Origin of the sequence: Nocardia sp. NPDC051981 (assembly GCF_040680715.1) — a bacterium.
Lineage (GTDB): Bacteria > Actinomycetota > Actinomycetes > Mycobacteriales > Mycobacteriaceae > Nocardia.
In genome coordinates this window covers 1-57152 of record NZ_JBFAXK010000007.1, presented here as the reverse complement: position 1 = coordinate 57152, position 57152 = coordinate 1, and the positions used below count along the sequence as shown (strand labels likewise).

At 68.4% G+C, this 57152-nt stretch carries 57 protein-coding genes and 2 pseudogenes (1 of these 59 running past the window's edge); 25 read left to right on the top strand and 34 right to left on the bottom strand.

The window, feature by feature from the left end; translation table 11 throughout:
• A protein-coding gene (locus tag AB0L60_RS15425) for an MMPL family transporter (RefSeq protein WP_364613289.1) crosses the window boundary here: on the top strand, nt 1–1504 show its 3' portion. Its footprint begins 653 nt before the window's first position; only the last 1504 of its 2157 coding nucleotides appear in the window; its start codon lies beyond the left edge, outside the window; its stop codon occupies nt 1502–1504.
• 33 nt (nt 1505–1537) lie between these two features.
• Here the strand turns inward: AB0L60_RS15425 and AB0L60_RS15420 are convergent, their stop codons facing one another.
• Together AB0L60_RS15420 and AB0L60_RS15415 are read right to left on the bottom strand one after the other, a co-directional pair.
• Nucleotides 1538–2074: a DUF1697 domain-containing protein gene (locus AB0L60_RS15420; protein WP_364613286.1), complete on the bottom strand. Its 537-nt coding sequence runs from the start codon at nt 2072–2074 to the stop codon at nt 1538–1540.
• 32 nt (nt 2075–2106) lie between these two features.
• Complete coding sequence (locus AB0L60_RS15415) at nt 2107–2853, bottom strand: acyltransferase (RefSeq protein WP_364613283.1); 747 nt, start codon at nt 2851–2853, stop codon at nt 2107–2109.
• A gap of 139 nt (nt 2854–2992) precedes the next feature.
• Here AB0L60_RS15415 and AB0L60_RS15410 point away from each other — a divergent pair, with 139 nt between their 5' ends.
• The 4 genes from AB0L60_RS15410 to AB0L60_RS15395 all read left to right on the top strand — a co-directional run bounded on the left by AB0L60_RS15410 (nt 2993) and on the right by AB0L60_RS15395 (nt 6831).
• Nucleotides 2993–4330, top strand: a complete 1338-nt coding sequence (locus tag AB0L60_RS15410; protein ID WP_364613280.1) for a PQQ-binding-like beta-propeller repeat protein — start codon at nt 2993–2995, stop codon at nt 4328–4330.
• 121 nt (nt 4331–4451) lie between these two features.
• Nucleotides 4452–5270, top strand: coding sequence for an ATP-binding cassette domain-containing protein (locus tag AB0L60_RS15405; protein WP_364613277.1), 819 nt, complete (start codon nt 4452–4454; stop codon nt 5268–5270).
• Between the two features lie 8 nt (nt 5271–5278).
• Nucleotides 5279–6040 (top strand): ABC transporter permease, encoded by a 762-nt coding sequence (locus tag AB0L60_RS15400; RefSeq protein ID WP_364613274.1) that lies wholly within the window; start codon nt 5279–5281, stop codon nt 6038–6040.
• Between the two features lie 14 nt (nt 6041–6054).
• Complete coding sequence (locus AB0L60_RS15395) at nt 6055–6831, top strand: MerR family transcriptional regulator (RefSeq protein ID WP_364613271.1); 777 nt, start codon at nt 6055–6057, stop codon at nt 6829–6831.
• A 10-nt stretch (nt 6832–6841) separates the two neighbouring features.
• On the opposite strand, the gene AB0L60_RS15390 is transcribed toward AB0L60_RS15395, so the two are convergent.
• Nucleotides 6842–7276, bottom strand: a complete 435-nt coding sequence (locus AB0L60_RS15390; protein WP_364613268.1) for a hypothetical protein — start codon at nt 7274–7276, stop codon at nt 6842–6844.
• A gap of 68 nt (nt 7277–7344) precedes the next feature.
• On the opposite strand from AB0L60_RS15390, the gene AB0L60_RS15385 reads away from it, so the two are divergent.
• Nucleotides 7345–7806 carry a MarR family winged helix-turn-helix transcriptional regulator gene (locus tag AB0L60_RS15385; RefSeq protein ID WP_364613265.1) on the top strand — a complete coding sequence of 154 codons (462 nt, stop codon included), beginning with the start codon at nt 7345–7347 and terminating at the stop codon, nt 7804–7806.
• Between the two features lie 3 nt (nt 7807–7809).
• On the opposite strand, the gene AB0L60_RS15380 is transcribed toward AB0L60_RS15385, so the two are convergent.
• Nucleotides 7810–8271, bottom strand: a complete 462-nt coding sequence (locus AB0L60_RS15380) for a MarR family transcriptional regulator (protein WP_364613262.1) — start codon at nt 8269–8271, stop codon at nt 7810–7812.
• A gap of 98 nt (nt 8272–8369) precedes the next feature.
• On the opposite strand from AB0L60_RS15380, the gene AB0L60_RS15375 reads away from it, so the two are divergent.
• Together AB0L60_RS15375 and AB0L60_RS15370 are read left to right on the top strand one after the other, a co-directional pair.
• Complete coding sequence (locus AB0L60_RS15375) at nt 8370–9395, top strand: SMP-30/gluconolactonase/LRE family protein (protein WP_364613259.1); 1026 nt, start codon at nt 8370–8372, stop codon at nt 9393–9395.
• A gap of 11 nt (nt 9396–9406) precedes the next feature.
• Nucleotides 9407–9805: a PPOX class F420-dependent oxidoreductase gene (locus tag AB0L60_RS15370; protein ID WP_364613256.1), complete on the top strand. Its 399-nt coding sequence runs from the start codon at nt 9407–9409 to the stop codon at nt 9803–9805.
• A 33-nt stretch (nt 9806–9838) separates the two neighbouring features.
• Here the strand turns inward: AB0L60_RS15370 and AB0L60_RS15365 are convergent, their stop codons facing one another.
• The 13 genes from AB0L60_RS15365 to AB0L60_RS15305 all read right to left on the bottom strand — a co-directional run bounded on the left by AB0L60_RS15365 (nt 9839) and on the right by AB0L60_RS15305 (nt 21749).
• Nucleotides 9839–11128, bottom strand: coding sequence for a class I SAM-dependent methyltransferase (locus AB0L60_RS15365; protein ID WP_364613253.1), 1290 nt, complete (start codon nt 11126–11128; stop codon nt 9839–9841).
• 18 nt (nt 11129–11146) lie between these two features.
• Entirely contained in the window at nt 11147–12124 is a 978-nt protein-coding gene (locus AB0L60_RS15360; RefSeq protein ID WP_364613250.1) for a class I SAM-dependent methyltransferase, read from the bottom strand.
• 47 nt (nt 12125–12171) lie between these two features.
• Nucleotides 12172–12939, bottom strand: coding sequence for an enoyl-CoA hydratase-related protein (locus AB0L60_RS15355; protein WP_364613247.1), 768 nt, complete (start codon nt 12937–12939; stop codon nt 12172–12174).
• A gap of 55 nt (nt 12940–12994) precedes the next feature.
• A complete protein-coding gene (locus AB0L60_RS15350; RefSeq protein WP_364613976.1) occupies nt 12995–13825 on the bottom strand; it encodes an NUDIX hydrolase in 831 nt (276 codons plus the stop codon).
• Nucleotides 13826–13895: 70 nt separating this feature from the next.
• Complete coding sequence (locus AB0L60_RS15345) at nt 13896–14342, bottom strand: hypothetical protein (RefSeq protein ID WP_364613244.1); 447 nt, start codon at nt 14340–14342, stop codon at nt 13896–13898.
• 107 nt (nt 14343–14449) lie between these two features.
• The gene (locus AB0L60_RS15340; protein WP_364613241.1) at nt 14450–15283 is read right to left on the bottom strand and encodes an ABC transporter ATP-binding protein; all 834 of its coding nucleotides are present in this window, start codon (nt 15281–15283) and stop codon (nt 14450–14452) included.
• A gap of 25 nt (nt 15284–15308) precedes the next feature.
• Nucleotides 15309–15599, bottom strand: coding sequence for a hypothetical protein (locus AB0L60_RS15335; RefSeq protein ID WP_364613238.1), 291 nt, complete (start codon nt 15597–15599; stop codon nt 15309–15311).
• A gap of 54 nt (nt 15600–15653) precedes the next feature.
• On the bottom strand, nt 15654–16397 hold the full coding sequence (locus AB0L60_RS15330; RefSeq protein WP_364613235.1) for a peptidyl-tRNA hydrolase: 744 nt from the start codon (nt 16395–16397) through the stop codon (nt 15654–15656).
• Between the two features lie 25 nt (nt 16398–16422).
• Complete coding sequence (locus AB0L60_RS15325; protein WP_364613232.1) at nt 16423–16833, bottom strand: protease inhibitor I42 family protein; 411 nt, start codon at nt 16831–16833, stop codon at nt 16423–16425.
• A 104-nt stretch (nt 16834–16937) separates the two neighbouring features.
• On the bottom strand, nt 16938–18167 hold the full coding sequence (serB, locus tag AB0L60_RS15320; RefSeq protein WP_354835124.1) for a phosphoserine phosphatase SerB: 1230 nt from the start codon (nt 18165–18167) through the stop codon (nt 16938–16940).
• A 180-nt stretch (nt 18168–18347) separates the two neighbouring features.
• Entirely contained in the window at nt 18348–19307 is a 960-nt protein-coding gene (locus AB0L60_RS15315) for a nitronate monooxygenase (protein ID WP_364613228.1), read from the bottom strand.
• A gap of 312 nt (nt 19308–19619) precedes the next feature.
• Nucleotides 19620–21356, bottom strand: coding sequence for a cytochrome c oxidase subunit I (gene ctaD / locus AB0L60_RS15310; protein ID WP_364613225.1), 1737 nt, complete (start codon nt 21354–21356; stop codon nt 19620–19622).
• 126 nt (nt 21357–21482) lie between these two features.
• Nucleotides 21483–21749, bottom strand: coding sequence for a hypothetical protein (locus tag AB0L60_RS15305; protein WP_364613222.1), 267 nt, complete (start codon nt 21747–21749; stop codon nt 21483–21485).
• On the opposite strand from AB0L60_RS15305, the gene AB0L60_RS15300 reads away from it, so the two are divergent.
• Nucleotides 21742–22752 (top strand): ABC transporter substrate-binding protein, encoded by a 1011-nt coding sequence (locus AB0L60_RS15300; protein WP_364613219.1) that lies wholly within the window; start codon nt 21742–21744, stop codon nt 22750–22752. The two genes, AB0L60_RS15305 and AB0L60_RS15300, sit on opposite strands and share 8 nt — an antisense overlap.
• Before the next feature lie 319 nt (nt 22753–23071).
• Here the strand turns inward: AB0L60_RS15300 and nrdF are convergent, their stop codons facing one another.
• Both nrdF and mgtE read right to left on the bottom strand, forming a co-directional pair.
• Nucleotides 23072–24034, bottom strand: a complete 963-nt coding sequence (gene nrdF / locus AB0L60_RS15295) for a class 1b ribonucleoside-diphosphate reductase subunit beta (protein WP_354835114.1) — start codon at nt 24032–24034, stop codon at nt 23072–23074.
• 266 nt (nt 24035–24300) lie between these two features.
• Nucleotides 24301–25677 carry a magnesium transporter gene (mgtE, locus tag AB0L60_RS15290; RefSeq protein WP_364613215.1) on the bottom strand — a complete coding sequence of 459 codons (1377 nt, stop codon included), beginning with the start codon at nt 25675–25677 and terminating at the stop codon, nt 24301–24303.
• Between the two features lie 367 nt (nt 25678–26044).
• Here mgtE and AB0L60_RS15285 point away from each other — a divergent pair, with 367 nt between their 5' ends.
• Nucleotides 26045–26713, top strand: coding sequence for a response regulator transcription factor (locus AB0L60_RS15285; protein WP_354835110.1), 669 nt, complete (start codon nt 26045–26047; stop codon nt 26711–26713).
• A complete protein-coding gene (locus AB0L60_RS15280) occupies nt 26710–28014 on the top strand; it encodes a HAMP domain-containing sensor histidine kinase (protein ID WP_364613211.1) in 1305 nt (434 codons plus the stop codon). The genes AB0L60_RS15285 and AB0L60_RS15280 overlap by 4 nt, the downstream gene beginning before the upstream one ends.
• A gap of 24 nt (nt 28015–28038) precedes the next feature.
• On the opposite strand, the gene AB0L60_RS15275 is transcribed toward AB0L60_RS15280, so the two are convergent.
• Together AB0L60_RS15275 and AB0L60_RS15270 are read right to left on the bottom strand one after the other, a co-directional pair.
• Complete coding sequence (locus AB0L60_RS15275; RefSeq protein ID WP_364613208.1) at nt 28039–28416, bottom strand: MFS transporter; 378 nt, start codon at nt 28414–28416, stop codon at nt 28039–28041.
• A 58-nt stretch (nt 28417–28474) separates the two neighbouring features.
• Nucleotides 28475–28630 (bottom strand): annotated as a pseudogene (locus tag AB0L60_RS15270) (MFS transporter); the annotation flags it as partial.
• 244 nt (nt 28631–28874) lie between these two features.
• Between AB0L60_RS15270 and AB0L60_RS15265 the strand changes: the two are divergent.
• Nucleotides 28875–29531 carry a histidine phosphatase family protein gene (locus AB0L60_RS15265; RefSeq protein WP_364613204.1) on the top strand — a complete coding sequence of 219 codons (657 nt, stop codon included), beginning with the start codon at nt 28875–28877 and terminating at the stop codon, nt 29529–29531.
• A 313-nt stretch (nt 29532–29844) separates the two neighbouring features.
• On the top strand, nt 29845–31125 hold the full coding sequence (locus AB0L60_RS15260) for a helix-turn-helix domain-containing protein (RefSeq protein WP_364613201.1): 1281 nt from the start codon (nt 29845–29847) through the stop codon (nt 31123–31125).
• Between the two features lie 24 nt (nt 31126–31149).
• Here AB0L60_RS15260 and AB0L60_RS15255 read toward each other — a convergent pair.
• Nucleotides 31150–31470 (bottom strand): annotated as a pseudogene (locus AB0L60_RS15255) (lipase family protein); the annotation flags it as partial.
• 338 nt (nt 31471–31808) lie between these two features.
• On the opposite strand from AB0L60_RS15255, the gene AB0L60_RS15250 reads away from it, so the two are divergent.
• Entirely contained in the window at nt 31809–32051 is a 243-nt protein-coding gene (locus AB0L60_RS15250) for a hypothetical protein (protein ID WP_364613198.1), read from the top strand.
• 36 nt (nt 32052–32087) lie between these two features.
• Here the strand turns inward: AB0L60_RS15250 and AB0L60_RS15245 are convergent, their stop codons facing one another.
• Nucleotides 32088–33098 (bottom strand): alpha/beta hydrolase family protein, encoded by a 1011-nt coding sequence (locus AB0L60_RS15245; protein ID WP_364613195.1) that lies wholly within the window; start codon nt 33096–33098, stop codon nt 32088–32090.
• Between the two features lie 591 nt (nt 33099–33689).
• On the opposite strand from AB0L60_RS15245, the gene AB0L60_RS15240 reads away from it, so the two are divergent.
• Nucleotides 33690–34538: an EamA family transporter gene (locus AB0L60_RS15240; RefSeq protein WP_364613973.1), complete on the top strand. Its 849-nt coding sequence runs from the start codon at nt 33690–33692 to the stop codon at nt 34536–34538.
• A gap of 324 nt (nt 34539–34862) precedes the next feature.
• On the opposite strand, the gene AB0L60_RS15235 is transcribed toward AB0L60_RS15240, so the two are convergent.
• The 6 genes from AB0L60_RS15235 to AB0L60_RS15210 all read right to left on the bottom strand — a co-directional run bounded on the left by AB0L60_RS15235 (nt 34863) and on the right by AB0L60_RS15210 (nt 40857).
• Entirely contained in the window at nt 34863–35828 is a 966-nt protein-coding gene (locus tag AB0L60_RS15235; protein ID WP_364613192.1) for a DUF2332 domain-containing protein, read from the bottom strand.
• 77 nt (nt 35829–35905) lie between these two features.
• Nucleotides 35906–38011 (bottom strand): class 1b ribonucleoside-diphosphate reductase subunit alpha, encoded by a 2106-nt coding sequence (nrdE, locus tag AB0L60_RS15230; protein WP_364613970.1) that lies wholly within the window; start codon nt 38009–38011, stop codon nt 35906–35908.
• 35 nt (nt 38012–38046) lie between these two features.
• Complete coding sequence (gene nrdI, locus AB0L60_RS15225) at nt 38047–38517, bottom strand: class Ib ribonucleoside-diphosphate reductase assembly flavoprotein NrdI (protein ID WP_364613189.1); 471 nt, start codon at nt 38515–38517, stop codon at nt 38047–38049.
• A 63-nt stretch (nt 38518–38580) separates the two neighbouring features.
• Entirely contained in the window at nt 38581–38820 is a 240-nt protein-coding gene (locus tag AB0L60_RS15220) for a redoxin NrdH (RefSeq protein WP_364613186.1), read from the bottom strand.
• Between the two features lie 451 nt (nt 38821–39271).
• Entirely contained in the window at nt 39272–40132 is an 861-nt protein-coding gene (locus AB0L60_RS15215) for a G1 family glutamic endopeptidase (RefSeq protein WP_364613183.1), read from the bottom strand.
• 158 nt (nt 40133–40290) lie between these two features.
• Nucleotides 40291–40857 (bottom strand): NAD(P)H-dependent oxidoreductase, encoded by a 567-nt coding sequence (locus AB0L60_RS15210; protein WP_364613180.1) that lies wholly within the window; start codon nt 40855–40857, stop codon nt 40291–40293.
• A gap of 210 nt (nt 40858–41067) precedes the next feature.
• On the opposite strand from AB0L60_RS15210, the gene AB0L60_RS15205 reads away from it, so the two are divergent.
• Nucleotides 41068–41646 (top strand): helix-turn-helix domain-containing protein, encoded by a 579-nt coding sequence (locus AB0L60_RS15205; RefSeq protein WP_354835348.1) that lies wholly within the window; start codon nt 41068–41070, stop codon nt 41644–41646.
• Between the two features lie 29 nt (nt 41647–41675).
• Nucleotides 41676–42512, top strand: a complete 837-nt coding sequence (gene nadE, locus AB0L60_RS15200; RefSeq protein ID WP_364613177.1) for an ammonia-dependent NAD(+) synthetase — start codon at nt 41676–41678, stop codon at nt 42510–42512.
• A gap of 72 nt (nt 42513–42584) precedes the next feature.
• Here nadE and AB0L60_RS15195 read toward each other — a convergent pair whose 3' ends face one another.
• The 3 genes from AB0L60_RS15195 to moaA all read right to left on the bottom strand — a co-directional run bounded on the left by AB0L60_RS15195 (nt 42585) and on the right by moaA (nt 44367).
• Nucleotides 42585–42983, bottom strand: coding sequence for a DUF1003 domain-containing protein (locus AB0L60_RS15195; RefSeq protein WP_364613174.1), 399 nt, complete (start codon nt 42981–42983; stop codon nt 42585–42587).
• 90 nt (nt 42984–43073) lie between these two features.
• Nucleotides 43074–43316, bottom strand: a complete 243-nt coding sequence (locus AB0L60_RS15190) for a MoaD/ThiS family protein (RefSeq protein WP_354835084.1) — start codon at nt 43314–43316, stop codon at nt 43074–43076.
• Complete coding sequence (gene moaA / locus AB0L60_RS15185; protein WP_364613170.1) at nt 43309–44367, bottom strand: GTP 3',8-cyclase MoaA; 1059 nt, start codon at nt 44365–44367, stop codon at nt 43309–43311. The genes AB0L60_RS15190 and moaA overlap by 8 nt, the downstream gene beginning before the upstream one ends.
• A 107-nt stretch (nt 44368–44474) precedes the next feature.
• Here moaA and glp point away from each other — a divergent pair, with 107 nt between their 5' ends.
• The 4 genes from glp to pucL all read left to right on the top strand — a co-directional run bounded on the left by glp (nt 44475) and on the right by pucL (nt 48243).
• Nucleotides 44475–45680 (top strand): gephyrin-like molybdotransferase Glp, encoded by a 1206-nt coding sequence (gene glp, locus AB0L60_RS15180; RefSeq protein WP_364613167.1) that lies wholly within the window; start codon nt 44475–44477, stop codon nt 45678–45680.
• A gap of 33 nt (nt 45681–45713) precedes the next feature.
• Complete coding sequence (gene moaCB / locus AB0L60_RS15175) at nt 45714–46742, top strand: bifunctional molybdenum cofactor biosynthesis protein MoaC/MoaB (protein ID WP_364613164.1); 1029 nt, start codon at nt 45714–45716, stop codon at nt 46740–46742.
• Complete coding sequence (locus AB0L60_RS15170) at nt 46735–47154, top strand: molybdenum cofactor biosynthesis protein MoaE (protein WP_364613161.1); 420 nt, start codon at nt 46735–46737, stop codon at nt 47152–47154. Before moaCB ends, AB0L60_RS15170 begins: the two co-directional genes overlap by 8 nt.
• Before the next feature lie 168 nt (nt 47155–47322).
• On the top strand, nt 47323–48243 hold the full coding sequence (gene pucL, locus AB0L60_RS15165) for a factor-independent urate hydroxylase (protein ID WP_364613158.1): 921 nt from the start codon (nt 47323–47325) through the stop codon (nt 48241–48243).
• Here pucL and AB0L60_RS15160 read toward each other — a convergent pair.
• Nucleotides 48225–49838, bottom strand: a complete 1614-nt coding sequence (locus AB0L60_RS15160; RefSeq protein WP_364613155.1) for a helix-turn-helix domain-containing protein — start codon at nt 49836–49838, stop codon at nt 48225–48227. The genes pucL and AB0L60_RS15160 overlap by 19 nt on opposite strands.
• 118 nt (nt 49839–49956) lie before the next feature.
• On the opposite strand from AB0L60_RS15160, the gene AB0L60_RS15155 reads away from it, so the two are divergent.
• From AB0L60_RS15155 to AB0L60_RS15140, 4 genes are all read left to right on the top strand, one after another.
• A complete protein-coding gene (locus AB0L60_RS15155; RefSeq protein ID WP_364613152.1) occupies nt 49957–51069 on the top strand; it encodes a CobW family GTP-binding protein in 1113 nt (370 codons plus the stop codon).
• 604 nt (nt 51070–51673) lie between these two features.
• Entirely contained in the window at nt 51674–51877 is a 204-nt protein-coding gene (locus AB0L60_RS15150) for a hypothetical protein (protein ID WP_364613149.1), read from the top strand.
• Nucleotides 51874–52041 (top strand): hypothetical protein, encoded by a 168-nt coding sequence (locus AB0L60_RS15145; protein WP_364613146.1) that lies wholly within the window; start codon nt 51874–51876, stop codon nt 52039–52041. Before AB0L60_RS15150 ends, AB0L60_RS15145 begins: the two co-directional genes overlap by 4 nt.
• Before the next feature lie 78 nt (nt 52042–52119).
• A complete protein-coding gene (locus AB0L60_RS15140; protein ID WP_364613143.1) occupies nt 52120–55326 on the top strand; it encodes a carboxyl transferase domain-containing protein in 3207 nt (1068 codons plus the stop codon).
• 28 nt (nt 55327–55354) lie between these two features.
• Here AB0L60_RS15140 and AB0L60_RS15135 read toward each other — a convergent pair whose 3' ends face one another.
• Entirely contained in the window at nt 55355–56923 is a 1569-nt protein-coding gene (locus AB0L60_RS15135) for an NAD(P)/FAD-dependent oxidoreductase (RefSeq protein ID WP_364613140.1), read from the bottom strand.
• Between the last annotated feature and the right edge of the window lie 229 nt (nt 56924–57152).

Sequence of the window (57152 nt, the reverse complement as noted above, 5' to 3'; positions counted from 1 at the left end):
CGGCCTGATCGCCATCGTCGCCCACGCCTTCGGCCTGAAGGTGGACAGCTCGGTCAACTCGCTGCTGACCGTCGTATTGTTCGGCGTCGGAACCGATTACATCCTGTTCCTGATGTTCCGCTACCGGGAGCGACTGCGCGCCGGTGAGGATCCCAAGACCGCCATGATCAGCGCGGTCACCCGGGTCGGCGAAGCCATCACCTCCGCCGCGGGTGCGGTGATCATCGCCTTCCTCGCACTGACCCTGTCCTCGCTCGGCATGTTCCGCGCGCTGGGCCCGGCGCTGGCCATCGCCGTCGCGGTCGCCATGCTGGCGGGGCTGACCCTGGTCCCGGCCATCGTCTCCAAGCTGGGCACCAAGGTGTTCTGGCCGTCCAAGGCCTGGCAGCAGGAGCCGAAGGGCACGGTGTTCGCCGCACTCGGCCGCGGTCTGGGACGCCGGCCGGGCGTCTTCGCCGCCGCCGCGGGCGCGGTGCTGGTGGCCCTGGGTGTGGCCGCCTTCGGCTTCCACCCGACCTTCGACATGAGCTCCGCATCCACCTCCGATACGACCGAATCCACCGTCTACAGCAAGGAACTGCTCAAGGGCATGCCGGCGGGCGCCACCCAGCCGTCGCTGGTCTACCTGCACTCGGACGCTGCCCTGACCGGCGCCCAGCTCGACTCCTATCGGACCGCGCTGACCGCCACGCCCGGCGTCGGGCAGGTGGGCGCGCCGCGGGTCTCCGCCGACGGTTCGATCGCCGAATTCCAGGTGACCCTCACCTCCGAGCCGACCTCCGATGCCGCACTGGCCACGGTCCGCGGGCCGCTGCGGGACAGCGCGCACGCGGCGGCGCCGGCCGGGAGCAGCGCCTACGTCGGCGGCATGTCCTCGGTGCTGGTCGACTTCAAGGCCGCGATGAACCACGACTACAAGATCGTGTTCCCGGTGGCGGCCATCCTCATCGCCCTGGTGCTCGCACTGTTGCTGCGCAGCGTCGTCGCACCCTGGTACCTGATGGGCGCGGTCGGCCTCGGCTTCGCCGCCACCCTGGGCGCGGCGGTGCTGGTATTCCAGCGGGCCCAAGGCAATTCGGGCCTGATCTTCTCGCTGCCGATCATCATGTACATGTTCGTCATCGCCCTGGGCACCGACTACAACATCCTCATGGTGGCCCGGCTGCGCGAAGAGGCCGCCGAGGGCCGGGATCCGCGGACCGCGGCGGCGCTGAGCCTGCGCCACACCGGTCCCACCATCGCGGCGGCCGGCGTCATCCTGGCCGGTACCTTCGCCTCGATGATGCTGGCGGGCAATTCGATGCTGGCGCAGATGGGCTTCGCCATCTCCTTCGGCATCGCTCTGTCGGCCTTCGTCATGGCCATGTTCTTCACCCCCGCGGTGACCGCCCTGCTCGGCCGCAAGGCCTGGTGGCCGGGCCGGATCGGCGCCCGGCGGGATGTCATGGCCGAGCTGGACGACCAATCCGATTGGCAGGCAACGCAGAACAGCTACATCCGCTGATCCCGGACTCCTTGGATGCCTGACCGCACGCGGTCAGGCATCCATCTTTTTCAGGGCCTTCTGGACGGTGAGGTAGGTGCGGGTGGTCATGTCCTTGCCCCAGGCCTTCTCGATGGTGGCCATGAAGCCGGTGGTGCTGGGGTCGGTGTTGTCGATGACGGTGAGCAGTGCGGCGGCGGGCTTGTCGTAGCGGACGACGCGGACCGGGGAATCCTCGGGGAAGTCGGGGATGGACTTCGGGTGCTCACGGACGAAGGTGACCGTCAGATAGGTTTCGCGGCCGTGGGTGAGGCCCGCGAAGGGATCGGAGTCGACCAGCGCCTGGAGTTGGGCGCGGCTGCGGATCAGGGTGCCGCCGGGGATGCCCAGTTCGGCGGTCAAGGCCTGCTGGATCTTCGATTCCAGGGCGGGCACGTTCGTGTCGTCGGACCGGAAGACGACATTGCCGCTGGCCAGCAAGGTGCTCACTCTTGCGAACCCGAGACCCTCGAATACACCGCGCAGTTTCTCGCCGCGCATGTTGGGGTTGGTCGGCATGATCCCGCGCAGGAAGGCGGCGTACTGGTGCATGGCCGTGAACCTACCTGCGCGGGGTGACAGCGTCAGGACGCGGCGATGCCGCTCTTCTTGCGTTCGATGTCGGCGAGCGCCGCCATGTGGGCGGCACGGGCCTCGGCAGCGGCGTCCCAGGTGTCCTTGCGGTTCTTGACCGCCCGGGCGGGAGCGCCGACGCAGATGGAGTAGTCGGGGTAGTCGCCCTTGACGACGGCGTGCGCGCCCAGCACGCAGCCGCGGCCGACCCGGGTGGAGCGCAGCACGGTGACCTTCGCGGCGATCCAGGTGTCGGGGCCGATGCGCACCGGGGACTTCACGATGCCCTGGTCCTTGATGGGCAGGTTGATGTCGTCGGTGACATGGTCGAAGTCGCAGATGTAGCACCAGTCGGCGACCAGGGTGGATTCGCCGATCTCGATATCGAGGTAGGTGTTGACGACATTGTCCTTGCCGAACACCACCTTGTCGCCGATGCGCAGTGAACCCTCATGGCAGCGAATGGCATTACCGTCGCCGATGTGCACCCAGCGGCCGATCTCCAGCCGGCCCAGTTCCGGGGTGGCGTGGATTTCGACCCTGCGGCCCAGGAAGACCATGCCGCGCAAGACCACGTGCGGATTGGACATCTTGAACTTGAACAGCCGGTAGTAGCGCACCAGATACCAGGGCGTGTAGGCGCGATTGGCGAGAACCCACTTGAGGGACGCAGGGGTGAGGAAACGCGCCTGCTCCGGATCACGGCGGCGCGACCCCCGCCAACGCGAGCGCAACGGTGCGCCCCACATGCTCGTCACGAACTACTCCCTGTGTTCACCGGTCGTTTCAACGAGGGTATCCGCCCCCTTCACAGGGCGTGAAAGTAGGCTGTGCTCCGGCTGTAGCGGCCCGGCGAGAAACTAAAGACTTCCGTACTGGCAGAAGGGACACCAGCAGGTGCGAAACGGCAGGCGGCGGACCGGACGTGAACGACGCACCCGCACCGGGGCGAAGGTGCTGGCCCTGGCGAGCGCCGGGCTGTTCACGCTGACCGCGTGCGCGTACGGCAGCACCAAGGTCGACGATATCGGCGTGGGCCCGGGCAAGGGGTGGCCGCTGGCCTTCCGCGACGCGCACAACAGCGGGTCGAGTCCAGTCACCGGGTCGCGGAAGCTGGCGCTGAATTGGTCTCGGCCCGTGGGCGGTCCGGTCGCGCAGCCGGTGACCATCGGCGGCGACGGGCAGCTGTACGTCACCACCCGCGCCAATGCCTGCAGTATTGTCTCGTTCCAGATGCCGACCGGGCGCAAGCGGTTCTGCAATCCGATGGGTCCCAGCGCTGTCGACGGCGGCTCCGCGGTGGACGGCGTCGGCAACGTGTACGTCGGCGACGACGGCGCGGTGAACTCCTTCAACAATCTCGGGCAGCCGCGCTGGCGCACCCAGGCAGCCGGGACACCGGTGTCGGTGCAGTTCACCGGTGACGGAAATGTCCTGTCGGTGACCCAGTCCGGGCAGGTGGACGTGCTCAGCCGGCAGACCGGCGATCGGCAGGTGTCCACCTTCCAGCTGCTCGGCGAGCCCGACTTCCTGACCAACCCGTCGCTGATCCGACCGCCCGACCGGCAGGGCCTGGAGGACTGCGCGACCGGCGGGCCACAGTGCCCGATCGCGAATGTGTCTGCGGTGGACCAGAAGTCGGGGCGCTTCTACGCGACGGTGTGGAAGCCGGGCGACAAGGCGGCCGCACTGATCGCACTCACCTACGGCGGCAAGGACGTTCACGTCGACTGGACCGCGCAGCTGCTCGAACAGGGCAGCGCCACCAGCCCGGCGCTGTCGGCCGACGGGTCCACGGTGTACGTCGGCGACAACACCAACCGGCTGATGGCCGTGGACGCCGCCACCGGGCACACCAAATGGGTGCAGGATCTGGGTTTCCCGGCGCGCGGCGGCATCTCGGTGGCCGACGGACTGCTGGTCCCCGCCGGCGACGAGGGGCATCTGGTCGCGCTGCGCGATCGGGGGAGCAGCGCCGAGATCGCCTGGGAGCGTAAGGATCTGGAGCTGCGCGGGCGGCCGGTGCAGACGGCCGGCGGGACCGGGTACACGGTCGCGCCGATCGGCGACAAACTGACGCTGGTCACCTTCGACACGAAGACCGGCGCCACGGTGCAGTCGAACGAGCTGCCCGGCGCGGAGGGCACGACCGTGGCCACCGCCGTGGGCGATCAGGGCGAGGTCGTGGTGACCACCCGCATCGGCGAGCTGTTCGTCTTCAAACCCGAGAAGTGACACCGCGTAAACCCGAGAAGTGACACCGTGTCCGGCTTGACCCTGACGCTGGGTCAACCCTCCATCCTGGTGCCAGGAGCCTCCCGGAACGACCGGAACAGCTCCGGGATGGAGAAGAACGATGACAACGGCCGAAACGGCCCACGCCCCGGCCATCCGGGTGCGGGGTCTCGAGAAGTCGTACGGACAGCTCGAAGTGCTGCGGGGCGTGGACTTCGACGTGGAGCGGGGCAGCATCTTCGCGCTGCTCGGCTCCAACGGGTCGGGCAAGACCACGACCGTGCGGATCCTGGCCACGCTACTGAAGGCCGACGCGGGAACCGTCGACGTCAACGGTTTCGACGTCGCCACCCAACCGGCCGAAGTGCGCGAATCCTTCAGCCTCACCGGGCAGTTCGCGGCCGTCGACGAGATCCTCAGCGGGCGGGAGAATCTCGTGCTCGTCGCCCGGCTGCGCCATCTCGCGCAACCCGGCGCGATCGCGGATGACCTGCTCGCGCGTTTCTCGCTGACCGACGCCGGCGGGCGGAAGGTGTCCACCTATTCGGGCGGGATGCGCCGCCGCCTGGATATCGCCATGAGCCTCATCGGGAATCCGCCGGTGATCTTCCTGGACGAGCCGACGACCGGACTCGATCCGGAGGCGCGCCTCGAGGTGTGGCAGACGATCGAGGAGCTCGCCGGCCACGGCACGACGGTACTGCTCACCACCCAATACCTCGACGAGGCCGAACAATTGGCCGACCGGATCGCGATCCTGCACCGGGGCCGGATCATCGCGAACGGCACGCTCGGCGAACTCGAGCGACTGCTCCCGCCCGCCACCGTCGAGTACGTCGAGAAGCGGCCGACACTCGAGCAGATCTTCCTCGCGATCATCGGCGACGACGCCGAGACCGACGTCGCCGGCGCGAACTCCATCGCTGACACGAACCGTTAGGAAAGACGATGCCCTCCTACTTCTTCGGCGACACCGCCGCACTCACGGGCCGGACCCTGCGGCATGTCACCCGCAGCCCCGATACCATCATCACCACCGCGATCGTGCCGATCGCCATGATGCTGCTTTTCGTCTATGTGTTCGGCGGCGCGATCAACACGGGCTCGGAAAAATACGTGGACTACATGCTGCCCGGCATCCTGCTCATCACGATCGCATCGGGCATCTCCTACACCGCGTTCCGGCTGTTCATGGACATCAAGAGCGGGATCTTCGAGCGCTTCCAGTCGATGCCGATCGCCCGGTCGGGCGTGCTGTGGGCGCATGTGCTGACATCGCTGATCGCCAACCTGATCTCGCTCGTGATCGTGGTGGGCGTGGCGCTGCTCATGGGGTTCCGCTCGGGCGCCGGAGTGGCGGCGTGGCTCGCGGTCGCCGGGATTCTGATCCTGTTCACCCTGGCGTTGACCTGGCTCGCGGTGATCCCCGGCCTGTCGGCGGGGTCGGTCGAGGGGGCGGGCGCGTTCTCCTACCCGCTCATCTTCCTGCCGTTCGTGAGCTCGGCGTTCGTGCCCACCGCGGGTATGCCCGGGCCGGTGCGCTGGTTCGCCGAGCACCAGCCGGTGACGTCGATCGTGAATACGATCCGCGCTCTGTTCGCCCAGCAGCCGGTCGGCGACAGTGCCTGGACGGCGCTCGCCTGGTGCGCCGGAATCCTGGTCGTGGCCTATGGATTCGCGATGATCACCTACCGCCGGAAGATCGCCTGAGGCAGGCTGAAGCCATGCTCACCATCAGCAGGCTGGCCGCCTACGCGGGGGTGACGGTGCGGGCGGTCCGCCACTACCACCGCATCGGGCTGCTGCCGGAGCCGGAGCGTGACCATTCCGGCTACCGGACCTACGACGCGGCCGCGGTGGTGCGGCTGATCCGGATCCACACCCTCGCCGCCGCGGGGGTGCCGCTGGCGCGCGTGCAGGAACTACTCGACGCCGACCCGGAGGAGTTCACCGAAGGCGTCCGGGCGATCGACAAGGAGTTACGCGCCGAGATCCGGCGGTTGCAAGGGACTCGGCAGCGGCTGGCCAAGCTGGCCGCCGGGGAGCAGCTGGCATTGCCGCAGAGCGTGGTCGATTACCTCGATCGGCTGCGGGGCCTGGGGGTCGAGGAACGGTATATCGAGCTGGAGCGGGACGGGTGGATCATGATCGCCGCTCAGGTACCCGATCTGATCGACGCCGTGATCGCCAGGAAGCACGAGGAGCTGAACAACCCCGACATGGTGCGGCTCTACCAGCTGCTGAGTGGCGCGCTCGACTGGACGGTCGAGGACCCGCGGATCGTCGATGTCGCGGACATCCTGGAGCGCTTGATGATTCACGCGACGACGACCGGCGGGGGCGGCGGCCGATTCAGCGACCTGATGGACGATCATTTCGTCGACCTGCTGGACACGACCATGCTCGAGACCTCACCGGTCGCCGGACGGCTCATGGCGATCCTGGCGGAGCGGGGCTGGAAGGGCTGGACCCGGGTCGAGCGGGTGCCGCCGCACCCGTGACCGGCGCCGGCTACCGCAATGTCAGGGCGAACGCGTCGACGTTAGCCGAGACGCGCTTCAGCAGATCGAGCAGCGTGCGGTAATCGTCGGCGCTGAGGCCCTCGGTCGCCGCCGTACGTTGAATCCCGATGCGCTCCAGCAGTTTCGCGTGCGCGCCGATGCCCTCGACGGTGAGGGCGTAGGTACCCGCGGCATCGCGTACGACCCAGCCGCGGTCGAGCAGTGTGCCGACATATGGTGCGGCCGTGGGGTCCTGGGCGTTCAGGAACGGCGAGAGGGCCACATCGAGCCCGCTCGCGTCGAGTGCGCCACCGGAGAGGGTGTGCATGATCTGCCAGTGGCGGCGCAGCAGGCCCTCGGTGGCGAGCAGGGCGGCGAAGTTCTCTTCGAGTGTCTTGTCGATGTGCTTGAACCAGTAGCCGATCGGCTTCGGGGTGTCGGTCATGGCATTCTCCAATTAGTTGTCACATTACATATACATGTACTTTAGCAAGTAACTGTACGATGGCAAGGGTGAAGGACAACGACCCCGCGATCGTCGCCATCGAGCGCGCCATGGTGACCATCCGGCGCAGCCAGACCCGGCGTGCGCTCAATAGATTCGCGGCCCGCGAGGGCGGACCGGCCGTCGATCCGACCCTCTTCGGCGTGCTCGATGCGGTTGAGGCGCGCGAGGGGGAGGCCACCGTCACCGACATCGCGACCGCGCTGGGCGTGGATCAGCCCCGCGCCAGCCGCCTGGTCGCGCGCGCGGTCACCGAGGGCCTGCTGGAACGCCGTGCCGACCAGCACGACGCGCGCCGCATCCACCTGCACCTGACGCCCGCCGCGCAGACCGCACTGAACCGCGCCCACGCCAATCGCCAGGCCGTCTTCGCCGAGGCGACCGCGGCGTGGGGCGATCGTGACCGCACCGAATTCGCCCGGCTACTCACCAGATTCGTCGCCGACTTCGGCGCCGTCAGGGACCGTTAGCGATCAGTCCGGCCGCACCGAATCGAGCAGGGTGGCCGCACGCTCGAGCATGGACATGAGCGCCTCGCGCTCGGCATCGGTGAACTCCGCGGCCAGCGCGCGTTCGACCGGGACCGCCCGCTTGTCGGCGGCATGCATGACGGCGCGGCCCTCCTCGGTGAGCCGGGTCTCGAGCACATTGCGGTGCCAGGCGTGCGGTGTGCGCTCGATGAGGCCGCGCTCGCGCAGATTGGTGAGCACCGTGTTCATGGTGGGCGGCGTGACGCCGCAGCGCCGGGCCAGCTCGGCCGCCGAAATGCCCGGGTTCTCACTGAGCACGTAGAGGGCCGCGTACTGCGGAATCGTCACGCCCGCGGGTTTGAGGGCGGCGTTCTTCGCACCCATCAGCGCCTGTTCGGCGCGCTTGATGAAGGTCCCCAGGCGTTCTTCGACCGGCATCGACGTCACCCCGGCATGATAGCTCATGCAGTTATTCGAGCCTTGACGATCATTAGAGTTCTAATCTATCTTCGCTCTCGCACTCAGATGTCATCTCTGTCCACCGGGATCGAAAGGCACGAACCATGTCCCACCCGATTCGCCGCTGGGCCGCACCCGCGGTGACGGCGGCGCTGCTGCTGGCATTGGCGGCGTGCAGCACCGGCGACGCGGCGACGCCGGGCGCCGCGCCCGACCACGACACCCCGGTGCCCGACCGCATCACCACCGCGTACGACCTGCCCGAGCGCGCGTATCCGGAGAGCATCACCGTCGATCCGCGCACCGGCGACGTGTACGCGAGCTCATTCCTCACCGGCGCGATCTACCGGGCCACGCCGGGCACGACCGCGGCCGAGACCTTCCTGGCCGCGGGCGCCGACGGACGCCGCACCGCCAACGGCGTGAAGGTCGATGCCGCCGGGCGGCTCTGGGTGATCGACCACACCGAGGGAATCACGGTGTACGACACCGGGACTCGCGCCCTGCTCGCCCGCTTCGACGTCCCGGCCGCCGGGCAGCCGTTCGTCAATGATCTCGCCATCACCCCGGACGGCAGCGTCTACGTCACCGACAGCGTGCGGAACGTGGTCTACCACATCGGACCGGACCAGCTCGCCGACGCGCTCGCGCACGACGGGCACGGCGGCGAACTGCGGGTCTACCTCGACCTCGGCGCGGCCAAGGACCCGGCCGCGCGGAATCCCATGACCCTCAACGGCATTGCCGCCGACGACGCGGGCCGGTATCTGATCGTGGTCGACATGACCAACGGCGACCTCTACCGGGTCCCGACCGGACCGCGGCCGACCGTGCAACGGATCGTGCGCACCGGCGGCGACGCGCTCGACGGCGACGGCCTCGAACTACGCGGCGACACCCTGTGGGTGGTGCACAACAAGGGGAACGCCGTGTCCCGCTGGCGGCTCGGCGACGACGGCGCGAAAGCCGAACTGCAGCACCGCGTCACCGACCCCGCGCTCGACATCCCCACCTCGATCGTGCACACCGGCGGCCACGCACTGGTCACGGTTTCCCAGTTCGACAAGAACGGCCCCTACGGCGACGGCGTCCCCGCCGGCTTCCGCATCGTCGAGATCTCCCAACTCTGAAGGAGCACACCGTGACCCACCCCGTCATTCCCGAGAAGTACACCGACCTGCTGACCCGCCCGCTGTTCGCGCACCTGGCCACCCTGAATCCGGACGGCACCCCGCAGGTCACTCCGGTCTGGCAGATCTGGGACGGTGAGTTCCTGCGCTTCACCACGACCACCACTCGCGCCAAGCACCGCAATACGTCTCGAGACCCGCACGTGGCGGTGAGCATCAACGATCCCGAGGCTCCCTACCGCTACCTCGAGGTGCGCGGCGTCATCGAGCGCATCGACGCCGACCCCGAGGGCGAGTTCTTCGACGTCCTGGCGCAGCGGTACGGCCTGGCCTACGACAAGCCGGTCCGCGACCATCCGCACCGCGTTGTCCTCGTCATGCGGCCAACGCACGTCAGCCATCAGGGCTGACACAGCGCGAGCTACCGGGGCGGGGACGCCGCGTCAGGGCGTGGCGCAGAGGAAAACCGTTGCCGCCCTGCCGATCCGGGTGACGACCAGCGTATGTGGCCGGGAGCCTCGCGGTTTGAGCCGGGCACGGAGCGCATCCGGGTCGATATCGACGCCACGCGCGAGGATCTCCAGCGGACCGCAGTCGCGACGATGCAACTCGGCCCGTAGCGCCTTCTCCCGGAATTCCATGCGGTCGAGCACCCGGAACCCCCGCACACCCTCCGGAACATGGTCACCGGTTACGTAGGCAATGCGCGGATCCAGCTGCCACAGTCCGTGTTTCGCGGCGTAGTGCCGCACCAGCCCCGCACGGACGACCGCCCCGTCCGGGTCGATGATCCACTCCCCCGGCTCACGCTCGGGGATATCGTCCGGGTCGGCATCGGTGAGTGTCCAGGGCGCGGCAGTGGACGAGAGCACGGTCGCACGGCGGGTCACACCCGGCTCCGCCAAACCCGGTGACCACAGGCAGGCTTCCCGCACCGCCCCGTCGAGCGAGACGACTTCGATCTCCCCCGCCCACCCGAGCTTGTCGAAATCCAGTCCGGGAGCACACTTCACGGCCAGCTCCCGTCCGGTATACGCCGCCAGCAGATCCGGCAGCGGCGGCTGCAGCTTCGCCGGATCATGCGTCCGCCGCCCATCCGCCCGCCGCGCCGGATCCGCGATCACGACCTCGGCGGTACTGCACGGCACCAGCGCATCCGCCTTGACCAGCACCACATTTCGCGCCGCCGCCCCGGTGAGCGCCGCAGTGGATACGCTGCCGATCGTCGACGAGGTGCCACGTCCCTGCCCAGCCATGCTGGCATCCCCGTGGTGGATCGCATCGCCGTCCGAGCGGGAATTCACCAGCGGCACACCGAGATTGTGCCGAGCCATCGCGAGACGTACGTCGTCGAGGTCGCTGCCGATCACGGCGGGGCAGACCTCGGCCAGGGCGGCCAATTCCGCGCCGATGGAGCAGGTGACATCGTGGACCGTGCGACCGGCCAAGCGCTGTGCGCGGTGGCGAGCTACGGCCGACGGGGTGGCCTGCTGTAGGGCGTCGTCGGTGAAGAACCACTCCCCTGCGCCGTCGAGTTTGGCTGTCGCACGGCGGCGCAGGCGGACCGTTTCCACGAGGGCGGGGGCGTGGTCGCCGTGGTCACGGCGGAGGCGCTCCAGGTCCTTCAGAAGCGAGGCGGGGGTGAGCGCGAAATCGCCTACCTCGGCCAGGGCGGCCGCGCCGGCCGGACTGGCGAGGTAGGCGATATCAGCGCGAGAGAAGGCGTAGCCCACGGGGATTCGTGGACCGGCCTACTTGGCGGAGGCGGCGGGCTTCACGCCGGTGATCATGGCGTTGTAGAAGAACTGGCGGGGCACCACATGGCGCAGCACCTTCTCGTCGAGGGCCGAGAACGCCAGCCACGCCTTGTACTGGGCCATGCGGTAGCGCCAGGTCAGCTTCTCGTCCGGGACGGCGGCCTCGAAGGTGCGCACCGGCCAGCCCCACAGGGCGGCGGCGAATTCCTCGGTCTTGGCCTGCACCTCGACGGCGCCGGCGCTGCGGGCCATGCGCTCGAGGTCGGACGGGTCGAAGGTGTGCAGGTCGACGACGGCCTCGAGGGCGGCGGCGCGGGAGGACTCGTCGAGCTCCTCCTGCGGGCGACGCCAGTCGCTGAGGAACGGCAGCTTGGTGATCTCGGTGGTGATCTTCCAGGTGACCTGGCCCAGCTTGCGGGCGTAGAGGTTGCCGATGGTGGTCGGCTCACCCGCGAACACGAACCGGCCGCCCGGCTTCAGCACGCGCAGGCACTCCTTGAGCGCCAGCTCCACATCCGGGATGTGGTGCAGCACGGCGTGGCCCACGACGAGGTCGAAGGTGTCGTCCTCGTAGGGGATGGTCTCGGCGTCGGCGACCCGGCCGTCCACGTCCAGGCCCAGGTGCTGGCCGTTGCGGGTGGCGACCTTGACCATGCCGGGGGACAGATCGGTGACCGAGCCGCGCTTGGCGACGCCCGCCTGCATCAGGTTCAGCAGGAAGAAGCCGGTGCCGCAGCCGAGTTCGAGCGCCCGGTCGTAGGGCAGCTCGGCGCTCGGGGCGACGGCGTCGAAGCGGCCGCGCGCGTACTCGATGCAGCGTTCGTCGTAGGAGATGGACCACTTGTCGTCGTAGGTCTCGGCTTCCCAGTCGTGATACAGGACCTGGGCGAGCTTGTTGTCGCTATACGCGGCCTGGACCTCCGCCTCGGTGGCGTGCGGGTTCGGCGCGGGGTCTTCAGGACCAACTGTCATGCAGGGCAGCCTAATGAATACCCCGGTGAACGGTGTTATCGGGCTGCTTAACGGCCAGTGAACCGGGTCGCATCCGGACCGTCGACCGAATAAGAACGTGTTCCAACCTGCTGATCTTCGGTGCCGAACAGATCCGCCCACTCACGACGCGCCCGATCGTGGCCGTGCGTGCCCGCCTCGAACACCCGCTTGGCCGCAGCCAGGGCCGCGCGCGGACCGTCGGTGAACTGCTTCGCCCAGCGCAGAGCGGCGGCGAACACATCGTCGGGCGCGACCACCTCGTCGACCAGCCCGAGCGCCGCGGCCTCGTCAGGATCCACGAACCGGCCGCTGAACACCAGATCCTTGGCGTGCGAGGGGCCGATCAGCAGGCTCAACCGGCGGATACCGGCGAGCGGGATCAGCCCGGCCTTGATCTGCGGCAGGCCCAGTTTCACGTTGTCGCCGATGATGCGGCGGTCCGCGGCCAGGGCCAGCTCCAGCCCAGCGCCGAGGGCGTATCCGCTGATGGCGGCCACGGTCGGCTGCGGCAGCCGGGCCAGGCAGCCCAGCGCCGACTGGAAGTCGCCGGCCAGGGCCTGCGCCTGCTCGGGGGTGAGCCGGGCCAGTTCGGCCAGTTCGTCACCGGCGGAGAACACCCGCTCGTCGCCGTAGACCACCACGGCCGCGATCGATGCGTCGGCCGCGATCTCCTCGGCGGCCGCCGCCACCTCCAGCGCCACCTGGAGATCGATCAGATTCATCGGCGGGCGTGCGATGCGGAGCACGGCGACATGCTCCGCCGCACCCCGGTCCACGGTCACGAATTCGGCCACAGCCGATCACCCTACTTCGGACCCCGGGCACCGGGACGCCCCGCCCGGGCGAGCACTACTCGGCGCGCTGCGAACCGCGGATACGCGAATTGTCGGGCAGCTCGGCGAAGTAGCGGTCGGCGTGCGGGAACGCCAGCGCCGGACCGCCGCCCGACGGGTCGTACACCGGCATGATCGGGGTGATGTCCCGGCCGGCCGCGAGAATCTCGGCGGTAGAGGCGAATTCGTTCAGCGCCGTGAGCTGGGTCCAGGTCGGCGGCAGCAGCACGTCCACGCCCTCGCGCCAGCGGCCGATGGCCTCGGCGGGGGTGCACCAGGCGACCACCTCGGCCTCGGAGGTGGCCCCGTCGGCGAGCTGACCCTCCGGCAGCACCGCGACGAAGAAGCGGGTGTCGTAGCGGCGCGGCTCGATCACCGGGGTGATCCAGTTGTCCCACGGGCGCAGCAGGTCGGCGCGCAGCACCAGGTTCTCGCGGGTGAGGAATTCGGCGAAGGACAGGTCGCGGCGTTCCAGCTGACCGCGCGCTTCGGCGTAGACCGCGGTGTCGCTGACGACGCTGTCGGCGGTCGGTCCCGCCAGCAGCACCCCGCACTCCTCGAAGGTCTCGCGCACCGCCGCGCAGACCAGCGCCTGGGCCCGGCCGGCGTCGATGCCGAATCGCTCGGCCCACCAGGCGGGTTCGGGTCCGGCCCAGTCCAGTGCGATGGACGCGTCGGACGGGTCGACGCCGCCGCCGGGGAAGACGGTCATGCCGGCCGCGAAGGCCATGCCACCCACTCGACGCTGCAGGAACACCTCGGGCCCGTGCGCACCATCGCGCACCAGCATGACCGTGGACGCGTCCTTGACGGGCGCGGCCGCGGGCTGGGATTCGGACTGGGCCATTGCTTCGCTCACCTTTCGCACCATAACCGTTGCCCCGGCTAAGCGATACCACGCGCTGCGGGTTCGCTGGTCACTCGGTCACACGGACTGATCCGGTGCGGGTTTCGATGACGGCCCGACCGGCGTCATCGCGCCGGGTCCAGGTGCCTTCCACCTTGCCGGTCCGATAGTCCTGCACCTGGCTGATCACCGCGCCGGTGTCGTCGGTCCAGGTAACCAGGGAGATGCCGGCCGCAATGGACGCGACCGCGACCGGCGTGTTCGACCGGCGTCCGGTGTCGGCGGCGATATAGGTCAGGGTGCGCCCGTCCGCCGAGAAGACGATGGTTCCGCCCGCGCCGCTGTCATAGCTGAGCTGCACCATTCTACCGTTCAGGTCCGACGGGACCGTGGCCCGGCCCAGGGTCTCCGCGGCATGCGAATTCGAAACCCGCTGGGCGGCCGGTGGATCGGCCACACAGCCGGTGGCGACGACCGCGACGGCCAGGATCGTGACGGCGCCGATGCTCCGGCCCACAGCCAGCTCCCTCCATCCGTGGCAGTTGCGGATAGTTTGCCCGGCGGTGGCGGCGGATGCAATCGCAGCGCGCCGCGGTTCGCGAGACAGGTTGCGGGAGGCAGCTTTCAGCGGTTGCGGTGCCGCCCGAAGCGCTGGCTGCGGCGCGCGAAGTAGCGCCCCTCGATACGGTCCAGCTGAATCGACTGGCGGAACGCGTCACTCAGGTTCTCGGAGGTCAGCACATCGGTGAGCAGACCCTGCGCGACCACACTGCCCTCATTGAGGAGCATGCCATGGGTGAAGCCCGGCGGAATCTCCTCCACGTGGTGGGTGACCAGCACGGTGGCGGGCGCGTCCGGATCGGCCGCCAGATCGCCGAGCCGCTCGACCAGCTCCTCACGCCCGCCCAGATCCAGTCCGGCGGCCGGTTCGTCGAGCAGCAGCAGTTCCGGATCGGTCATGAGCGCCCGGGCGATGAGCACCCGCTTGCGCTCCCCCTCCGACAGCGTCCCGTAGGCGCGATCGGAAAGGTGTTCCGCGCCCAGGCTTTCCAGAATGTCGACGGCCCGGTCGGTGTCCATGTCGTCGTAGCTCTCCCGCCAGCGGCCCATTACCGCGTAGCCGGCCGAGACCACCAGGTCGGCGACCTTCTCGTCGAGCGGCACCCGGCTGGCAATGGCGGCCGAGGACAGGCCGATGCGCGGGCGTAGCTCATTGATGTCGACCCGGCCCAGGGTCTCGCCGAGCAGGTTGGCGACCCCGGAGGTGGGGTGCATCTCGGCGGCGGCCATGCGCAGCAGCGAGGTCTTGCCGGCGCCGTTGGGGCCGAGCACGACCCAGCGCTCGTCCAGTTCCACCTGCCAGGTGACCGGACCGACCAGGGTATGTCCGGAACGTCGGACGGTGACGGCGCTGAAATCGATGAGCAGATCGGGATCCGGTTGCGGCACGAGGTCCATCTTGGCCCACCGCCCTGGACGCTCGTCAACGTGGTGGGAAAACTCGGTGCGTGTCCTCTCCGGAATTGCGATGGCGATAAGCGATTTCGTGTGCGCCATCATCGAATTCCGATGGTTCGCGCTCCGGGTCCGCCAACCCGCGGTCCCGCGCATCCGCCCGGGTGGACCGGAACATGCGCGCCAGAATGAGTGCCGCCGGGACCGAGAGCGCCGCCCACACGATGAGAACAACCAGCAGTGTTGTCATTTCGGTGGTTTCCTTTCGAGGAAACGTGAATCGATCCTTGCCGACCCGTCCCGGGAAGTCGATATGCACTGCCCATATAGGTCAGTGCGCCGACCATCCGGTTTCGCTAGTGCGACATCCGCACTACGCCACCGCGATCACGGTCGTCGACCCCGGTGCCACCTCGGTGAAACCGGCATCGCGCACCGCCACCGCGCTGCCCTCGGCCACCCGCCCCTGCAACTCCGCCCAGAGGCCCGGATCGGCCTCCGCGACGGTGCACCGGAATCCCTGTGCGGCCCACGCATACGCCCGCTGCACCGGCAGAGCGCCTGCCAGCAACATACTGGCATGCCCCACCTGTGCCGCGGCCTTCCCCACAGTCATACCCAGTTCCGCGTTCACCCATAGCACCGGATATTCCGGATCGATTGCGATCTTCTCCTCGACGGGCAGCTCGGTGCCGCTGATCTGGAGGCGCCGGATGCGCGGATCCACCTCGCCGACCGGTCCCGGCACCAGCGCCCGCGCCTGCGCACCCGCGAAATCGACTGTGACACCGTCGACTTCCTGCGCCGCCAGCCACTGCGCCCCGCGCCCCCGCCGCGCCACCTTGCGAATACGCGAGCGTTTCCAGGTCAGATAGCGCTCCTCCCACTCCCCATCGGGCCCGACCCGCTCGTCGAGGCACAGCGCCACCACCGCCGAGGCGGCGGCTGCCAGAAGTGCGCTGCGCGCCGGTGGATCGTTCTTCGGAATGTGCAGCACCATCTGCATGGCCTGCACGAGTGCCGGGTCCGCCGGATCGCCTCCGCCGCCATACCCCCGGGCCAATTCCGCGTGCCTGGCCACGAAACCGGCATCGATGGTGGATCCGACGCTCGACACAACCACTCCTACACAACTGTTCGGGCTAATGAACCGTCAGGTTCAGGGTGAAGCCCTTGGCCGGCTCCACACCCTGTTCCCAGGCTCGCTTGTATTCCAGGCTCAATCGGGTGGAACCCGCCGCGACCGCTACGAAATTCGACACCGATTTACCGCCGACACCGACCTTGCCGTCCGGATTCGGGTCCTGTTCGTATTCCGGCGAGCCGTTCTGCTTCACGACCTTCTGATCCAGACTGCCCAGCATCCAGGCGTATCCGGTGGTCGGGTTCGCCTCGAGGGTGACGATCAGCCCCTGACCGACCGCGAGACTCACGTCCTTGCCGTCGGAGTCGGCGCCGACCCGCACCGGCTCGTGCTCGGACGAGGCCGAATTGCCGCAGCCGGCCAGCGCCAGCGCGGCCATCACCACTGCCAGCGGCATACGTACGCGCACGGACTCTCCTTCGATCGTGACCGGACTCCCCGACCACGGTACCGAGAGCGGAGCTGCGAGTGCCGCAACCGAATTGGATGCGTTGCGGGTCTCAGCCGAGCGCCTCAGCGCGGCAGCGGCACCCGGCGGATACCGCCGTCGCGGGCATCGGCCGCCTCGACCTCGTCGCGGGTGACGCCCAGGATGAACAGCACCGCGTCCAGGAACGGATGCGACAGCGCCGCGTCGGCGACCTCGCGAAGCGCGGGCTTGGCATTGAACGCGATGCCCAGCCCGGCGGCATTGAGCATGTCGATGTCATTGGCGCCGTCGCCGACCGCGACGGTCTGATCCATGGCCACCCCGGTCTCGGCCGCGAATCGGCGCAGCGCAACGGCTTTCGCCTCCCGGTCCACGATCTCCCCGACCACCGCGCCGGTCAGCTTGCCGTCGCGGATCTCGAGGGTGTTGGCCTGTACGAAGTCCAGTTCCAGCTCGTGCGCCAGCGGCTCGATGACCTGACGGAAGCCGCCGGACACCACGCCGCAGCGGAACCCCAGGCGGCGCAGGGTGCGAATGGTGGTGCGGGCGCCGGGGGTGAGTTCGATCCGCTCGGCGACCTCGTCGATGACCGAGGCGTCCAGCCCGGCCAGCGTCGCCACCCGCTGACGCAGGGATTCGGAGAAGTCGATCTCGCCGCGCATGGCCGCCTCGGTGACCTTGCGGACCTCCTCCTCGACACCGGCGTGCGCGGCCAGCATCTCGATGACCTCGCCCTGGATCAGGGTGGAGTCCACGTCGAACACGATGAGCCGCTTGGCCCGTCGTGCCAGGCCCGCCTTCTCGACGGCGACGTCCACGCTCTCCTTGGCGGCGACCGTGGCCAGCGCGGTGCGCAGCTCGGTCTCGGCGTCCGCGTCGGCGGTGGGGACGGTGACCATGAGTTCCAGGCCGGTGACCGGATAGTCGGCGATGCCGCGAATGGAGTCGATGTTCACCCGCTGCGCGGCCAGCTTGCGCGCGATGGCGCTGAAGGCCCGGGCGGTGACCGGCGAACCCAGCACCACGACCGCGTGGGTCGACAGCTTGGCGCCCGACACGGCGCTCGCTCCGATCTCCACATCGACATCCATGCCGATGGAGGCCATGGCGTCCTCGAGCTGATCCTGCAGCGCTTCGGGATCGGTGGGACACGACACCAGCACGCCCAGGGTGAGGCGACCGCGAATCACGACCTGCTCCACATCCAGCAGACTGACCGCGCTATTGGCCAGGGCGGCCAGCAGTACCGATGTGACGCCCGGCTTGTCGGGTCCGGTGACCGTGACCAGAACCGTCGTGTCAGACGCGCTCAATCGATAACTCCGTTCCATGCGACTGCCTGTCCCGCCCGGCATGCGGCGGCAGCTCATTCTGTCAGGTCGGCGCGAACGGGACCGCGCCGACCGCCGCCGACGGTGGCGGGCATCACGCCACCCGAGGTCAGCGACCGGGCCACCGGAGGTCAGGGCGACCGCCGACCGAGAGTCGATGCGTCAGCGACCGAGCAGGCGCGCGGCGCCCGAACACATTTCGGTCAGTACGTCGGCGACCGGGCGCACCGCGGTGACCAGGCCGACGCCCTGGCCCGCGTCGACCGGGGCGATACGCGGGTCGTCGGCAGCATTCCCGGCGGTCAGCTCGGACCGCGCGGCGGTGTCACCGGCCAGCTCGCCCAGGTGGTCGTGCCAGCGCGCGGTGAAGTCGTTGCGCAGCACCCGGGCCGGAAAGCGCTGTGGCCAGGGCAGTTCCATGCCGACGTCGAAGGTCCGGGTCACGATGGTGTCGGTGTCCTCGGCCGCGAGCAGGGCCTGCCGGCCGCCCGGCGACAGCAGCGATTCGGCGCAGGCGGCCAGGGCGGTCCCCAGCCACACTCCCGAGGCTCCTGCCGCCAGCATCGCGGCGACCCCACGCGCCGAACCGATTCCACCGGCGGCCAGCACCGGACCCGGCACCGCGTCGAGCACGGCCTCCAGCAGCGGCAGCGTCGCCAGTTCGGGAGCGCCGTGCCCACCACCCTCCAGACCGCGTGCCACCAGGACATCGATGCCGGCATCGCGCGCACGCCGGGCCTCGTCGACGGTGTAAACCTGTGTCGCCGTGCGGATTCCGGCGGCGCGAGCCCGGTCGGCCCACGACAGGTCGGACCCGAAGCTCACCGACAGCAGCGCGGGTGCGGCCGCGAGGGCGAGCTCGAACAGCCCGGGACGGGCGGCCACCACCCAATCCACCAGACCGATCCCGACCGGACCGGCAGCGTCGGCGACGTGCGGCAGTTCCCGCTCGAGGGCCTCCACCGACCCCGCACTCCCCATCCCGATCATGCCCAGGCCACCCGCCGCCGCGACCGCGGCCGCCAGCCTGCCACCGGCAACCCCGCCCATCGGCGCGTTCACCACCGGCAGCCGCAGCCCCAGCGCACGCGACCACTCGGTGGACAGTCCCGTTTCCGACATCGCTCCCGGATCCTCCATCGGCCAATAGCAACACATCGATCATGGCGCTGGACCGTCGCACCGACCTCGACGCGGGAGGGCCGGATCGTCGGCAGGCGCAGAATGCGCAGCACCGCCGCCACCGACACCGCGGTCGCGACCGGCACGAAACTGCGTGGCCGCCACTCGAACAGCAGTAGCCCGACCGCCAGCAAGGGTGCCGCGAACGGCGTGTCGAAGGTGGCGGTCCGAGGTCGGGTCGGCCCTCCCTCCCCGAAAACAACGCGGCACCCGTCGTCAGACAGGTGCCGCGTTGGTGTTCAGGTGTCGAGACTAGCCGGAAACCTTCTCCAGCTCCTTGACGGTGTGGGACTTGGAGCCCCAGCCGACATGGGCCTCGGCGCGCATGCGCTCGACCATGTGCGGGTAGTGCAGCTCGAACGCGGGACGCTCGGAGCGGATGCGCGGCAGCTCGTAGAAGTTGTGCCGCGGCGGCGGGCAGGAGGTCGCCCACTCGAGGGAGTTGCCGTAGCCCCACGGGTCGTCCACGGTCACGACCTCGCCGTAGCGGTAGGACTTGAAGACGTTCCAGATGAACGGCAGCATCGACGAACCCAGGATGAAGGCACCGATCGTGGAGATGGTGTTCAGGGTGGTGAAGCCGTCCGAGGGCAGGTAGTCGGCGTAGCGACGCGGCATACCCATGTTGCCCAGCCAGTGCTGCACCAGGAACGTGGTGTGGAAGCCGACGAAGGTGGCCCAGAAGTGCCACTTGCCCAAGCGCTCGTCCATCATGCGGCCGGTCATCTTCGGGAACCAGAAGTAGATGCCCGCGAAGGTGGCGAACACGATGGTGCCGAAGAGCACGTAGTGGAAGTGCGCGACCACGAAGTAGGTGTCGGACACGTGGAAGTCCAGCGGCGGCGAGGCCAGGATGACACCCGACAGACCACCGAAGAGGAAGGTCACCAGGAAGCCGACCGACCAGAGCATCGGGGTCTCGAAGGTGAGCTGACCGCGCCACATGGTGCCGATCCAGTTGAAGAACTTCACACCGGTCGGGACCGCGATGAGGAAGGTCATGAACGAGAAGTACGGCAGCAGCACGGCACCGGTGGCGTACATGTGGTGCGCCCACACCGCGATCGACAGCGCCGCGATACCCAGCGTCGCGTAGACCAGGGTGGTGTATCCGAAGATCGGCTTACGGCTGAAGACCGGGAAGATCTCCGACACGATGCCGAAGAACGGCAGCGCGATGATGTACACCTCGGGGTGGCCGAAGTACCAGAACAGGTGCTGGTAGAGCAGCACGCCGCCGTTGGCCGGGTCGTAGATGTGGCCGCCCAGGTGGCGGTCGTAGGCCAGGCCGAACAGGGCCGCGGTGAGCAGCGGGAAGGCCAGCAGCACCAGCACCGAGGTGACGGCGATGTTCCAGGTGAAGATCGGCATCCGGAACATGGTCATACCCGGGCAGCGCAGGCAGACCACGGTGGTGAGCATGTTGACGGCACCGAGGATGGTGCCCAGACCGGAGACGGCCAGACCCAGGATCCACAGGTCGCCGCCGACGCCCGGGGAGTGGACGATGTCCGACAGCGGGGCGTAGGCGGTCCAGCCGAAGTCGGCCGCGCCACCGGGGGTGATGAAGCCGGCGGTCGCCATGGTGCCGCCGAACAGGTACAGCCAGTAGCTGAACGCGTTCAGACGCGGGAAGGCGACGTCAGGGGCGCCGATCTGCAGCGGCAGGATGATGTTGGCGAAGCCGAACACGATCGCGGTCGCGTAGAAGAGCAGCATGATCGTGCCATGCATGGTGAACAGCTGGTTGAACTGCTCCGGCGACAGGAACTGCATGCCCGGGCGGGCCAGCTCGGCGCGCATGAGCAGCGCCATGATGCCGCCGACCATGAAGAAGGACATGGCCGTCACCAGGTACATGACGCCGAGAACCTTCGGGTCCGTCGTGGTGACCATCTTGTAGATGAACGATCCCTTCGGACCCGTCCTTTGAGGATAGGGCCGAGCCGCCTCCACAAGGCTGGCCGGCCGCGGTTCTACGGCAGTCACGAAACCTCCACAGGTATGCCATCGTTCGTACGCTGCTTCCGGCGTCCGGTTCGGCACATGACGAACGACGGTGGCTTGCGCTGTGACAGATCGTAAACGGTGTTCCGACAGCGCTCGCTCCGGGTCCTACTCTGTGTCGTATTCGGCGGTGCCGATGTCGTACTCCGTGGCGGTGCTGATGTCGTACTCCGTGGCGGTGCCGATGTCGTACTCCGTGGCGGCGCCGGTGTCGTAATTGGGAGTCGCCGGGCACGGCTGTAGGCTGCCCCGCATGCCGGTGCGCGAGTCCGCTTCCACCCGAAACACGTTCGCCTCCACCTTCTCCCCGCTGGTCACGCCCCATTGGCGATCCTTGCGGCATTTGCGCAGTGTGGGATTGGTCTCGGTGGCCACGCTGCTGACGGTGGGTCTTGTCGCGGGATGCGGCAAGACCGATGACAACGCCGCCTCGATCGTGCGCACCACCACGAATATCGCGGGTGCGGGCGTGGTCGGGATCGAGCGCGACACCTCCAAGGCGTGCCCGCTGCCGTCCAGTCCGGACTCGGCCGCGGGCACGAAGACCGTCGCCCATGCCGCGGGCACCTCCGAGGTGCCGGCCGACCCCAAGCGCATCGTGGTGCTCTCCACGTCCGCCCTGGACGCCACCTGCGCGCTGGGGCTGTGGGAGCGCGTGGTCGGCGCGACCACGCTGGCCGGTCCCGCGCCGCAGCCCGGTTACCTGGGCACCGGCGTCGTCGATATCCCCTCGGTAGGCCTGGCGGGCAACCCGGATCCGGCGAAGATCGCGGAGTTGAAGCCGGATCTGATCATCGGCCCGGCCTCCGACAGCTCGCACTACGACGCCCTGAAGGGCATCGCCCCGACGGTGCTGGTCGGTGCGGAGAACGGCTGGCAGGCCACCTTCACCGGTTTCGCGGAGGCCATGGACCGCAAGACCGCCGGGGTCAAGGCGCTCGACGACTACCGCACGGCCGCCAGGGACGCGGGGCTCGCCGCCAATGCCGCCCTCACCCAGGCATCGGTGATCCGCTTCGAGCCCAATGTCATTCAGGTGCAGGGCGGCAACAGCTTCGCCGCGCAGGTGCTGGGCGACGCGGGCGTACAGCGGCCGCAGCCGCAGCGCGGGGACTCCTTCGACGTGACCAGTCTGAGCAGCCAGGACGCCCGCAACCGGATCGAGGGCGACCTCATCTTCCTCATGTTCGACGGCAAGGACGGCCTCGACTACGGCAAGTCGATCATGAAGGGCGACAACTGGAAACAGCTCGCCGCGGTGAGCGACCGCCGCGAGTTCGCCGTCGACGACACCATCTGGCACGGCAGCGGCATCACCGCCGCCCGGGCCCTGCTCGACGACGTCCGCAACAACCTCAACGGATACGTCACGGACTGAGCTCCCCCGCCTCGCTCCCCCGCCTCCCCGGACCTTCAGCGCGCGGCCGAGAGCCGTCAACGGTTGGGCACGCGTGCCGCGGTTGGTGAGCGAACCGATTCTGGCCGTACCCGACGAGTTACCCCGACCGTTGCGAAATCAGTTGCTGCGGTTGGCAAACGGGCCCCGAGCGAATCTTTGCTCGGGGCCGTTTGCTATGTCTGCCTGCGGGGAACACCCGTGATCACGAAAAGTTCACGATCTCGCTGGTGAACTTCACGGTCGGTGCTCGGCCGGGTGGCGACTTCCCCGCGTCATCGGGGTCGAGCGCCGCGACCCGTCAGAACTCCCAGTCCTCGTCCTCTGTGTTGACGGCCTTGCCGATGACGTAGCTGGAGCCGGAGCCGGAGAAGAAGTCGTGGTTCTCGTCGGCGTTGGGCGAGAGGGCCGAGAGGATGGCCGGATTGACGTCGCACTCGTCCTTGGGGAACAGGCCCTCGTAGCCGAGGTTCATCAGGGCCTTGTTGGCGTTGTAGCGCAGGAACTTCTTGACGTCCTCGGTGAGGCCGACCTCGTCGTAGAGGTCCTGGGTGTACTCGACCTCGTTCTCGTACAGCTCGAACAGCAGCTCGAAGGTGTAGGCCTTGAGCTCCTCGCGCTCGGCCTCGGAGACCAGTTCGAGGCCCTTCTGGTACTTGTAGCCGATGTAGTAGCCGTGCACGGCCTCGTCGCGAATGATCAGGCGGATCATGTCGGCGGTGTTGGTGAGCTTGGCCCGCGAGGACCAGTGCATGGGCAGGTAGAAGCCGGAGTAGAAGAGGAACGACTCCAGCAGGGTGGAGGCGACCTTGCGCTTGAGCGGGTCCTCGCCGTTGTAGTACTCCAGCACGATCTCGGCCTTGCGCTGCAGGTTCCGGTTCTCCTCGGACCAGCGGAAGGCCTCGTCGATCTCGCGGGTGGAGCACAGCGTGGAGAAGATGGAGCTGTAGCTCTTGGCGTGCACCGACTCCATGAAGGCGATATTGGTGAGCACCGCCTCCTCGTGCGGGGTCAGCGCATCCGGGATGAGGCTGACCGCGCCGACCGTGCCCTGGATGGTGTCGAGCAGGGTGAGGCCGGTGAAGACCCGCATGGTGAGTTGCTTCTCGTTGGCGGTCAACGTGTTCCAGGACGGGATGTCATTGGAGACCGGGACCTTTTCCGGCAACCAGAAGTTGCCGGTGAGCCGATCCCAGACCTCGGCATCCTTCTCGTCCTGCACGCGGTTCCAGTTGATCGCCGTCACCCGATCGATCAGTTTCACGCCCGCTCACACACCCTTCTCAGCTCACCGGACCCTGCGGAATTCCCTTACCCTGAACACTACTACTGGTAGGTGACATCCCCATGCAGCACAAGAAGTTGTGTCTTCACGTGTCCTCACACTGTCCTGCGAGAATGCGAAAAGGGGATGGGCAAGCACGCCACCGACTGCAGAAAATTACAGCGGTGCAATCCGTCACAGCGACCCGGGGTCGGCGTGTCCGCACCCTCCGCAGGTTTGCCGATCAGATGCCCTCCACCGCCGTGTCAGATCCCCAACACCACCTTCGCCGTCGTGAAATAGATGACCAGGCCGGTCGCGTCCACCAGCGTGGTCACCATGGGCGCGGAGATGACGGCCGGGTCGATGCGCAGTTTCTTGGCCAGCAGCGGCATGGTTCCGCCGATGGTCGCCGCCCAGGCACAGATGATCACCAGCGCGATGCCCACCACCCCGGCGATCTTCACCCCCACGAACAGCGTGCCGATCACCATGCCGACCGCGGCCAGCATGCAGCCCAGCAGCAGCCCGACCCGGCATTCCCGCCAGATCACGGCGAACAGGTCCGAGACCCGGACCTCGCCGACCGCGAGCGCGCGTACGCAGGTGGTCGCGGCCTGGGCGCCCGCATTGCCGCCGGATCCGATGAGCAGGGGAATGAACAGCGCCAGGTGCGCGGCCTGCTCGAGGGTTGGCTCGAAGAAGTTGGTGACAGTGACGGTCAGGGTCGCGGCGACCAGCAGCAGCATCAGCCACAGGGCGCGGTAGCGGGCCAGCTGGAACACGCCCGCGGCCATGTAGTGCCCGGACCACGGGGTGGTGCCGGCCTGCCGGGCCATGTCCTCGGAGTCGGCCGCCTCGATGACCTCGACGGCGTCGTCGATGGTGAGCAGGCCCACCAGGCGGTCCTCACTGTCCACCACCGGCAGGTTGATCAGGTTGGCGCCCTGCATGAGCCGGGCCGCCCGCTCCGCCGAGTCGGTGGCGCGCACCGAGACCGGTTCGGCCACAACCAGATCCGCGATCATGGCGTCCGGTGAGCCGAGCACCAGATCGCGTAGTTCGACCACGCCGATCAGGCGGCGGCCCGCGTCCACGACCGGCAGCGTGTAGACGGTCTCGGCGGTGCCGCCCTTGGTCCGGACGGTCTGCAGCGCCTCGGTGACGGGCAGATTCCGCGGCAGCGCAACGACTTCCGGCGTCATGTAGAACCCGACCGACCCCTCCGGGTAGCCGAGCAGGGTGGCGGTCATGCGCCGTTCGCGCGGGCTGAGCCCGGCCAGTACCTTCTTGGCCACCTTGGCCGGCGCCTCGCGCAGCATGCGGGCGCGGTCATCGGGGTCCATGTCCTCGATGAGGTCCCGGAAGCTCTGATCGCGCAGGCCGGACAGGATCTGCTGCTGGTCGACGGGCTCGAGTTCCTCGAAAACGGCCAGCGCGCGGTCCTTGTCGAGCAGCCGGAAGGCCATGCCGGCGGTGACCGCGTCCATGCGGGCCAGCTGCTCGGCGATGACGTGCGGCGGGTGGTTGTCGAGCCACTCCACGGCGGGGGTGAGGTGGCGGCGGTCGACGATGTCGCACAGCGAATCCCCTTCGGGGCGGCGCACATCGGAGACGACAGGGTGCAGGTCGGTCTGCGTCATGGCGGAGTCCTCGGCCGGACGGCGAGTAAAAGAGTGGATGGGAGGCACCGGGGCACACCGCGGGCACCACACCCACCGCCGCCAGAGCAGTTACCGACGGATTCGGGGGGCGATGCCACACGGCCTTCGACTGGGAGGTTCGCCGCGCATGCACCTCACCCCCTCTCGGTAGCCGCTGACAGAAACAACCGCGTTCAGGATACAGCGGGTTGCCTGCGACCCTCGACCTGGCGGGCGGTTCCGTGAGAGGGTCGGAAGCCTGTGGTAGCGCGCCGGTTTGCCGTCGGATCATTTTCCGATCATTTTTTGCCGATCCGGTCGCCGCAGCCGTTGGGCAGGCGTCAGTGATGCCCTACTCTCTGCCTCTGTGCGTGTTTTGGTGCTAGAGGACGACCACCAGCTCTGCCGTGAGGTGACCGATGGGTTGCGCTCGGCCGGGTTCGCGGTGGACCTCGCCCAGAGCATCGCCGACGCGGATTTCAAGATCGCCATCAATCGCTACGACTGCCTGGTGGTGGATCGCGGCCTGCCCGACGGCGACGGCCTGGACCTGGTCGCCGGGGCGCGCAGCGCGGGGCACACGGTGCCCGCGCTCATGCTCACCGGCCGCGACGGGCTCGACGATCGGCTGGCCGGTTTCGAGCACGGCGCCGACGACTACCTGACCAAACCCTTCGCGCTGCCGGAGCTGGTAATGCGGGTGCGGGCGCTGTGCCGCCGCCGCGAACAGCCCACCGCGTCGCGAATCGCGGTGGCGGACATCGATATCGACCTGATGCGCCGCCGAGTCACCCGCGCCGGCATCATGCTGATGCTCACCCCCAAGGAGTTCGCGGTGCTCGAGCTCATGGCGACCCGGCGCGGCAGCGTGGTGACCCGCACCGATCTCATCGAGTGCTGCTGGGACGAAATGGCCGAGCCCGCTTCGAATGTGGTGGACGCGGTGGTGGCGAAGCTGCGTCGCAAGCTCGGGGAGCCGAGCGTGATCGAGACCGTGCGGGGTACGGGATTCCTCATCGGCGGCGGGATCTCGTGAGCGCGCACCGCTCCCCCGCCGTGGCCCGGCTGAAACGGGCCCGCTGGATCATGACCGCGCTGGCCACCGTGATCACCGCGACGGCCGTGCTGGTGTTCGGCTTCGTGGCCGCCTCCATCGACGCGCACGCACGCCAGACCCGCGCACAGGATCAGGCCGAAGAGGTGGCGGGCGGGCTGGCCCGGGCCATTCAGCACGACGACAAGCAGGTGCTGGACCTGTCCACCGTCATCGACGACGAGCTGGCCAAGGGTTCGACGGCGGTCGTGGTGGCGGTGCGCAAACCGGGCGAGCCGTGGAAGCAGGCACACACCTACCAGCGTTCGCTGATGCCCGACGACACCCAGATCTCCACGCTCGCAACGCAAACCGAGGATCACGCCGACGGCCTGCTCTATCAGGGCAGCCGATTCGCGGGCACCGACATCACCGGCCGGTCGGTGACGGTGGCGGGTGCCCCGGTGTTCTGGAACGACTGGGACAGCATCGTGGTCATCCTGGCCGGGACCGAGTCCATGGCCGACGCCGGAGCGCATCGAATCCTGGTGTGGGAGTTGATCGCCGGGGGTGGCCTGCTGGTCCTGCTGTCGGCGGCGGCCACCTTCCTGCTGTCGGGGCGCAGTCAGCGGCAGGCGTTGCGCATGCTGGACGAGCACGAGCAGTTCCTCGGCGACGCCGCGCACGAATTGCGTACGCCGCTCACCACATTGAAGCTGCTCACCGAATCCCGGCCCAAGCCCGAGGAGGTGCAGCAGACGCTGGCCGAGGCGCGCCGGCTCTCGGATCGGATGGCGCGCCTGGTGACCGGGCTGCTGGCCCGCGCCCGCATGCAGTCCGGCATCGCCGAACCCGAGCGCACCCTGCTGCGGCTGGACCAGCTGGCCGAAGCGGTGGCCGAGGAGGCCGCCGACGAGCGCATCGTGGTGACCGCGCACCCCAGCGTGGTGGTGGGCGATCCGCAACTGCTGAGCCTGGCGATCCGGAACATGCTGGAGAACGGGCTGACCCACGGCGCGGTGAACCGGGCAGCGCCGGTCGAGGTGCATGTGGCGGAGGGGCGGGTCAGCATTCGCGACCACGGCCCGGGCGTCGATCCGGTCATGTCGGCCAGCCCGTTCAATCGCGGCGCGGCCGGGCGCAGCGGGCGCAATGGCATCGGGCTGGCCCTGGTCGCCTGGGTGGCGCAGGCGCACGGCGGCAATGCCTCCATCGAGCCCGCGGTCGGCGGCGGCACCATCGCCACGCTGTGGCTGCCGCCCGCCGACATCACGGTGGGCAGTCCGGTCGCCGCGCACCGGTAGCCGAACCCGGTGCGCGGACGGGGCTTACTCGGCGTCGAGCGGCTTGCGGCCGCTGATCGGACCCCAGAGGCCGATGATCACGACCATGGTCACCAGGGCCACGGTGATGACGGTGAACACCGCGCCCGGCCCGCGGCGGTCCAGCAGCGGCAGCAGCAGGAACGGCTGCACGGCCGTGCTCAGCTTGGACAGTGAATAGGTGGTGCCCGACGCGGTGCCGCGCACGCTGGTCGGGAAGGACTCCGGCAGATAGGTGTGGATGGCGTCGGAGAACACATTGCTGGCCAGCGTGAACAACCCGCCCGACACCAGGATCAGCGGCACGGCGGTGGCGAAACCGAAGACCACGCCGAACACCGCCATCAGGGCGGCGCTGCCCACCACCAGGTATTTCCGTTCCACCGCGGGTGGCCATCAGGAACCACACGTTCGGGCTGAACGCGCCCAGCAGCGTGAAGCCCGCGTACAGGCCGATGTTCACCATGAACATGCGCCGGCGGCCGAACACGTCCGAGAGCCGCCCGATCACCAGCGCGCCCAGGAACTGGCCCGCGAAGGCCGAGGCCAGGATGCCACTGAGCTGGTAGGTGGACAGGTGCAGCTGCTGCCGCAGCACGCCGGTGATGGTGCCGGCCAGGAACAGCTCGTAGAGGTCGAAGAACAGGCCCCATGCCGACCAGGGCGACCAGGGCGACCAGGGCGACCAGGGCGACCAGCTTGTAGTGCACGGGACCCAGCGGCAGTTCGTCCAGTCGCACCGGCGGACCGGTCCGGGCAGCGCGGGCGCCACCGAATGTGGTCATTGCCCACACTTAACATTTCGCCGGGCGGACGACCGTGGTTGCGCGCACGATATATGGGTGGACGCGACGGGAGCGGGACTGGAATCACTGACCATGGTGCGGCACGGCCAGAGCACCGTCAACGCGGCGCCGTACACCGGGGCGGAGGAATTCATCACGGGCACACGGGATGCCGACGTGCCGCTGACCGAGCTGGGCGCGGCGCAGGCGGCGGCGGCCGGGAGACGGCTGGCCGGGTTCGATCCGGGCTTCGACCTGGTGCTCTGCTCGCCGTACCTGCGCACCCGCGAGACCGCCCGCATCGCGCTCGTTTTCCTGTCGACGCCGCCCGTGCACTTCGACGAGCGGATCCGAGACCGGGAGCCCGGGGTGCTGTTCGGGCTCACCAGAATCGGCATTCAGCGCCGCTACCCGGACGAGTTCCGGGAGATGCAGCGCTCAGGCGGCTTCTACCATCGCCCGCCGGGCGGCGAATCCTGGCCCGACGTCGCGCTCCGGCTGCGAGCCGTGCTCCGCGAAATGCACGGCCATGTCCTGGTTTTCACCCATGACATCGCAATCGTGCTGACCCGCTACATCTTCGGGGATCTGAGCGAGGCCGAGATCAGCGCCCAGACCAGCGCCCAGGTCCGCAATGCGTCCATAACCCGTTGGGAGCGAGGCGATTCCGGGATGCGGCTCACCTCGTACAACGACACCAGCCACCTGGGCTGATCACGGCCGCGGGCATGTCCACCCGGGCTGACAGGATTCCGTTCCGAGGTGGAGTCGGATAGATCACCCCGGTGGCGCTCTCACGCCTCGGGCGTGCGCTCGTTTCACCCGCGTGTCCACGCGAATTGCCCCGCGTCGACGCTGCCCGGCCGTTATGCGGCGCCGGCCTGGCGCATGTGAGAAGTCACAGGAGCGCCGAAAGCGCATTACTGTGCCTCACAGGAGAGATCGATCCGGCCGCTGGTATCGGCGGCATGCGTTAGCGTTTCAGGTCCCGGAAGGGGCACAACCCGGGGGTGGAAGGGAGTCACGGATGTCCGTGGGAATTCCGGCCCGGGCGGGGCTCACCGTGTCGGGCAACCCGATATCGTCGCCGCTCAAGGATGTGCGCGGGCTCGCGCAGCACATGGTGGGGCATTTCGTCGAAACCGTCGCGCCGTGCGGGACGCTGCCCGGGGACGCCATTCACGGCGACGTCACCGCCATCACCCGCACCTGCCTGGAGCTGGCGGTGGGCATGCTGGACGGGCGCGACATTCCGGAGAAGACCAAGCGATTGGAGGAGGCCGCCGCGCAGTGGGCGCGGGAGGGCATTCCGATCGACACCATCCACCACGCCATCCACGAGGGCTTCAAGATCGGCTCGGAGCTGGTGATGGCCAATGCCATGGCCGGGCACGTGCGCCGCGAGGACGACGACGGCGATGTCACGCTGGTCATCGCGGCCGCCGACATGGACAGCATCATGGGCGGGGCCAAACTCGTGGTGGAACTGCTGGACCGGATGACCTCCGCGGTGGCCATGGCCTACGTGCGGGAGCTGCGGTCGGTGGTGAGCGAACACCACACCGCCGTGCACACGCTCACCTCCGCGCTGCTGGGCGGGCACAGCACCTCCACCATGGCGCGCGAATGCGGGATCGAGATCGCCGAGACGTATCACGTACTGGCGCTGGCGATTCCCGAACATCCCGAGGAGCACTCCCCCACCGTGGACGGTGCGGTGGTGGCGCGGCGCAAGCTGCGCCGGGTACAGGCCGAACTGGCCCACCGGTATCCCGACCGGGTGCTGTCGCTGCTGAGCGTGGACGGCGGCACGCTGCTGGTGCCGGTCACGGCGCTCGCGGACGAGCAGCTCGACGAATTGGTCGAGCAGCTGTCGCGGGCGGCCCGGGTGCCGATTACCGCGACGCTGGTTTCCGCTGCGCCGCAACAGATTCCGGATGCCGCCGACCAGGCGCACGAGCTGCTCGACATCGTGCACCGGCTGCGGCTGGTGCGCGGGTTGTTCCGCTTCGACGAACTGGCGCTGGAATATCAGCTCACCCGGCCGGGACCGGGCCGCGATCATCTGGGGTCGCTGCTGGATCCGCTCGACGAGCACGCAGAGCTGCTGGAGACGCTGCAGTCACACATCAGCAACAACCTGAACCGGCAGCGCACGGCGCGCATGCTGCACGTGCACACCAATACCGTGGACTACCGGCTCAAGCGGATCGGGCAGCTGACCGGGTTCGATCCCACCCAGGCGGCGGGGCTGTGGTACCTGCGCTCGGCGCTGGTGGCCCGCACCTATCAGGCGGCGGGCTGCTGACCGACGGCGGTCGGCCGGCCCGTCGTTCATGGGCACGCCGCCCATGGCCGCGCCCGCGATGTGCAGATCGGGGGCGTAGGTGGCGGCCAGCGCCGCGGCCCACGCGGTGGCCATGCCGCCGCCCGAGTATCCGGCCATGGCGACCGGACTGTGCTCGACCCGCAGATCCGGCACCCGCTGCACGGCGCGGACGCCGTCCAGGGTGATCTGACCGCCGAGTTTGGCCGCGCCGCAGGCGAATCGTGGTCCGAGGTGGTCGGGCAGGGCCAGGGTCCAGCCGCGCTGCAGCAGCACGTTCCAGGCGGGGGCCTCGCGGACCACGAGGTTCGGGTCACCCGCGGCGACGGTCAGCAACAGTGCGCCGATCGCCGCGATGGGAACGCGAATCCTCATGCCGGGCAGCGTAGGAAGGCGCGGTGTGCCAGGACAGAGGGGAGGACGAACCTTTCGAATAGTCACAATGGGCACCGTGATCGTTTGTGAGCGCGTGTCCAGTCTGGGGTGCCAACATTTCTGTTCCAACGCGTAACAACTACCCTCGCGGGGCGCTTGTGACATTTCCAAGGTCGAACCGGAACACATTCCCGCGCAAAACAATCCGGTTACTTTCGGTTACAGGGACGCGCGGCCGCCACAGGTGTCGGCTCGCGCGTCTCCCCGCCACTATTCGAGGAGCAGCACGCATGGCCGGCATCACCGAAGGCAAGGTTCTGTTCGACAGCATCGGGGAGGCGCTCACCCATCGCGTCACCGTGTATCTGGGCGGGCCCGACGAAGGCGCCGAACTCACCATGGAATACGCGGCCACCTGGAAAGAGGCGTCGGATTTCACCGTGGCGGCCGTGCACGCCGGACTGGCCGTGACGGTGGACAGCCGGATCCGGCCGGGACTGCGCCGACTGCCCCGATACGGATTCCGGCACTGAGATACCTTGCGCCCCAAGCGCATTCGATTGGTGCGATTACCGCCCGAAGGCCGGGGCGAAGGCGGTGGCGAGGGTATCCCAGGCCGGGCCCAGCTCGGCGGAGAAGTCCTCCCAGGCGTGGATTCCGGTCGGCTCGTAGTGCACGGTGGCGGGAATTCGCAAGTCGCTCAGTCGTTTCGCGAAATGCTCGGTGCAGACGCGGGCGCCGGCCTCCAGCACCACGCCGCCCCCGGCGGCCTCCAGGGCGGCAGGGATGTCGGGCGACTTCAGTACCTGGGTCAGATCGGGCAGGCCCGGGAGACCGGAGGCGGCCGACAGATAGATCACGGTGCCGCGCAGGGCTTCCGCCCAGACGGTGCTGTCGTGGATCAGCCAGTCGAAGGTGCCGGGCGGGCCCCACAGGTTCATGATGTTGCCGCCGCACGAGGCGACGGTGAGCGCGGTGATCGCACTGCCGGAGGGGTCGATGGTCGAGTAGCAGCCGCTCAATCCGGCGACGGCGCGGTAGAAGCCGGGGTGGCGGTGGGCGAGCATCATCGCGCCCTGCGCACCCATGGAGACGCCCGCGATGGCCCGGCGGCCGTCGGAGTGCAGATAGGGCTCGATGGCGCCGGGTAGCTCGGCGGTCAGGAAGGTCTCCCAGCGATTCCAGCCGAGCGCGGCGTCGGCATGCAGCCAGTCGGTGTACATGCTGCCGGTGGCGCCCACGGGCAGGACCACGTCAACGGGCTTGTCCGCGAAGAATTCCGCCGCGTGCCCCTTGGTCAGCCAGTCGGATACACCCTCGGCGTCCACCCCGTCCAGCAGATAGAGGGTGGGCCGGGGGCCCGCTCCGGAGCCGTGCAGCACATCGACGGCGACGTCGCGGCCCATGGCGGCGGAGGTGACCTCCACCCGCTCCCAGTTCGGGCCGAACTGATGCACCCGCGTCACATCCGCCGGGGACTCGGCCCGATACGGCATTCCGGCACGGGCGGTCGCGCCCAGCGGCGGGCACGCGAGTATCGCCAGCGCCGCCGCGACCCCGGCGGCTGCCCGGGACCTCACGACTCTGCTCCCATATCGGGATTCATCTGAATCATGTTGTGCGACAAGCTAGCTCCTCACGCGGGGCGTGATATCCGAAGAACCCACCGAGCGGGTGCGAGGTTGGCCGCTCGGTGGGTCTTCATCCGATGGGAGTGCAGTTGCGACTGCACCGGCAGTACATGTCTCGAACAAGCAGTCCTCGGCATGCGGGGGCAGGAGAGGACTTCTTACTCACCTCCAAAAACGGGAGTCCTGATGCGATTCCGATTCCGGCATCGACCGCGCAGTTCGGTGATTCGATACCCGAATCACAGCGAGCCTAACCAGGCTCGAACCGTGATCGGCAGGGCGCGAACCACGTTCTGGAGAGTTCACAACAATGGGCGGCGCGGCCGTGGGATCGGCCACAGCAGCGGTTATCCCCGCCGCGTCGCCTGCTCGTCGATCCCCCGAAACGCGTTGTCAACCAACCATTTTCACCTCGAAAATCGAGTTGACCAGCGCATTGCCGCCGAGCTAGGTTCATACCGGATTGTTTGGTCTAGACCATCTGGACCAGTACCCGAGCCGGATTCGATGCAATCGAGAGGAAAATCACGCGTGCAGTCGATGGGATATCCGATCCTGGCGGTCTCCGTTTTCCTGCACGCGGGCTGGAACGTCGCCCTGGGCCGACTCCGCCGCAGCGACCGGCCCATTTCCTCCACCGCCGACATGCTCATCGCGGGCGGCCTGCTCTTCCTCCCGATCGCCATGGCCACCTGGCACTTCGAGCTCTACGCCCTCCCCTTCGCCGCCGCCTCGATCTGCTTCAGCACCATCTACTTCGCACTGCTCGAGAAGGCATACGCCACCGCCCCGGTCGGCGAGGTCTACCCGATCGTGCGCGGCAGCTCCCCGGTCCTGGTCGTCACCGCCTCCGCCATCCTCGGAACGACCATCGGATGGACCCGCTGGCTGGGCGTGGCCTTCATCGCCTCCGGCGTCCTGCTGATCGCCCTCTCCCGAGCCCGGCCCGCCGCTCCGGGCATCACCGGCGGCCGCCGATCCGTCTTGTGGGGTCTCACAATCGGCTGCTGCGTAGCCTCCTACACACTCTTCGACGGTGTGGGCGTTCATCACGCCGCGCCCATCCCCTACCTCGTCACGGTCATGGGCGGCTCCGGAATTGCTTTGAAGGTCAAGGACATAGCCCGCGGCGACCACACCGGGACACTCTCCCTGCGCTCGCTTCCCCTCACCGCCATGGGTGGTGCGGCAATGCTCGGAGCCTTCGGCCTGACGCTGATCGCTATGACCCAGCTGCCGGTGGCGGTAGTGGCCAGCGTTCGAGAATCCAGCATTGTCGTGGGCGCGATTCTCAGCCGAATCCTGCTCGACGAAAGAATTTCTCGACAAGGTGCGATCGGGATCGCAAGTGTACTAACAGGAACGGTGGTCATTGGTTTACCGGCTTGAAGAGCTGCCGCTATGTTGCCGAATTATATTGCGATACTGGACAATTCGGATCTCTTCCGCCGCTTGACAACTTTCGCCATGCGACAGCTGCCCTACCGGACTAGGGCTCACGCCAAGTTGGGAGCCGCAAGCCACCGATCCCGGCCCGCGACTGCACGGATCACCTTCTACGGACACACCGACGTAAAGTTTCAAAAAGGTGGGGGCTGGAACGGGAGATCGGCCTTGCAAGCTCCGCCCCCTCTCCTCCAGGCATCCTTTGTCTTTGGTCTTTCTCTCTTTGGGGTTTGGTTCTTCGGCTTTTGGCTTCTGGGCCTTTGTCTTTCAGCACTTCCCGAACCAGTCGAGGCTCTGCCCGTGCGGGCGCGTATACGCCATCGGAAGGCCGTTCGATGCAAGTACCAGGTGCACGTCTGCCGGTCCAGCCGGGAGTACATCGGTACCGAAATCAACCACTCCCGGCGGCTCATTGGTAATCCACTCACATGGAAGCTCTCGCATCATGGCCGGGAAATCCGCACGATCGGCGCGGGCTAGATAGAGGAGAACAGCACTACCGAAAACTATTACGGGTATATCGGAAGGAGCCTCGTGGACCAGGGCCGCCAGGGCATTGCTGAGATCGCCCCGCACCAGATGCGGCGGATTCTCCCGGGCGATGGCGGCGGCATTGCGCAAGCGGTCCAATCGGTTTCGCTGTTCGGGCCAGACGAGAGATTCCAGCCAGCGCATGTCCTCGGGATCCCGGACATCGAGCGGGTTGAGGTCGATACCCGTGCGGTGCACGACGTTCGGTAGTTCGGTGGGCAGTGGCGGGTTGCCGGTGGTGGCGCATGGCAGGACGACGGTGGAGCGGCCGTCTCGGGGGTCGAGGGTGGGGCCGTCGTCGTAGGTGTAGCTGTACCGGTCGGGGTACAGGCACAGTCCGGCAGAGGCACCGAATTCTATGAGCGCCACCGGATCCGAGCCGTGCCGGGCGAGCAACGGGAGCAGGGTCGCGGTCCGGCCCACCTCATTGGTCTGGGTGCGACGGGTCATGGCGACATCCCGGACCCCGGGCCAGTTGGTGATCAGGAAGTCCTTGAACTCCTCGAATGGCCCGACCGTCACGCCCAGGTAGCGGGCCGCACCGAGGATAAGGTTGGGCTGGCGCTTGTGCACGGGCAGGGTGTCGATGAGGGCGAGAAGCTCTGCATCCCCGGCGATTCCGAGGCACCAGTGCTCGTAGCAGGGCGAGTAGCCCCGTACCTCCTTCTCGGCGAATGCCCGGTATCGATCGGCGGTTTCCATCCTGCCTCCCCCACATCGGCTTTCACGAAAAAGGGCGTCCGCGGCAGGTGCCGGGACGCCCTTATCGATAGCACCTGTCAGAGCATGCAGCTCACGCAGCCCTCGACTTCGGTTCCTTCGAGGGCCATCTGGCGGATGCGGATGTAGTAGAGGGTCTTGATGCCCTTGCGCCAGGCGTAGATCTGGGCCCGGTTGACGTCGCGGGTGGTGGCGCTGTCCTTGAAGAACAGGGTCAGGGACAGGCCCTGGTCGACGTGCTGCGTCGCCGCGGCGTAGGTGTCGATGATCTTCTCGTAGCCGATGTCGTAGGCGTCCTCGAAGTACTCGAGGTTGTCGTTGGTCAGGTAGGGGGCCGGGTAGTAGACGCGGCCGATCTTGCCTTCCTTGCGGATCTCGATCTTGGACGCCACCGGGTGGATGGAACTGGTGGAGTGGTTGATGTAGGAGATCGAGCCGGTCGGCGGCACTGCCTGCAGGTTCTGGTTGTAGATGCCGTGCTCCATGACCGACGCCTTCAGCGCGCGCCAGTCGTCCTGGGTGGGAATGTGGACGCCGGCGTCGGCGAAGATCTGGGCAACGCGGTCGGTCTTGGGCTCCCACGCCTGGTCGGTGTACTTGTCGAAGAACTCGCCGGTGGCGTACTTCGAGTCGGCGAAGCCGCCGAACGCCGAACCCCGCTCCATCGCAATCAGATTCGAGGCACGGATCGCGTGGTAGGCGATCGTGTAGAAGTAGATGTTGGTGAAGTCCACGCCCTCTTCGGAGCCGTAGTGGACCCGCTCGCGCGCCAGGTAGCCGTGCAGGTTCATCTGGCCCAGGCCGATGGCGTGAGACTCGTTGTTGCCCTGCTCGATCGAGGGCACCGAATAGATGTGCGTCTGGTCCGACACCGCGGTCAGCGCGCGAATCGCGACCTCGACCGACTTGCCGAGGTCCGGCGAGTCCATGGTCTTGGCGATGTTCAGCGAACCCAGGTTGCACGAGATGTCCTTGCCCACCTTGGCGTAGGACAGATCGTCGTTGAACTCCGACGCGGTGGAGACCTGCAGGATCTCCGAGCACAGGTTGGAGTGGGTGATCTTGCCCGCGATCGGGTTGGCCCGGTTCACGGTGTCCTCGTACATGATGTACGGGTAGCCCGACTCGAACTGCAGCTCGGCGATGGTCTGGAAGAACTCCCGAGCCTTGATCTTGGACTTGCGGATGCGCTTGTCGTCGACCATCTCGTAGTACTTCTCGGTCACATTGATGTCGGCGAACGGCACGCCGTAGATGCGCTCCACGTCGTACGGCGAGAACAGGTACATGTCCTCGTTCTTCTTCGCCAGCTCGAAGGTGATGTCCGGAATCACCACACCCAGCGACAGCGTCTTGATGCGGATCTTCTCGTCCGCGTTCTCCCGCTTGGTGTCCAGAAACCGGTAGATGTCGGGGTGGTGCGCGTGCAGGTACACCGCACCCGCGCCCTGCCGCGCACCCAGCTGGTTGGCGTAGGAGAACGAGTCCTCCAGCAGCTTCATGATCGGGATGACACCGGAGGACTGGTTCTCGATCTTCTTGATCGGCGCGCCGGCCTCACGAATATTGCTGAGCAACAGGGCAACACCGCCGCCGCGCTTGGACAGCTGCAGGGCGGAGTTGATGGAGCGGCCGATCGACTCCATATTGTCTTCGATGCGGAGCAGGAAGCAGGACACCGGCTCGCCGCGCTGCTGCTTGCCCGAGTTGAGGAAGGTGGGGGTGGCCGGCTGGAAGCGGCCGTCCATGATCTCCTCGACCAGCTCGCGCGCCAGGGTCTCGTCACCGGCGGCCAGGGCCAGGGCCACCATGCACACGCGGTCCTCGAAACGCTCCAGGTAGCGCTTGCCGTCGAAGGTCTTCAGCGTGTACGAGGTGTAGTACTTGAACGCGCCGAGGAAGGTCGGGAACCGGAACTTCTTGGCGTACGCCTGCTTGAACAGCTGCTTGACGAACTCACGGGAGTACTGGTCGAGCACCTCGGTCTCGTAGTAGTTCTCGCGCACCAGGTAGTCGAGCTTCTCCTCCAGATTGTGGAAGAAGACCGTGTTCTGGTTGACGTGCTGCAGGAAGTACTGATGCGCGGCTTCCCGGTCCTTGTCGAACTGGATCTCGCCGTTGGGGCCGTACAGGTTCAGCATCGCGTTGAGGGCGTGATAGTCCAGTCCCTCGGTCGCGGAGTCGCCGCTGACCGGGCGCTCTACGCGGGCAGTCTTTCCGACCGGTGCTGTTGTCGTTGCCAAAACAATCCCAATCCCTCTCGGACGCGCTCGACGTCCTCGGCAGTTCCCATGAGTTCGAAGCGATACAGGTACGGGACCCCTGCCTTACGTGAGATCACTTCTCCCGCATAGCAGTACGTATCGCCGAAGTTCGTGTTGCCGCTCGCGATCACGCCGCGCAGCAGGGCGCGGTTGTGCGGGTCGTTGAGGAACTTGGCCACCTGGCGGGGCACGAATTCCCTGTCGGACCGCTGCCCACCCAAAACGTGCCGACCTCCCCCGTAGGTGGGGACGATCAGCACGAAGGGTTGGTCGACGCGAAGCGAGTCGGCGGTGTGAAGCGGTATGCGAACGGCGGGCAGGCCCAGTCGTTCGACGAAGCGGTGCGTGTTCTCCGAAGCGCTCGAGAAGTAGACCAGACTCGGTGTCGCGCTGGACATCTCGGCCATCTCCCCTCCTTTCGATTCGGACGAACCTGCAGGAGGCCGCCGGCCCTGACCGGCGGCGCGGCGTCAGGCGACGGCGACGATGTCGGACAGAGCCTTGATGCGGTCCGGGCGGAAGCCGGACCAGTGATCGTCACCGGCGACGACGACGGGGGCCTGCAGGTAGCCCAGGGCCATGACGTAGTCGCGGGCTTCGGGGTTCTCGGAGATGTCGATGACGCTGTAGTCGACACCAGCCTTGTCGAGGGCGCGGTACGTGGCGTTGCACTGGACACAAGCGGGCTTGGTGTAAACGGTGATGGTCATTGGTATCCCCTTCTCCTTAGCCTTTGATCTGTCTGCAGTGCACGGCTCAAACAAGATCCACGTAGTAAGTGCGCAAACCCCTGGAAGTGGAACCGAAGCCCCTGGTCGCCCGGTGAACTTCGAGGTGTTCGCCTAGTGGCCTTCCAGCTCCCAAGACACTACACCTAGTGGCCGACAGATTCATACAACACGACATGTTGCGACTCACAAAGGTGAAATTCCGGTGTCGTAAGTACCTGGACACTCGATTCGCAACTCGACACGACTGCGACGCACATCACACTTTCGGCATTCAGTTCATTTCCAGCAAACACACCATCACCGCTGATCAACACCAATCCCACGAGTCACAGCAGACTCGAGCGACCACCCGGTTTGCCACCCCGCCGAGCCCTGCCCCCCAATTCCAGGCCCCCGCTCCGCTCGGCGTGTCGCGGCATTTGCACCCGCTCTACCGGATGGTGAAGGACGTGCCGTCGATCGGACCTGGCGTCAGCAACCGATTGGTGGCCGCGATCCCGTAGGCGTCGGCGTCATAGGCCGCCAGGGGCAGACCGTCGATGGAGATATCGGTGAAGGTGATCGGATCGAAACCGGGCAGCGCCCCGCTGAGATGCCCCTCGACGATGATCTCCGCGGTGTGGGCGGGCACCGGAGAGACGGAGACCGTGGTGCGGGACCACTTCGCGGTGCGGTTCTCCAGCGTCATGACGTAGCGCCCGCCGTCCCAGCTGACCACCGAATGCATGATGTCGCCCGGCCGGACCACCACGTCGTCGTAACTCACCGGCGCGTCGGGGTAGCGCTCCCACCAGCCGTCGACCTGCGTATCGGGGGTGCAGGAACCACCGAGGAGACCGAGCGAGCACAGGCCGTCCGCGGCCGCGCCCAGCAGGTCGGACAGCTTGCCCCCGGCGTTCATGACCGTCCCGGCCAGGTCCGGATCGGCGTACGCCAGGCCCGCGGCGGCGGATTCGACCTGCAGACCCGGCAGGGCCGCGTACACGGCCACGTCACTCGCGCACAGGGATTCGACGCCGGTCTGCACGAGCGGGAGTGCGACCTGGCCGTCGAGCCCGTTGGCGCCGTTCAATCCCACCCAGGGCACCACGCGCTGCAGGATGCCCGGATTGAGACAGTCCACCCGCGGCTGCACCCAGGTGGCGCTGACCTCCCGGAACTCCCCCCGCACCACGTACCCGGCCCAGTTGCCGAGGTAGAGACGGACATACGGCTCGGCCGCCCCGTCGGCCGCCGCGTCGGCCGCATTGACCACCACCGAGGCGGCGGTGACGGCCAGGGTAACCGCCATGAAACAACGGCCTAACAGAGTGTTGCCCGTTGATAGCTTCATGGTCTGACGGTAGCCCGATTTGTCCGGGAAAAGCTATAGGCCACGGCTCAAAAGCCGTGGCCTTGTGCTGAATTCAGCGAATAATCACTGTGTGTGCCGGTCGTTTGCCAAAACTGTCAGGCGTTCGCTCGCGCGTTGGCGGTCTCCGCCAGCAGATGCACGGTGGCGGCCAGCTGGGTCAGGGCCTCCGCATCGTCGGCCGGGTGGGTCTCACCGAAACGCTGGCCGATGACGCCGAAGTTCAGCGACGCCTCCTCGACCACCTTCGCACCGGCCACGCCGAGCGCCTTGACGGCGTCGTCGTGCGACCACTTGGCGGCGTTCGGGCTGATGGACGCAGAGATGACCGCGACCGGGAAATCCTTGAGCGCGCCCGCGCCGTACGGACGGGAGGCCCAGTCGATGGCGTTCTTCAGCACGGCCGGCAGGGTGCCGTTGTATTCGGGGGTCACCAGCAGCAGGGCATCGGCGGCGCCGACGGCGTCACGCAGCGCCTGCGCGGTGGCCGGGACCTTGCCCTCGGCGTCGATGTCCTCGTTGTAGAAAGGAATCTCACCGAGGCCCTCGTAGATCGCGAGCTCGACGCACTCCGGGGCGGCCTTCGCGGCGGCCTCGGCGAGGCGGCGGTTGATCGACGCGGCGCGGAGGCTGCCGACCAGAACGAGAATGCGGGTCTGCGACATGATGATCACTCCAAAGGTTGCTGATTCAGCAGCGGAACTTTCGATAGACTGTAACCGGACTGCAGTCCGCTTACATTCCCGGGTAGGAGCAGAGAGCCTGTGACACGCGACACCTCACCGGATGAGGTCGTTCCGGCCCTGCCGAGCATCGCGCTGCCGATCGAACCCGTCGGCACGCAGCGGCCCCCCGCGCACTCGGTGCCGCTGCTCATGCCCGGCAGCAGCCACGAGCGCAGCGACGCCGCCCGCAACCGGCAGCTGCTGCTCGACGCCGCCGAACAGCTGGTCCGCCAGTGCGGCGCGGACGGCGTCACCATGGACGCGGTCGCCAAGCTGGCCGGCGTCGGCAAGGGCACGGTGTTCCGGCGCTTCGGCAACCGGGCCGGGCTCATGCTGGCACTGCTCGACCAATCCGATCAGAAACTCCAGTGGGCCTACATGTTCGGGCCGCCGCCACTGGGCCCGGGCGCGCCGCCCGTGGAGCGGCTGATCGCCTTCGGGCGCGCGCGCCTGGCCCTGGTCGAGGTGGAGGGCGACGTGCGCAAGAACGCCGACATCGGCGGGCAGTACTCCGGCCCGCCCTACAACATCGCGAAAACCCATGTCGCCCTGCTGCTCCGGCAGGCCGGCGCGCCCGGCGACATCTCACTGACCGCCGACACACTGCTGGCCAGCCTGGACGCCGGGCTGGTGCTGCATCAGATCCGCGAACTGCGCTACACCCTGGACCAGGTGGGCGATCACTGGGAACACCTGGTCCGGCAGGTGACCGCTCCCGTCGGTCAATAGCGTCGCCGGCCGTTCAGTAGAGTGTGGCCATGGGGAACCTGCGCGCACAGATCATCGCCGAATTGGGCGTCCTGCCGGACATCGAACCGAAAATCGAAGTGCGGCGGCGCATCGACTTCCTCAAGGATTATCTGCGCTCCACGCCCGCGACCGGTTTCGTGCTCGGCATCAGCGGCGGCCAGGACTCCACCCTCACCGGACGCCTGTGCCAGCTGGCCGCCGAGGAGCTGCGCGCCGAGGGCCACGACGCCACCTTCGTGGCCGCACGCCTGCCCTACGGTGTCCAGTTCGACGAGGAAGATGCCCAGATCGCCCTGCGGTTCATTCAGCCCGACCGGTCGGTAGTGGTGAACGTCAAGCCGAGCGCGGACGCCGCCGCCGGAGAAGCCGCCCTCGGCATCGTGGAACTGCACGAGGAGCCCCGCCTGCGAGACTTCGTGCGCGGCAATATCAAAGCCCGCGAGCGCATGCTGCTGCAGTACGCCATCGCGGGTCAGCTCAATATGCTGGTCGTCGGCACCGACCACGCCGCCGAAGCGGTCACCGGCTTCTTCACCAAGTACGGCGACGGCGGCGTCGACATCACCCCGCTGACCGGGCTCACCAAGCGTCAGGGCGCGGCACTGCTCCAGGAACTCGGCGCGCCGCCGAGCGTCTGGCAGAAGGTCCCGACCGCCGACCTGGAGGACGATCGCCCCTCCCTGCCCGACGAGGAAGCCTTGGGCCTCAGGTACTCCCAGATCGACGACTACCTCGAGGGCAAGCCCGTCGCCCCCGAGGTCTCCGAGCGGGTCGAGACCATCTTCCGGAACACCCGCCACAAGCGCACCGTCCCGGTGACCCCGCTCGACACCTGGTGGAAATAACCGGCTCCGGACCTCGGGCCCGCTGCGCTCACGCGTAGCGGGCACAGCTGTGAATCGAGCAGCGGGCGCTGCTCATTTCTGATCCACGTCGTCGATGAGGCGGCGGTGCAACTCGGCCGTCATGGCGTGAATGGCCCGGGTCAGTTCGGTATTGGTCTTGAGCTCGAGTTCCTGCTCCTGGAAATCGTGATCGGCCTTGGCCTGCTGGAAATCGGCCTGGCGGTTCTGGCCGATCATGACGAAGGTGGACAGGAAGATCGCTTCCAGGGAGACCACCAGGGTCAGGGTGGGCCAGGGGCTCTTCTCGAGGAAGATCATCCACACCGCGAAGCCGATCGCGTGGATGTAGACGAAGGGCATCGAGCCCGCGAACTTCGTGATCCAGTCGGCAACCCGCAGCTGGAAATTGGCGGCACGATCCTGCCGCACTTTCGCGACGGCGGGGTGCTGGGGCCGGGGGGCGTGCGTCATTCGGATCGGTCTCCTGGCGAGGGCGTGCAAGGACCGGCGAATGTTAGCGCCCGGCAGTGAAATTCGCGGCGGCGCGGCACCGCGCCCTGGTCAGCCGCCCGCGAACGGGGGCAGCACGTCGACGCGCGGGGACAGCGGGGTGGCCGCGTCGCGGGTGAGTTCGTCGCCGATGAGGTAGGCGCAGACCTTCAGCATGGGGTCCAGCTTCGGGCCGTAGACCGCAGAGAGGGTGGTGCGCAGGTCGGCGACGGTGGCCCCGGACGGCAGGTCCAGGGTTTCCTTCTCCTTGCCGACCGCATCGGCGATCGCGGCGAAATAGCGGACCTCAACCACCGATGGCTCCCATCGTTCGTTCGGGTGGGACGAAGCCGGCGGCGTCGATGCCGTGCCCGGCCGATTTGTTCCACATGGCGCCACGCCACAGTCCGGCGATATCGGCGTCGGTCGCGCCGGACCGTAGCGCGGCGCGAATGTCGTACTCCTGATCGCTGAACAGGCAGGAGCGGATCCGGCCGTCGGCGGTCAGGCGGGTGCGGTCGCAGTCGGCGCAGAACTTGCGGGTCACCGAGGCGATGATGCCGACGGTGGCCGGGCCGCCGTCGACCAGCCAGCGTTCGGCGGGCGCGGAGGGATCCTCGCGGCCGGTCTCGGTCAGGTCGAAGCGGGCGCCGAGCACGTCGAGGAGCTCGGCGGCGGTGATCATATTGGCGCGCGCCCACTCGTGGTCGGCGTCCAGCGGCATCTCCTCGATGAACCGCAGCTCCGCGCCGTCGTCCAGGCACCACTGCAGCAGATCGGCCGCGCCGTCGAGGGTTTCGCGCATGAGCACCGCGTTCACCTTGAGCGGGGCGAGCCCGGCCGCGATGGCGGCGCGGATCCCGGCCAGCACCGAATCGAGACGATCCCGGCGGGTGAGCCGGTGGAAGCCGTCGCGGTCCACGGTGTCGAGCGAGACATTGATGCGCCGCAGCCCGGCCGCGGCCAGTCCGCGCGCTCGATGCTCGAGCCCGACGCCATTGGTGGTCATGGCGAGCGGCGTATCCGGCAGCGCCACATGGCAACCGGCGATGATGCTCTCCAGATCGCGCCGCATGAGCGGTTCGCCGCCGGTGAATCGCACCTCGCGCACACCCAGTTCGCGGACCGCGAGCGTCACCAGGCGCACGATCTCCTCGGTGGAGAGCAGTTCGTCGGCGGGGATGGGTGGCAGGCCCTCCTCCGGCATGCAGTAGGTGCAGCGCAGCGAGCACTTCTCGGTGATGGATACCCGCAGGTCCCGCGCGACCCGGCCGAAACGGTCCAGCAGCAGGGGCGTGTCCGGGCGTCCGTCCATCGCGGGCCGCCCGGTTCGCACAGCGGGCATACCCATCGCGACCACGGTCATTGCACCATTATTGCCGGGACCGCAAGTGTTCGTAGATTCCTACGAGGCGAGCCCGGCGAACAGCCGGTCACGGCCTGGAGGATCCACCCGCGTATAGGCTCACCGGCATGAGTTCCCGGCACGCACTAGCCCCGGCCCGGCCCGTCGACGACCACCGCCTGCGCATCGAGGATGTGCTCCGGCCGCTGGCCGGACGCGCCGCCGAGACGGTGCCGATGGACCGGGCGCTGGGGCGGCGGCTGGCGGTGGATGTGTACGCGCCCCTGGATCTGCCGGTGTTCCGGAACTCGGCCATGGACGGGTACGCGGTGCTCGCGGAGTCGGTGGCCATCGTCCCCGCGACCCTGCCGCTGGTCGGCGTGGTGGCGGCCGGGAACACCGAGCAGCTGACGCTGCCCGCGGGCAGCGCCGTCAAGGTGATGACCGGCGCACCAGTGCCGCCCGGGGCGGACTGCGTGGTGCCGGTGGAGCACACCGAGTCCGACGGCGTCACCGTGACGATCCGAACCAGCCGTGCCAGTGGCGATTTCGTGCGCGAGCCGGGCACGGACGTGCGCGCCGGGCAGTTGCTCGCGGCCGCGGGCACCCTGCTGCGGCCCCGGCACATCGCGGCGCTGGCGGCGGTCGGGCTGGGCGAACTGTCGGTGCGGCGACCCGTGTCCGCGGCGGTCCTCACCACCGGTGACGAACTGCGGCCCGCCGGGGCGACCCTGCTGCCCGGCCAGATCTTCAACTCGAACGGCATCGCACTGGCCGCTGCCCTCACCGACAACGGTGTCGAGGTGGTGTCGGTGGCGCATTCGACCGACGATCACGACGAGTTCCGGGCCCGGCTGGCCGAGGCCGTGGCGCAGGCCGATGTGGTGTTCACCTCCGGCGGCGTCTCCATGGGCGACTTCGAGGTCGTCAAGGAGGTGCTGTCGGCGCGGGGCGGCGAATTCGGCTCGGTGGCAATGCAACCCGGCGGCCCGCAGGGGCTGAGCATGGTGGACGGGGTGCCGGTGCTGAGTTTCCCGGGCAATCCGGTGAGCACCATGGTGTCCTTCGAGGTCTTCGCCCGCCCCATCCTGCGCGAGCTGGCGGGCCTGCCCGCGCTGCCGATTTCCGAACTGCCGCTGCTGGAACCGGTCCGCTCCCCCGCCGGGAAGCGGCAGTTCCTGCGCGGCAAGCTCGCCGAGGGCGGGGTGGCGCTGGTGTCGGGTCAGGGCTCGCATCTGATCGCCGCCATGGCCCACGCCGATGTCCTCATCGATGTTCCGGCCACCGCGACCGAGCTGCCGGCGGGCACGATTGTCGAGGTCCGGCCGCTGTGAACGACACGTTCATGCTGTGCCAAGGTGGTTGCCATGAGTGAGTTGTCGCATGTCGACCGTGAAGGTCGCGCCCGCATGGTCGATGTGAGCGCGAAGGCCGACACCGCGCGCATCGCGGTCGCCGCGGGCGAACTGCAGACCACCGCCGAGGTCGTCCGGCTGGTCCGCGCCGACGACATGCCCAAGGCCGATGTGCTCAGCACCGCGCGCATCGCCGGCATCAACGGCGCGAAGAAGACCTCCGAGCTGATTCCGCTGTGCCATCAGCTGGCGCTGTCGTCGGTGACCGTGAACTTCGGTTTCACCGACACCACCATCACCATCGAGGCGAGCGCCAAGACCAAGGGGCCGACCGGCGTCGAGATGGAGGCGCTGACCGCGGTCGCGGTCGCGGGCCTCACGCTGCACGACATGGTGAAGGCGGTGGATCCGGCGGCCACCCTGAACGGGGTACGGCTGATCACCAAAGAGGGTGGGAAGCACGGACATTGGGTGCGACCGGAGGCCGAGGTCCACCACGGCGAGCACCAGCGCCGGCACGAGAAGCACGAAAAGACCGCTGCCGCAACGACTCCGCTCGCGGGCGCGGGCCGGACGGCCACCGTCGTGGTCGCTTCGACCGGGGTCGCCGCCGGTAGCCGCGAGGACACCACCGGCCCCGCTCTGACCGAATGGCTGAACGCGCAGGGCTTCTCGGTGCGCGGGCCGCTGGTGTTCGCGGACGCGGATATCGCCTTCGGCCTCGCCGATGCGCTGTCCACCGAGCCGGATCTGGTCATCAGCACCGGCGGCACGGGGGCCTCCCCCACCGACGCCACCCCGGAGGCGACGCTGGCCCTGCTCGATCGGGAGCTGCCGGGCGTGGCCGACGCCATCCGCCAGGCGGGCACCGCCAAGTTCCCGCTCGCCGCGCTCAGCCGGGGTGTGGCGGGTCTGGCCGGACGCACCGTGATCGTCAATCTGCCCGGTTCGCCGGGCGGGGTGAAGGACGGCATGGCCGTGCTGACACCGCTTCTCGAACATCTGCTGGCCCAGGTGGCCGGAGGAGGCAGCCATGAGTGAACTGCTGGCCCGGATCAGCGATCAACCGCTGGATCCGGCCGAGGTGGAGCAGGCGGTGAGCGGGCCCGAGCACGGCGGCATCGTGGTGTTCACCGGCAAGGTGCGCGATCACGATGGCGGGCAATCGGTTTCGGCACTGGAGTACTCGGCGCACCCGCAGGCCGAGGAGTTCCTGCGCAAGGTGTGCACGGAAGTCGCCGAATCCTCCGGACTGCCGGTGGCGGCCGTGCACCGCATCGGCCCCCTGACCATCGGCGATCTCGCGATCGTCGTCGCCGTCGCCGCGCCCCACCGCGCCGAAGCCTTCACCACCTGCGCCGCACTGGTCGACCGCATCAAGCACGAGGTCCCCATCTGGAAGCGCCAGATGTTCACCGACGGCCTCTCGGAATGGGTCAACGCCTGCGGGTGATCCGGTCGGCAAAGGTCGGTTGATCGCCAGGCTGGGCAGCGGGGCTTTGTCCGATTCGCCCAAACGTCGCGGTGGCGGAGTACGGCATTTTGTCCTCGGAACCAGCGTGTGCGGCGGCTCCCGTACGCCACAGTGGGGCACAGTGATCAGCGACGACGGGAGGCGACCATGAGCGAAGCCGGCGGCCGGATCGTGCTCGGCCCGCACCAGTACGGCAAGGCCGAGAACCGGGTGGTGCGCATCTACCGCGACACCGCTCGGCACGAGATCCGGGACCTGAACGTGTCCTCGTGCCTGCGCGGCGCGTTCGACGACGCGCACACCGTCGGCGATCAGGGCACGGTGCTGCCGACGGATTCGCAGAAGCAGACCATCTATACCTACGCCAAGAGCCACGGCGACGGCAGCATCGAGGAGTACGGGCTGGCGCTGGCCCGGCATTTCGTCGACGACATCGAGCCCGTGGATTCGGCGCGTCTCGAGATCGAAGAGTATGCGTGGCAACGGGTTCCGGTCGGCGGCAGCGGGCACGACCACACCTGGACGCGGGTGGGGCCCGAGGTGCGGATCGCGGCGATCACCGTGAGCGAGACCGGTACGGACCGCCGCGAGTGGGTGATCGGGGGCGTCAAGGATCTGGTGATCCTGAAGTCCACGGGTTCGGAGTTCGCGGGTTTCCTCGAGGACCCGTTCACCGTCCTCGAACCCGCCTACGACCGGATCCTGGCCACCAGCCTGATCGCCCGCTGGCGCTTCGCCACCCCGCCCGAGGACTGGGATGCCGCCTACCACGGGATCCGCGCCGTCATGGTCGAGACCTTCGCGACCCTGCACTCGAAAGCCTTGCAGCAGACCCTGTTCGAGATGGGACGGGCCGCGCTTTCGGCGTATCCGTGCTTGGCGGAGATCCGCATGTCGGCCCCCAACAAACACCACTTCGCCTATGACACAGACCGTTTCGGCGTCCCGAACCAGGGCGAGGTCTTCCACGCCGACGATCGTCCCTACGGCCTGATCCAGGCGAGCGTGCTGCGCGAGGGCGCCCCGGATGCCGGAACCGCCTGGGATCCCTACACCGGCGCGGTCTGACCGGCCAGCGTACGCACCGCCAGATACAGATCCAGCCGATCGTCGAGCCGCCCGAGATCACGCCCGGTGAGCTCCTCGATCCGGCCGATCCGATAGCGAACGGTATTGAGGTGCAGGTGCATTCGATCGGCCGCCTGCCGCCACGAGCCTTCGCACCCGAGAAACACTTCCAGCGTCTCCAGCAGTCCGGCCCCGTGCCGCCGGTCGTACTCCAGCACCGGACCCAGTACGCGTTCGGCGAATCGCCGCTGGAGGCCGCCGGGCACCGCGGTGAGCAGGCCGACGGCCGAATCGATATCGGCCACCCGCAGGCTGACCGGGGCCGTGTCGTCGCGGGCCGCGGTGGCGGCGGCGGCCGCCGCGCCGATCGCACCCGACAGGGTCTCGTCCGGCTGCCGGGCGCTCACACCGACCGCGAGCCGAATCTCGGTGAGCGCCGGTGCGATTCGCCCGAGTCGCCTGACCACCGTGGCCGCGATGCCGTCCTGGGTTCCGGCCGTCACGCCGACCAGTCTGCCTTCGCGGTCGATGGACGTGGCGATATCCGGCAGGGCGTCGTGCAGGGCCGCACGGACGGCCAGCAGTCCAGCGGACGAATCGGCCCAGCTCGCAACCTGCTGCGGTGCTACAGGTCCCGCAGCGTGAGCCGGTGCTCCTGCCCGCTCGATGGCGCCCGCGACACCCCCGGACAGCGATCGGCGCTGCGGCACATCCGGTTTCGATCCCGGGCCGGTCAGCCCGTCGGCGGCGTGGACCTCGCAGACGAGGGCCACCTCGCACCCGTCCGCCCGTTCGGCGAACGGCACCGGGAAGCGGTCGGCCAGTTCCCAATCCAGGTGCTGCCGGTCGGCGCGACGCTGCCGATACAGCTCCGCCACGGCCGCCAGATCCGCGCCGAACGGGTCGAGTTCCGGGGCCGACGGGCGGATCACCAGGTACCAGGCGGTAATGCGGTCGCCCGCACCGACCTGAAGGACGCGCATCGCGCCGGTGGTGACCGCGGGCAGGCGCGGCGCGGTGAGCGCGGTGGCGACGATGCGATCGATGTCCGGCTCCGCCAGGTCCTCGGTGCCGGCGATGACCGTCCCGGTCGAGGTCAGGATCCAGGCTGAAACCCGCTGTTCCGCCGCGAAATCCGCGACGAGGGTCTCGATAGCCGTCCCGGCGGCGACCGCGGTCAGCAGCCTGCGCTGCCGGTCGGCGCGCGATTGCACCCGCCGCCAGCGCACCTCCGCCGCCTGCTCGGCCAGGTATTCGATGATCCGGCTGAACGGCACGCTCTGGGGTGCGGACAGCAGCGGCAATCCGTATCGGCGACAGGCCTCGACCACATCCTCGGGCACGTGCCCGTGCAGCGCCTGCCCGGCCACCACGCCGACGACCCCGGCTGCCGCCAGCAGGCCCACATAGCGGTCCGCATCCGTCGCCTGCTGTCGCCACACCAATCCGGTACACACCAGCGCACCCGGTGTCACGAAGGGCCGGGGGTCGGGCATATCCGTCGCACAGACCCTGGCGACCGGGCGATCCAGTTCCCCCGCGTCCCCGTGCAGCAGCCGCATCCGCAACTGCGGCGCATCGAGAATGTCGCGCACCCGCACAGCGCACCTCCCGTGGTCGGTCCGGATAGTCCGTCACGGTAGGAGGCTGTTATTTCCACGCGGTTTCCGGCGTGCTGCGGCGGGCTCACAGCCGGTCGGTAGGGTGGTCGCCGTGAGCCGCCGCATTCCAGTCCTGATCGTGGCCGGATTCCTCGGCGCCGGGAAGACGACGCTGCTCAACCGGCTGCTGCGGACCCGGAGCACGCGAATCGGGGTGGTGGTCAACGACTTCGGCGCGGTCAATATCGACGCCATGCTGGTGGCCGGGCAGGTCGACGCCATGGTCTCGCTGGGCAACGGGTGTGTGTGCTGCGCGGTGGATGTCAGCGAACTGGACGACCTGTTCGACCGGCTGGCGCATCCCAGGCAGAAGATCGACGTCATCGTGGTGGAGGCCAGCGGACTGGCGGAGCCGCGCAATCTCATTCGCATGGTGGTGAACAGCGACAATCCGCGCATTCGCTACGGCGGGCTGGTCGAGGTGGTCGACGCCGAGCACTTCCCCGCGAGCCGCGAACTGCACCCGGAACTCGCGACGCATCTGCGGATGGCGGATCTGGTGGTGCTCAACAAGGCCGACCGCGTCGAGCCGGCCGCGCTGGAGCGGCTGCGGTCGGAGATCACCGGCCTGGTCGGTCAGGTCCCGGTGTATCCGACCAGCCACGGGCGCGTCGACCCGGGCCTGCTGTTCGACGTCCCCACCCGCGAACCGAACCGGCCGCGCGTCGGTGAACAGCTCAGCTTCGACGAGCTACTGCTCGACGACCACACCGATGACGGGCACGGAGACCACCAGCACGGCGACCACTGCCACGAGCACGGCGAGGACTGCCGCGACCACCGGCACCTGCACGACACCTACGACAGCGTCTCCTTCACCTCCGACACCGACCTGAACCCGCGCGAACTCATTGCGCTACTGGAGGATCCGCCCGCCGGCCTGTTCCGCGCCAAGGGCGTGCTGGCCTTCGCCGTCCCCGACGACCCGCGAAAGTTCGTGCTGCACATGGTCGGCCGCCACATCACCATCGAGCCCACCGCCTGGACCCGCCACGAACCCCGGGTCAGCAACCTGGTCCTCATCGGCTCCGGCCTCGACGCCGGCGACGTCACCGCCCGCCTCCGCGCCACCACCCATCTCGCCGGCGACCCCCTCGACGACCACGCCCTCCTCCCCGTCTGGCGCTACGTCGCCGACGACGACGCGCTTGTCGGCGAGGGCTGATTCCGCCTCGAGTTCGGCCCGCAGCTCCGCGACCTCGGCCGCGAGCTCGTCCCGCATCTGCTCGCGTTCGGCGAGGGCGGCCCGCATGGCCTCGACACTGTCGTTCATGGCGGCCAGCCGCTGGTCGGCGCCCCTGAGCAACCACTCCACCACATCCCGCCGGCCGACGGCGGCGCTGGCGGCCCGAACCCACCCGACCACGTAGTCCACCCACTCCTGCGGCTTGGGCATGTCCTTGTGCGCGTCCCAGCCCTTGCGCTGGGCGGCCTTGGTGGACAGCACCAGCTCCGCCCGCTTCCCGCGGCCGGGCGAATTCAGTTCCGCCAGGGACAGTTTCCCGGCACTGGTCACCACCGCCGTGAACCGGTACTTCCCCGCCAGGTGCATGCGCAGCTCGGCGGTCCCCCGCCCATCGGAATCCATGGCCCCCAGCCACGGCCCGTCCGCCGCCTCGATGATGGCCGCCAGGATTTCCAGCTGCCCCACTCCGCGCCGCAGCCGCGCCGCGGCCGTCCGCAGCGCACCCGGCGTGGCCGTCATCTGATCCCAATGCATGCCCCGAACATAGCGCCCGCCACACTCACCGCCGTGTTCGACTGGCCCGGTGAGTGATATGCCGGACCATCCGAATATCGAGCTGGCCGTCCGTTATCACCGAGCCGTCGCGGCCGGCGCCGCCGGAGCGGTCCTGGCCGCCTACTTCCACCCGGACGTCGTGCAGCAGGAGCTGCCGAACGCGCTGGTCCCGCAGGGTGCGACCCGGAATCTGGCCAAGATCCTGGCCGCGGCCGAACGCGGGGGCAGGTGATTCGCCGGCAGCGGTTCGAGTTTCACCACGCCGCCGCCACCGGCGATCAGGTGGCCCTGGAGGTCACCTGGATCGGGGTGCTGGCCGTGCCGGTCGGCGCGCTCGCCGCGGGTTCGGAGATGCGGCGGAGATCGCCACCTTTCTCACCATCCGGGACGGATTGATCGTCGAGCAACGCAACTACGACTGCTACGTCACGAAGTTCTGACCGTTCCGGGTGATTCGTGCCATAGCCTGGCGGCGTGCGAGTTGTGGAGCCTGGCGGCGTGCGAGTTGTGGTGGCGAATCGTGGTGAGGTCGCGGTCCGGGTGGTGCGGACGGCCCGGGAGCTCGGGTATGTGACGGAGGTGCTGCACACCGCCGAGGACGGCGGAAGTCTGGCGGTCCGGCTGGCCGACCGGGCGCTCGTCTTGCCGGGCAGCGGTGCGGCGGGATACCTCGATGTCGAATCCGTGGTGCAGGCCGCGGCCGCCCGCGGACCGGGCGCCGCGCTCGTGCACCCGGGGTACGGATTCCTCAGCGAGAGTGCGGAATTCGCGGCGGCCTGCGCGACCGCGGGGCTGACCTTCGTCGGGCCCGCACCGGACACGCTGCGGACCTTCGGGGACAAGGTCGCGGCGCGCGACGCGGCCGCACGGGCCGGGGCGGCCGTGCTGCCCGCGACCCGGGCCGGAGCCGGAACGGACGAGATCGCCGCGCTGCTCGCCGAACATCCCGGCGGCATCATGGTGAAGGCCGCGGCGGGCGGCGGCGGCCGCGGCATGCGGCCCGTGACCGAGACGGCGCTGCTGGCGGAGGCCGTCGAACGCTGCCGGGCCGAGGCCCTCGCCGGATTCGGCGACGACAGCGTCTATGCCGAAGCCCTGGTCGACCGGGCGCGGCACATCGAGGTGCAGGTGGTGGCCGACGGGCTCGGCGCGGTGGCGCTGGGCGACCGCGATTGCAGCGTGCAGCGGCGACGGCAGAAGCTCATCGAGATCGCGCCCGCACCGGAACTGCCCGCGGCCGTGCGGGATCGGGTGCACCGGGAGGCGGTGCTGATCGCCGAGGCGGTGGGCTGCCGGGGCGTCATCACCGTGGAGTTCCTGGTCGACGGCACGAATGTCTGGTTCCTGGAGGTGAATCCGCGCCTGCAGGTCGAGCACACCGTGACCGAGGCGGTGACCGGCGTGGATCTGGTCGCGCTGCAACTGGACCTGGCACAGGGCCGCACGCTGGCCGAACTCGACCTGCCCAAGAACGAGACCCGCGGCTACGCCGTGCAGGCGCGGGTCAACGCCGAACTGCTCGCGGCCGACGGCACGGTGCTGCCCAGCACCGGCGTGATCAACCGCTTCGACGCCCCGACCGGCACGGGCGTGCGGGTCGACACCGCCGCCCAGGTGGGGATGCGGCAAGGGGTGCAGTTCGATTCGCTGCTCGCCAAGATCATCGCGTGCGCGCCGTCGTACCGCGCCGCGCTGCGACGGTGTTCGGACGCGCTGGCCGAGACCGTGATCGGCGGCGTCGACACCAACCTGCACCTGCTGCGCGCCGTGCTGGCCGAACTCGGCGACGCGGGCCCGGTGACCACGGCCTGGTTCGAGCAGCGCCTCGACGACCTGCGCTCCCGGGCAGAGGGTTTCGAGGATCCGACCGCGCCGCAGCCGGTGCGACCGGCCGCTGCCGCCGAACTCGATCTGGACGAAGGCGAACAGGCCCTGCGCTCCCCGATGGGCGCGACGGTCGTCTCACTCTCCGAGCCCGGAACGGTTCTCGCCGCCGGCGCCGAGGTCGCGGTCCTGGAGGCCATGAAGATGCAGCACGTGCTGCGCGCGACCGAACCGCTGCGGGTGCTGCGGCACGCGGTCGCATCGGGTGACGTGGTCGACCCGCACGCCATCCTGGTCACCTGGGTGGCCGCCGATCACGACGGCCCGGCCGCGGAATCGACCGTGGTGGACCTGGATTCGGTGCGCGCCGACCTCGCCGAGGTGCTGGACCGCCACGACATCACCCTCGACGCCCGGCGCGAGACCGCGGTCGCCAAGCGGCATCGGCTCGGCCGCCGCACCGCCCGCGAGAACATCACCGACCTGGTCGATCCCGGCAGCTTCGTCGAATACGGCGCGCTGGCGGTCGCCGCCCAGCGCAGCCGCCGCAGCCTCGAGGACCTGATCGCCGGCACCCCCGCCGACGGCCTGATCGCGGGCGTGGCGACCATCAATGCCGGCCGCTTCGGCCCGGACCGCACCCGCGCGCTGGTCATGTCCTACGACTACACGGTGCTCGCCGGCACCCAGGGCATGCGCAATCACGCCAAGACCGACCGCATGCTGGAACTGGCTCGCGAGCAACGGCTTCCGGTGGTCTTCTTCACCGAGGGCGGCGGCGGCCGGCCCGGCGACACCGACCACGGCGGCATCTCCGGCCTGGACGTCACCACCTTCCGCGCCATGGGCGCGCTGTCGGGCACCGTACCGCTCATCGGCATCGCCTCCGGCCGCTGCTTCGCCGGCAATGCCGCCCTGCTGGGCATGTGCGATGTCGTGATCGCCACCCCCGACGCCAATATCGGCATGGGCGGCCCCGCCATGATCGAGGGCGGCGGACTGGGCGTGTACGCGCCCGAGGACATCGGCCCGATCGAGGTGCAGCGCCGCAATGGCGTGGTCCACATCGTCGCCGCCGACGAAGCCGAGGCGGTCGATCTCGCCCGTCGCTACCTGTCGTACTTCCAAGGGGCGGACGCGGAGTGGGAAGCACCCGACCCCCGTCTGGCCCGGCACGTGGTGCCCGAGAACCGGCTGCGCGCCTTCGACATTCGCGCCGCCATCGACGCCATCGTGGATGTCGGGTCGGTGCTGGAACTGCGCCGGGACTGGGGCGTCGGCATCGTCACCGCCCTGGTCCGGGTCGAGGGCCGCCCCTTCGGCCTCATCGCCAACGACTGCCACCACCTGGGCGGCGCCATCGACGCACCGGCGGCCGACAAACTGTCCGCCTTCCTGCAGCTCTGCGGCGCACACGGCCTGCCCATCGTGTCCCTCTGCGACACACCGGGTTTCATGGTCGGCCCCGAGGCCGAGGAGCACGCCACCGTCACCAAGTTCAGCCGCCTGTTCATCGACGCCGCCGCCCTCGGCGTGCCCTTCGGCACCGTCATCCTGCGCAAGGGCTACGGCCTGGGCGCACAGGCCATGGCGGCGGGCTCCTTCCGCGCACCCCGCTTCGTGATCGCCTGGCCCACCGGCGAGATCGGCGGCATGGGCCTGGAGGGCGCGGTCCGCCTGGGCTTCGCCAAGGAGCTGGCCGCCATCGAGGATCCGGCGCAGCGGCAGGCCGCCTTCGACGCACTGGTCCAGGCGGCCTACGACAGCGGCAAGGCCCTCACCGCCGCAACGGTTCTCGAACTCGACGACGTCATCGACCCGGCCGACACCCGGCGCTGGGTGCGGACCCTGCGCTGAGAGAACTCCGGGCTGTGAACCGGCCCTGCTACGCCCACCGGTCCCGGATCCTCCGGTAACAGGCATAGGCCATGGTGAGCGCCGCGACTCCGCCGAGGGAACCGCCGGCGCTCACGTACCGGCGACGGCGCGACCCGGACTTCCGGGCCCGCAGGCGTTCCTCGGTGAGATCGGCGTACCGGCCGGGTAGCAGGGTGTCGAAGTACTCGGTGACGAAGTTGTCGGTGCGCCGGGTGGGCAGACCCATGTCGCCCATCAGCTCGTCGATGTGGTGCGTCAGATACGGGCCGAGGTAGTAACCCTCGGGCCGTTCCGGCATGACCTCGCCCAGCCACGTCCCGACACGCGCTATCTCCCTGTGCATGTTGTCGACGCCCGGCAGCGCGAGCTCACCCAGGAAATGCTGGGACAGCCAGTGCGCGGACACCTCGGCGGTGAGCTGGCAGGCGGCGGAGGAGCCGTATCCGATGAAGCCGAGCCGCGGCAGCGTCGGCGGCAGAATGTGCCGGTAGAGCTGGAACCGGCCCTCGACCCGGACGGTCTTGGCCAGCTCGGGCGCCAGGAATTCCAGCTCCTGCCGCCAGCCGGTGGCGAAGACGACGACATCGGCGTCGAGCCGATCACCCCCGGCCAGTTGGACCGCGGTGCCGCCGGGGAAGGCCGCGATGGTGTCGCGCCGCAAGGCGATTCGCCCGCGCCGGGCCATCCGGAAGAACTCGTCGCTGACACCCAGATTCTCGATCCCCGCCGGCAGCGGCGCGTCCGGCACCATCACCTTCGGCGACCGCAGCAGCAACCGCATCGAGGCCGAGACCACGCGCCAGTAGCGTTCGGTGAACTTCCTGCCCCGCCCGTGCAGGAACCGCTCGATCAGGGTCTGCCGGTGATACCGGAAGAACGCTTCGGTGCTGCGGTTCAGGATGATCCGGTCCGAGGGCACCCCGCCCGGCAGAAACCGCGGCAGCATCGGATGAGCCCGGCGGAACACCAGCGTGCACTGCCGCGCGTGCTCCCCCGCCCAGGCCGCGCAGTCCAGCGCCGACTTCCCGGCCCCGACCACCACCACCCGCCGGCCGGCGTACAGCCTCGGATCGGTGGCCCGGCTGGAATGTAGCCGCAGGCCCGCGAACTCGTCCTCGCCCTCGATGACCGGGAGCTGCGGGGTGGAGAACACGCCCGCGCACACCACCACGAAGTCGAACCGCAGCTCCTCGACCCCGTCCGGGCCGCAGATCTTCAGCTCGAAGCCCGCGTCCACCTCGGACACCCGGATCACCTCGGTCGACAGCCGCAGCAGCGGCGACAACCCGAAGCGCTCCACATAGGACGCCAGGTAGTCCCGCACCTGCGCGGCCGTCGGAAACACCTCGGCCGACTCCGGATACGGGTGATCGGAGTAGGCGTAGGTATCGCGGGAGTTGTTGGTGCGCAGGCCCGGATAGGTCCGTGCCTCGATCCACACCCCGCCCGCTGCGCCCTCCTTTTCGAAGATGACGACCTCGAATCCGTCGTCCCGCAGCACTTTCGCGGCGACCAGCCCCGCGATACCGGCCCCGATGATCCCGGCCCGTTTTCCACCCGCACTCGTCACGTCCACTGTTTCCCCTTTGGACCTGCACGTTTCGAGGCTCACGCTACTTCAGCACGAGATCCGGCGTACCTGCCTCGGGGCAACTCGCCAATTAGTGGATCAAATTGGGCGTGTCGTGACTTCTCACCGAAATCGCTTAATACTGCAACGACACCTGTGTGAGTAGGTGCTGGTAGATGTGTTGTGTGGTGTTGGATCGTGTTGTGGCCGAGTTGGATTCGTTGATGTCGCGGAT

What these genes read in the sequence shown, in the direction of transcription:
- AB0L60_RS15420 (WP_364613286.1), bottom strand. Translation starts at nt 2,074, where the DNA reads ATGCACCAGTACGCCGCCTTCCTGCGCGGGATCATGCCGACCAACCCC.
- AB0L60_RS15405 (WP_364613277.1), top strand. Translation starts at nt 4,452, where the DNA reads ATGACAACGGCCGAAACGGCCCACGCCCCGGCCATCCGGGTGCGGGGT.
- AB0L60_RS15400 (WP_364613274.1), top strand. Translation starts at nt 5,279, where the DNA reads ATGCCCTCCTACTTCTTCGGCGACACCGCCGCACTCACGGGCCGGACC.
- AB0L60_RS15395 (WP_364613271.1), top strand. Translation starts at nt 6,055, where the DNA reads ATGCTCACCATCAGCAGGCTGGCCGCCTACGCGGGGGTGACGGTGCGG.
- AB0L60_RS15390 (WP_364613268.1), bottom strand. Translation starts at nt 7,276, where the DNA reads ATGACCGACACCCCGAAGCCGATCGGCTACTGGTTCAAGCACATCGAC.
- AB0L60_RS15380 (WP_364613262.1), bottom strand. Translation starts at nt 8,271, where the DNA reads ATGAGCTATCATGCCGGGGTGACGTCGATGCCGGTCGAAGAACGCCTG.
- AB0L60_RS15375 (WP_364613259.1), top strand. Translation starts at nt 8,370, where the DNA reads ATGTCCCACCCGATTCGCCGCTGGGCCGCACCCGCGGTGACGGCGGCG.
- AB0L60_RS15360 (WP_364613250.1), bottom strand. Translation starts at nt 12,124, where the DNA reads ATGACAGTTGGTCCTGAAGACCCCGCGCCGAACCCGCACGCCACCGAG.
- AB0L60_RS15350 (WP_364613976.1), bottom strand. Translation starts at nt 13,825, where the DNA reads ATGGCCCAGTCCGAATCCCAGCCCGCGGCCGCGCCCGTCAAGGACGCG.
- AB0L60_RS15340 (WP_364613241.1), bottom strand. Translation starts at nt 15,283, where the DNA reads ATGGACCTCGTGCCGCAACCGGATCCCGATCTGCTCATCGATTTCAGC.
- AB0L60_RS15315 (WP_364613228.1), bottom strand. Translation starts at nt 19,307, where the DNA reads ATGTCGGAAACGGGACTGTCCACCGAGTGGTCGCGTGCGCTGGGGCTG.
- mgtE (WP_364613215.1), bottom strand. Translation starts at nt 25,677, where the DNA reads ATGACGCAGACCGACCTGCACCCTGTCGTCTCCGATGTGCGCCGCCCC.
- AB0L60_RS15260 (WP_364613201.1), top strand. Translation starts at nt 29,845, where the DNA reads ATGTCCGTGGGAATTCCGGCCCGGGCGGGGCTCACCGTGTCGGGCAAC.
- AB0L60_RS15250 (WP_364613198.1), top strand. Translation starts at nt 31,809, where the DNA reads ATGGCCGGCATCACCGAAGGCAAGGTTCTGTTCGACAGCATCGGGGAG.
- AB0L60_RS15240 (WP_364613973.1), top strand. Translation starts at nt 33,690, where the DNA reads ATGGGATATCCGATCCTGGCGGTCTCCGTTTTCCTGCACGCGGGCTGG.
- AB0L60_RS15235 (WP_364613192.1), bottom strand. Translation starts at nt 35,828, where the DNA reads ATGGAAACCGCCGATCGATACCGGGCATTCGCCGAGAAGGAGGTACGG.
- nrdI (WP_364613189.1), bottom strand. Translation starts at nt 38,517, where the DNA reads ATGGCCGAGATGTCCAGCGCGACACCGAGTCTGGTCTACTTCTCGAGC.
- AB0L60_RS15220 (WP_364613186.1), bottom strand. Translation starts at nt 38,820, where the DNA reads ATGACCATCACCGTTTACACCAAGCCCGCTTGTGTCCAGTGCAACGCC.
- AB0L60_RS15215 (WP_364613183.1), bottom strand. Translation starts at nt 40,132, where the DNA reads ATGGCGGTTACCCTGGCCGTCACCGCCGCCTCGGTGGTGGTCAATGCG.
- AB0L60_RS15210 (WP_364613180.1), bottom strand. Translation starts at nt 40,857, where the DNA reads ATGTCGCAGACCCGCATTCTCGTTCTGGTCGGCAGCCTCCGCGCCGCG.
- AB0L60_RS15205 (WP_354835348.1), top strand. Translation starts at nt 41,068, where the DNA reads ATGCCCGGCAGCAGCCACGAGCGCAGCGACGCCGCCCGCAACCGGCAG.
- nadE (WP_364613177.1), top strand. Translation starts at nt 41,676, where the DNA reads ATGGGGAACCTGCGCGCACAGATCATCGCCGAATTGGGCGTCCTGCCG.
- AB0L60_RS15195 (WP_364613174.1), bottom strand. Translation starts at nt 42,983, where the DNA reads ATGACGCACGCCCCCCGGCCCCAGCACCCCGCCGTCGCGAAAGTGCGG.
- moaA (WP_364613170.1), bottom strand. Translation starts at nt 44,367, where the DNA reads ATGACCGTGGTCGCGATGGGTATGCCCGCTGTGCGAACCGGGCGGCCC.
- glp (WP_364613167.1), top strand. Translation starts at nt 44,475, where the DNA reads ATGAGTTCCCGGCACGCACTAGCCCCGGCCCGGCCCGTCGACGACCAC.
- moaCB (WP_364613164.1), top strand. Translation starts at nt 45,714, where the DNA reads ATGAGTGAGTTGTCGCATGTCGACCGTGAAGGTCGCGCCCGCATGGTC.
- AB0L60_RS15170 (WP_364613161.1), top strand. Translation starts at nt 46,735, where the DNA reads ATGAGTGAACTGCTGGCCCGGATCAGCGATCAACCGCTGGATCCGGCC.
- pucL (WP_364613158.1), top strand. Translation starts at nt 47,323, where the DNA reads ATGAGCGAAGCCGGCGGCCGGATCGTGCTCGGCCCGCACCAGTACGGC.